This window comes from Sphingorhabdus sp. EL138, from assembly GCF_945882965.1.
GTDB lineage: Bacteria > Pseudomonadota > Alphaproteobacteria > Sphingomonadales > Sphingomonadaceae > Sphingorhabdus_B.
The window spans coordinates 57,672-115,342 of sequence record NZ_CAMCWY010000006.1; the positions used below are offsets into that span (position 1 = coordinate 57,672).

49 protein-coding genes (2 of these 49 cut by a window edge) are annotated in these 57,671 nt (G+C 54.8%); 35 read left to right on the forward strand and 14 right to left on the reverse strand.

The features are described 5' to 3' along the window. Positions 1–158, reverse strand: the 5' end (the start) of a protein-coding gene (locus tag Q0N43_RS04060; protein WP_295442892.1) for a uracil-DNA glycosylase family protein. It extends 595 nt beyond the left edge of the window; 158 of the gene's 753 nt are visible here — the first part of the coding sequence; its start codon is at positions 156–158; its stop codon lies off the left edge, out of view. A gap of 114 nt (positions 159–272) precedes the next feature. Between Q0N43_RS04060 and Q0N43_RS04065 the strand changes: the two genes are divergently transcribed. The 5 genes from Q0N43_RS04065 to Q0N43_RS04085 are packed head-to-tail and all read left to right on the forward strand — an operon-like array spanning position 273 to position 6,520. Next, positions 273–1,913 carry an electron transfer flavoprotein-ubiquinone oxidoreductase gene (locus Q0N43_RS04065; protein ID WP_295442895.1) on the forward strand — a complete coding sequence of 547 codons (1,641 nt, stop codon included), beginning with the start codon at positions 273–275 and terminating at the stop codon, positions 1,911–1,913. A gap of 47 nt (positions 1,914–1,960) precedes the next feature. Next, positions 1,961–2,788: a 4-(cytidine 5'-diphospho)-2-C-methyl-D-erythritol kinase gene (locus Q0N43_RS04070; RefSeq protein WP_295442897.1), complete on the forward strand. Its 828-nt coding sequence runs from the start codon at positions 1,961–1,963 to the stop codon at positions 2,786–2,788. Then, the gene (locus Q0N43_RS04075) at positions 2,785–3,522 is read left to right on the forward strand and encodes an N-formylglutamate amidohydrolase (protein WP_295442900.1); all 738 of its coding nucleotides are present in this window, start codon (positions 2,785–2,787) and stop codon (positions 3,520–3,522) included. Before Q0N43_RS04070 ends, Q0N43_RS04075 begins: the two co-directional genes overlap by 4 nt. Before the next feature lie 35 nt (positions 3,523–3,557). Beyond that, the gene (gene ilvD / locus Q0N43_RS04080; RefSeq protein WP_295442903.1) at positions 3,558–5,279 is read left to right on the forward strand and encodes a dihydroxy-acid dehydratase; all 1,722 of its coding nucleotides are present in this window, start codon (positions 3,558–3,560) and stop codon (positions 5,277–5,279) included. 41 nt (positions 5,280–5,320) lie between these two features. Beyond that, on the forward strand, positions 5,321–6,520 hold the full coding sequence (locus tag Q0N43_RS04085; RefSeq protein ID WP_295442907.1) for a class I SAM-dependent RNA methyltransferase: 1,200 nt from the start codon (positions 5,321–5,323) through the stop codon (positions 6,518–6,520). Here Q0N43_RS04085 and Q0N43_RS04090 read toward each other — a convergent pair. The 5 genes from Q0N43_RS04090 to Q0N43_RS04110 all read right to left on the reverse strand — a co-directional run bounded on the left by Q0N43_RS04090 (position 6,517) and on the right by Q0N43_RS04110 (position 11,343). Continuing rightward, complete coding sequence (locus Q0N43_RS04090) at positions 6,517–6,960, reverse strand: MAPEG family protein (protein ID WP_295442910.1); 444 nt, start codon at positions 6,958–6,960, stop codon at positions 6,517–6,519. The two genes, Q0N43_RS04085 and Q0N43_RS04090, sit on opposite strands and share 4 nt — an antisense overlap. 13 nt (positions 6,961–6,973) lie before the next feature. Beyond that, entirely contained in the window at positions 6,974–7,402 is a 429-nt protein-coding gene (locus Q0N43_RS04095; RefSeq protein ID WP_295442913.1) for an MAPEG family protein, read from the reverse strand. Between the two features lie 82 nt (positions 7,403–7,484). Further along, complete coding sequence (locus Q0N43_RS04100; protein WP_295442916.1) at positions 7,485–8,690, reverse strand: type III PLP-dependent enzyme; 1,206 nt, start codon at positions 8,688–8,690, stop codon at positions 7,485–7,487. A gap of 162 nt (positions 8,691–8,852) precedes the next feature. Continuing rightward, on the reverse strand, positions 8,853–10,007 hold the full coding sequence (locus Q0N43_RS04105; RefSeq protein WP_295442918.1) for a carboxynorspermidine decarboxylase: 1,155 nt from the start codon (positions 10,005–10,007) through the stop codon (positions 8,853–8,855). 127 nt (positions 10,008–10,134) lie between these two features. Continuing rightward, a complete protein-coding gene (locus tag Q0N43_RS04110; RefSeq protein ID WP_295442919.1) occupies positions 10,135–11,343 on the reverse strand; it encodes a saccharopine dehydrogenase family protein in 1,209 nt (402 codons plus the stop codon). A gap of 54 nt (positions 11,344–11,397) precedes the next feature. Between Q0N43_RS04110 and Q0N43_RS04115 the strand changes: the two genes are divergently transcribed. Further along, entirely contained in the window at positions 11,398–12,384 is a 987-nt protein-coding gene (locus Q0N43_RS04115; RefSeq protein ID WP_295442922.1) for a pyridoxal-phosphate dependent enzyme, read from the forward strand. On the opposite strand, the gene hemA is transcribed toward Q0N43_RS04115, so the two are convergent. Both hemA and murI read right to left on the reverse strand, forming a co-directional pair. Then, a complete protein-coding gene (hemA, locus tag Q0N43_RS04120; protein ID WP_295442924.1) occupies positions 12,372–13,592 on the reverse strand; it encodes a 5-aminolevulinate synthase in 1,221 nt (406 codons plus the stop codon). The two genes, Q0N43_RS04115 and hemA, sit on opposite strands and share 13 nt — an antisense overlap. A 129-nt stretch (positions 13,593–13,721) precedes the next feature. Continuing rightward, the gene (gene murI, locus Q0N43_RS04125; protein WP_295442928.1) at positions 13,722–14,525 is read right to left on the reverse strand and encodes a glutamate racemase; all 804 of its coding nucleotides are present in this window, start codon (positions 14,523–14,525) and stop codon (positions 13,722–13,724) included. A gap of 98 nt (positions 14,526–14,623) precedes the next feature. Here murI and plsY point away from each other — a divergent pair, with 98 nt between their 5' ends. The 3 genes from plsY to topA all read left to right on the forward strand — a co-directional run bounded on the left by plsY (position 14,624) and on the right by topA (position 18,976). Continuing rightward, a complete protein-coding gene (plsY, locus tag Q0N43_RS04130; protein ID WP_295442931.1) occupies positions 14,624–15,226 on the forward strand; it encodes a glycerol-3-phosphate 1-O-acyltransferase PlsY in 603 nt (200 codons plus the stop codon). 23 nt (positions 15,227–15,249) lie between these two features. Beyond that, positions 15,250–16,329 carry a DNA-processing protein DprA gene (dprA, locus tag Q0N43_RS04135; protein WP_295442934.1) on the forward strand — a complete coding sequence of 360 codons (1,080 nt, stop codon included), beginning with the start codon at positions 15,250–15,252 and terminating at the stop codon, positions 16,327–16,329. A gap of 91 nt (positions 16,330–16,420) precedes the next feature. Then, positions 16,421–18,976, forward strand: a complete 2,556-nt coding sequence (gene topA, locus Q0N43_RS04140) for a type I DNA topoisomerase (RefSeq protein WP_295442937.1) — start codon at positions 16,421–16,423, stop codon at positions 18,974–18,976. 73 nt (positions 18,977–19,049) lie between these two features. Here the strand turns inward: topA and era are convergent, their stop codons facing one another. Genes era through lepB form a run of 3 tightly spaced genes read right to left on the reverse strand, consistent with a single transcriptional unit; the run spans position 19,050 to position 21,486 of the window. Continuing rightward, a complete protein-coding gene (era, locus tag Q0N43_RS04145) occupies positions 19,050–19,943 on the reverse strand; it encodes a GTPase Era (protein ID WP_295442940.1) in 894 nt (297 codons plus the stop codon). Further along, the gene (rnc, locus tag Q0N43_RS04150; RefSeq protein ID WP_295442943.1) at positions 19,940–20,608 is read right to left on the reverse strand and encodes a ribonuclease III; all 669 of its coding nucleotides are present in this window, start codon (positions 20,606–20,608) and stop codon (positions 19,940–19,942) included. The genes era and rnc overlap by 4 nt, the downstream gene beginning before the upstream one ends. After that, entirely contained in the window at positions 20,605–21,486 is an 882-nt protein-coding gene (gene lepB / locus Q0N43_RS04155) for a signal peptidase I (RefSeq protein ID WP_295442945.1), read from the reverse strand. Before lepB ends, rnc begins: the two co-directional genes overlap by 4 nt. Positions 21,487–21,595: 109 nt before the next feature. Between lepB and pgi the strand changes: the two genes are divergently transcribed. Further along, positions 21,596–23,098, forward strand: coding sequence for a glucose-6-phosphate isomerase (gene pgi / locus Q0N43_RS04160; protein WP_295442948.1), 1,503 nt, complete (start codon positions 21,596–21,598; stop codon positions 23,096–23,098). 96 nt (positions 23,099–23,194) lie between these two features. Further along, positions 23,195–24,541, forward strand: coding sequence for a glutathione-disulfide reductase (gorA, locus tag Q0N43_RS04165; protein WP_295442951.1), 1,347 nt, complete (start codon positions 23,195–23,197; stop codon positions 24,539–24,541). A 2-nt stretch (positions 24,542–24,543) separates the two neighbouring features. Here the strand turns inward: gorA and Q0N43_RS04170 are convergent, their stop codons facing one another. Together Q0N43_RS04170 and Q0N43_RS04175 are read right to left on the reverse strand one after the other, a co-directional pair. Beyond that, a complete protein-coding gene (locus Q0N43_RS04170) occupies positions 24,544–25,173 on the reverse strand; it encodes a glutathione S-transferase (RefSeq protein ID WP_295442954.1) in 630 nt (209 codons plus the stop codon). 55 nt (positions 25,174–25,228) lie between these two features. Further along, the gene (locus Q0N43_RS04175) at positions 25,229–26,170 is read right to left on the reverse strand and encodes a rhodanese-related sulfurtransferase (RefSeq protein ID WP_295442957.1); all 942 of its coding nucleotides are present in this window, start codon (positions 26,168–26,170) and stop codon (positions 25,229–25,231) included. Positions 26,171–26,314: 144 nt separating this feature from the next. Between Q0N43_RS04175 and Q0N43_RS04180 the strand changes: the two genes are divergently transcribed. The 11 genes from Q0N43_RS04180 to rnr all read left to right on the forward strand — a co-directional run bounded on the left by Q0N43_RS04180 (position 26,315) and on the right by rnr (position 41,452). Continuing rightward, positions 26,315–27,841 carry an acyl-CoA carboxylase subunit beta gene (locus tag Q0N43_RS04180; RefSeq protein WP_295442959.1) on the forward strand — a complete coding sequence of 509 codons (1,527 nt, stop codon included), beginning with the start codon at positions 26,315–26,317 and terminating at the stop codon, positions 27,839–27,841. Between the two features lie 124 nt (positions 27,842–27,965). Beyond that, positions 27,966–28,409: a methylmalonyl-CoA epimerase gene (mce, locus tag Q0N43_RS04185; protein WP_295442962.1), complete on the forward strand. Its 444-nt coding sequence runs from the start codon at positions 27,966–27,968 to the stop codon at positions 28,407–28,409. Between the two features lie 130 nt (positions 28,410–28,539). Beyond that, entirely contained in the window at positions 28,540–30,795 is a 2,256-nt protein-coding gene (gene scpA / locus Q0N43_RS04190) for a methylmalonyl-CoA mutase (RefSeq protein ID WP_295442964.1), read from the forward strand. Beyond that, positions 30,792–31,799, forward strand: a complete 1,008-nt coding sequence (gene bioB, locus Q0N43_RS04195; RefSeq protein WP_295442967.1) for a biotin synthase BioB — start codon at positions 30,792–30,794, stop codon at positions 31,797–31,799. Before scpA ends, bioB begins: the two co-directional genes overlap by 4 nt. 16 nt (positions 31,800–31,815) lie before the next feature. Next, entirely contained in the window at positions 31,816–32,178 is a 363-nt protein-coding gene (locus Q0N43_RS04200; RefSeq protein ID WP_295442970.1) for a DUF1330 domain-containing protein, read from the forward strand. Beyond that, positions 32,178–34,199, forward strand: a complete 2,022-nt coding sequence (locus tag Q0N43_RS04205) for an acetyl/propionyl/methylcrotonyl-CoA carboxylase subunit alpha (protein ID WP_295442971.1) — start codon at positions 32,178–32,180, stop codon at positions 34,197–34,199. Before Q0N43_RS04200 ends, Q0N43_RS04205 begins: the two co-directional genes overlap by 1 nt. A 62-nt stretch (positions 34,200–34,261) precedes the next feature. After that, on the forward strand, positions 34,262–35,848 hold the full coding sequence (locus Q0N43_RS04210) for an MFS transporter (protein WP_295442974.1): 1,587 nt from the start codon (positions 34,262–34,264) through the stop codon (positions 35,846–35,848). 31 nt (positions 35,849–35,879) lie between these two features. Continuing rightward, entirely contained in the window at positions 35,880–36,923 is a 1,044-nt protein-coding gene (alr, locus tag Q0N43_RS04215) for an alanine racemase (protein WP_295442977.1), read from the forward strand. A 132-nt stretch (positions 36,924–37,055) separates the two neighbouring features. Beyond that, positions 37,056–37,622 (forward strand): polyhydroxyalkanoate synthesis repressor PhaR, encoded by a 567-nt coding sequence (gene phaR, locus Q0N43_RS04220; protein ID WP_295442980.1) that lies wholly within the window; start codon positions 37,056–37,058, stop codon positions 37,620–37,622. Between the two features lie 26 nt (positions 37,623–37,648). Further along, entirely contained in the window at positions 37,649–39,178 is a 1,530-nt protein-coding gene (gene proS / locus Q0N43_RS04225) for a proline--tRNA ligase (protein WP_295442983.1), read from the forward strand. 3 nt (positions 39,179–39,181) lie between these two features. Further along, positions 39,182–41,452, forward strand: coding sequence for a ribonuclease R (rnr, locus tag Q0N43_RS04230; protein WP_295442986.1), 2,271 nt, complete (start codon positions 39,182–39,184; stop codon positions 41,450–41,452). An 11-nt stretch (positions 41,453–41,463) separates the two neighbouring features. Here rnr and Q0N43_RS04235 read toward each other — a convergent pair whose 3' ends face one another. Continuing rightward, the gene (locus tag Q0N43_RS04235) at positions 41,464–41,919 is read right to left on the reverse strand and encodes a universal stress protein (RefSeq protein WP_295443031.1); all 456 of its coding nucleotides are present in this window, start codon (positions 41,917–41,919) and stop codon (positions 41,464–41,466) included. Positions 41,920–42,072: 153 nt separating this feature from the next. Between Q0N43_RS04235 and Q0N43_RS04240 the strand changes: the two genes are divergently transcribed. The 13 genes from Q0N43_RS04240 to Q0N43_RS04300 all read left to right on the forward strand — a co-directional run. Next, positions 42,073–43,374, forward strand: coding sequence for a pyruvate dehydrogenase complex dihydrolipoamide acetyltransferase (locus tag Q0N43_RS04240; protein WP_295442989.1), 1,302 nt, complete (start codon positions 42,073–42,075; stop codon positions 43,372–43,374). Positions 43,375–43,464: 90 nt separating this feature from the next. Further along, positions 43,465–44,856 (forward strand): dihydrolipoyl dehydrogenase, encoded by a 1,392-nt coding sequence (lpdA, locus tag Q0N43_RS04245; protein ID WP_295442992.1) that lies wholly within the window; start codon positions 43,465–43,467, stop codon positions 44,854–44,856. A gap of 215 nt (positions 44,857–45,071) precedes the next feature. After that, positions 45,072–46,376 carry an amidohydrolase family protein gene (locus Q0N43_RS04250; RefSeq protein WP_295442994.1) on the forward strand — a complete coding sequence of 435 codons (1,305 nt, stop codon included), beginning with the start codon at positions 45,072–45,074 and terminating at the stop codon, positions 46,374–46,376. Between the two features lie 112 nt (positions 46,377–46,488). Beyond that, on the forward strand, positions 46,489–46,833 hold the full coding sequence (locus tag Q0N43_RS04255; RefSeq protein WP_295442997.1) for a hypothetical protein: 345 nt from the start codon (positions 46,489–46,491) through the stop codon (positions 46,831–46,833). A gap of 323 nt (positions 46,834–47,156) precedes the next feature. Continuing rightward, a complete protein-coding gene (locus Q0N43_RS04260) occupies positions 47,157–48,311 on the forward strand; it encodes an acyl-CoA dehydrogenase family protein (RefSeq protein WP_295443000.1) in 1,155 nt (384 codons plus the stop codon). A 17-nt stretch (positions 48,312–48,328) separates the two neighbouring features. Then, a complete protein-coding gene (locus Q0N43_RS04265; protein WP_295443003.1) occupies positions 48,329–49,531 on the forward strand; it encodes a CoA transferase in 1,203 nt (400 codons plus the stop codon). After that, complete coding sequence (locus Q0N43_RS04270; protein ID WP_295443005.1) at positions 49,528–50,742, forward strand: acetyl-CoA C-acetyltransferase; 1,215 nt, start codon at positions 49,528–49,530, stop codon at positions 50,740–50,742. Before Q0N43_RS04265 ends, Q0N43_RS04270 begins: the two co-directional genes overlap by 4 nt. Beyond that, a complete protein-coding gene (locus Q0N43_RS04275; protein WP_295443007.1) occupies positions 50,739–52,331 on the forward strand; it encodes an acyl-CoA dehydrogenase family protein in 1,593 nt (530 codons plus the stop codon). The genes Q0N43_RS04270 and Q0N43_RS04275 overlap by 4 nt, the downstream gene beginning before the upstream one ends. Further along, positions 52,328–53,194, forward strand: coding sequence for a MaoC family dehydratase N-terminal domain-containing protein (locus Q0N43_RS04280; protein WP_295443010.1), 867 nt, complete (start codon positions 52,328–52,330; stop codon positions 53,192–53,194). Before Q0N43_RS04275 ends, Q0N43_RS04280 begins: the two co-directional genes overlap by 4 nt. Continuing rightward, the gene (locus Q0N43_RS04285; protein WP_295443013.1) at positions 53,187–54,344 is read left to right on the forward strand and encodes an acyl-CoA dehydrogenase family protein; all 1,158 of its coding nucleotides are present in this window, start codon (positions 53,187–53,189) and stop codon (positions 54,342–54,344) included. Before Q0N43_RS04280 ends, Q0N43_RS04285 begins: the two co-directional genes overlap by 8 nt. 14 nt (positions 54,345–54,358) lie before the next feature. Beyond that, a complete protein-coding gene (locus Q0N43_RS04290; RefSeq protein ID WP_295443016.1) occupies positions 54,359–55,525 on the forward strand; it encodes an acyl-CoA dehydrogenase family protein in 1,167 nt (388 codons plus the stop codon). Positions 55,526–55,568: 43 nt separating this feature from the next. Beyond that, positions 55,569–56,354, forward strand: a complete 786-nt coding sequence (locus Q0N43_RS04295; protein ID WP_295443034.1) for an enoyl-CoA hydratase-related protein — start codon at positions 55,569–55,571, stop codon at positions 56,352–56,354. 653 nt (positions 56,355–57,007) lie between these two features. Continuing rightward, the coding region annotated (locus tag Q0N43_RS04300) for an Ig-like domain-containing protein (RefSeq protein ID WP_295443019.1) crosses the window boundary (this coding region is incomplete at its 3' end): on the forward strand, positions 57,008–57,671 show 664 of its 2,257 nt. Its footprint extends 1,593 nt past the window's final position.

The following is a 57,671-nucleotide window of genomic DNA, read 5'->3' on the forward strand; positions in this document are numbered from 1 at the left end:
GTGGCAGCGACGGGTATGTTCGGGGACGTATCGACAGCTTCCTGCGTTAGCAAATCCAATGTGCCTTCGCTCACAGCTGAATCAACGCCAGCCAGTTCCCACCAGCCAGATAATGATTCAACCATAGCAAATGCGGTAATTTTTCCCAGATCCTCCATAAATCCCTTAAGTCACCAGTTGACGGCAGGGTCAATTGCTTGGCATGGCAATTCCCACAGGCTGTTCGGTTATCGGGATGGCCTGAATTATCTGCCGGGTAAAGGATAAAGGCAATGAGTGAACGTGAGTCGATGCCCTATGATGTTGTTATTGTTGGCGCCGGGCCAGCAGGACTTTCGGCCGCAATCCGCATAAAACAATTATCCCCCGATACCAGCGTCTGCATCCTTGAAAAAGGATCTGAGGTCGGCGCACACATATTGTCCGGTGCGGTCATTGACCCCAAGGCGCTTGACGAGCTGCTGCCTGACTGGCGCAAGTTGGGCTGCCCGCTGGCCGATACGCCGGTAAATGACAATCAGCATTGGGTAATGACCAAGACTGGCAAGTTCAATATCCCGCATTTCCTGACCCCCGGTTTCATGCATAACAAGGGTACATATACCGGCTCGCTTGGTAATGTGTGCCGCTGGTTGGCGGGGCAGGCTGAAAATCTGGGTGTAGAAATTTTCCCCGGTTTTTCGGCCGCAGAAATTCTCTACAACGCCGATGGCTCTGTCAGGGGTGTCGCGACAGGTGACATGGGCATTGCCCGCGATGGTAGCCATAAAGACGATTATATGCGCGGCATGGAATTGCATGCAAAATACACATTCTTTGCCGAGGGCGTGCGCGGCCATCTCACCAAATTGCTCAAACCGCAATTTGCGCTGGATAAGGATTGCGAGCCGCAGGTTTACGGCATTGGCCTAAAGGAATTATGGGACATTTCGCCCGAGCAGCATTCTGCCGGGCGCGTAATCCATAGCCAGGGCTGGCCATTGACCGATGCCAATGGCGGCGCGTTTTTATACCATCATGCGAATAATCAAGTTGCCTTGGGTTTTGTTGTTTGGCTCAATTATTCAAATCCTTATTTGTCACCTTTCGAAGAGTTTCAGCGTTGGAAAACGCACCCTGAGATTAAGAAGATACTCGCGGGTGGCCGCCGTGTTTCCTATGGCGCACGCGCGATTAGCGACGGCGGTTGGCAGGCGGTACCTGAACTTGCATTCCCTGGCGGCGCATTGATTGGGTGTTCGGCAGGTTTCGTAAACGTGCCGCGTATCAAGGGCACGCATACTGCGATGAAATCCGGTATGCTGGCGGCTGAAGCTGCCGTTGAGGCGTTGGCTGCGGGCCGTGAACATGACGCGCTCACTTCGTACCAGGCGGCCTATGAAAACAGCTGGATTTATAAGGAATTGCGCATGGTGCGCAACGTCCTCCCGCTGGTCGAAAAATATGGTAACTTGCTTGGTAGCGCGCTTGCTGGCGTGAACATGTGGCTAGAGAATTTTGGCATAAGGATGCCATTCACGATGAAGCACCATCCAGACCACAAGGCGCTTAAAAAGAAAAATGCAGGCGAACGTATTGAATATCCAAAGCCGGACGGGGTATTCAGCTTTGACCGTCTGTCGTCGGTTTTCCTGTCGAACACCAACCATGCCGAAGACCAGCCAATTCATTTGCAGGTCAAAGATATGGACCTTCAGAAGAATAGCGAGTTTATGGAGTTTGCTGGCCCATCAACGCGCTATTGCCCGGCGGGCGTGTATGAGTGGATTGAGGAAGAGGGTAAGGACGCCCGCTACCAAATCAATTCGCAAAACTGCGTCCATTGTAAGACTTGTGACATCAAGGACCCGAACCAGAATATCAATTGGGTGACGCCAGAGGGCGGCGGTGGGCCTAACTACCCCAATATGTGATGCGGGTGGCGCTTTATTAGTCGCCACCCGGGGGTAAAGGTTGTGTCGTGGAACATTCTGAAGTCGCTTTTGCAAAGATAAACCTCGCCTTGCACGTCAGGAAACGGCGGGCCGATGGATATCATGACATTGAAACGCTGTTCGCCTTTGTGCAGGATGGTGATGTTCTAAGTGCAAGCCTTACGGATACGCTGAGTCTGGAGATCGATGGCCCCTTTGGAGCTGGCCTACAGGCAGATGAAAGCAATTTGGTCCTGAAAACGGCCTTGTGCTTAAAGACGCACTTTTGCGTTACGCAAGGTGCAGCAATCCGGCTCGACAAAAGATTGCCGATTGCTTCTGGTATTGGTGGGGGATCAGCAGATGCAGCCGCCACCGCAAGGCTACTTAACCAGCTTTGGGGTTTGGATGTGTCCGAACAGTTACTGTCCGATATCCTCGCGCCATTAGGGGCCGATATCCCTGCATGTATATATAGCCGCCCGAGTTTTGGCAGCGGCACCGGAACGGCTTTGGTATTTTTAGACGATGGCAACATCACCGCGCGGCATGTGTTGCTTGTAAACCCGCTTCAATCCGTTTCCACAGCGGCGATATTTAAGGCATGGGGCGGCGTTGATGGCGGCGCAGTTGGCTGTGGAGACATTTGGGACGCCGCGATTACAGGCCACAACGACCTTGAACCGATTGCTGCGGCGATTTGTCCAGTCATTACGGATATTCTCGATCTTCTTTCGCTGGCAAACCCCGCGTTCGTGCGCATGTCTGGTTCTGGGGCGACGTGTTTTGCTTTGTTTAATGACAAGATGGATCTTGAGACCGCACGAGCAACGCTTGACCCGCATTGGTGGTCTATGGCCACTATGCTGCGATGACCGATGTTCCATTCGAAATACTGGGAACGCCGCAGCAAGGCGGATTCCTTATCATCAGCGATCATGCTTCGAACCGCGTCCCCGGCGACATTAATCTCGGCATCGACCCCGCGTCCCTTAATACACATATTGCGTGGGACATTGGCGTTGCTGAGGTTGCGCGCTTGATCACACAGGACGCGCACTTCGCGGCCTATCTGGGTGGATACTCCCGCCTTGTTGTCGACTTAAACCGCGACGCGCATGATATCGCAGCGATCCCCACGCAAAGCGATGGTGTGGTCATTCCCGGCAACGACCTTGCGTCCACGGATAAAGAGGCACGGCTTGAACGCTTTTTTTGGCCGTATCATTCATATCTGGAGCAGTTGCTATCGCAACACCGCCCCGCACTGATTTTATCGCTCCATAGCTTCACGCCAGCCCTTGAGAGCACTCCACAAGAGGCACGGCCTTGGCAAGTTGGGGTTTTGTATAATGAACAGGAAACCGCATCCAAATTGGCTATCCCATTGCTTGAAAACGCAGGATATATTGTTGGCGACCAACTTCCTTATTCCGGCAAGCTGCTGAACGCGACGATGAACCGCCACGCCGAAGCCAGCAACATCCCCTATATCGGCATCGAGATGCGGCAGGATATATCAAGCAACCCCGATGGCCAAGCAAGATACGCACGCACATTGGCAGAAATGTGCCATTTTGTTTCGGAACAGCTTGGCTTATCCATATAAAAAGGCTTAAAGCACTCGGCTTAACGGAGGTTAGTATGCCAAACCAGTTCGACAAGTCCAAATTGCCAAGCCGCCATGTTTCTGTAGGTCCCGAACGCGCCCCGCATCGCAGCTATTATTACGCAATGGGCCTGACTGCAGAAGAAATCGCGCGGCCTTTTGTTGGCGTGGTCTCCGCTGGAAATGACAGCGCACCGTGCAACACGACATTGGACGCGCAGGCCGATATCGCACGCGTTGGCGTGGAGCAGGGCGGCGGAATGCCGCGCCGTTTCAATACGATCACCGTGACGGACGGCATCGCTATGGGGCATCAGGGGATGAAGTCCTCACTCGTCAGCCGCGAAGTGATTGCGGATTCGGTTGAGCTTTCGGTGCGTGGCCATTGCTATGACGCGCTTGTGGGCTTTGCAGGATGCGACAAGTCGCTGCCTGGCATCATGATGGCGATGTTGCGTTTAAACGTGCCATCGATCTTTGTGTATGGCGGCTCCATTCTGCCCGGCCGTTATAAGAACAAAGACGTGACGGTTAAGGACGTGTTTGAAATTGTCGGCAAATACGCAGCGGGAGCTTGCCCTTTATCGGAATTGGAAGAACTTGAGCGGGTGGCGTGTCCCGGCCACGGGGCATGTGGCGGACAATATACCGCAAACACCATGGCCTGCGTTGCAGAAGCGATTGGTCTTTCGTTGCCCAACAGCAACATGGCACCAGCGCCATATTCCACCCGCGACCAAATCGCGCATGCGGCGGGCGTTCAAGTCATGGAATTGCTCGCCCGCAATATCAGACCGCGTGATATATGTACGCGCGAAGCCTTTGTGAATGCAGCACGCATTGTTGCCGCGACGGGTGGATCAACCAACGGCGCTTTGCATTTGCCCGCCATGGCGCATGAGGCTGGTATTGATTTCGATTTGTTTGATGTGGCTGATGCATTTAAGACCACGCCTTATATGGCCGACCTCCAACCCGGCGGCCAGTTTGTCGCGCGCGACATGTATGATGCTGGCGGTGTCTACATGCTGATGAAGTCCTTGCTGGCGGAGGGCCTGTTGTTTGGCGACTGCATGACGGTTACGGGCAAAACACTTGGCGAAAATATCGACCAAATCACGTGGAACCCCGATCAAAAGGTCATCTATCCCGCAACCGCACCCATAACCCCCACTGGTGGCGTTGTCGGCCTTCGCGGTACGCTGGCCCCAGAGGGCGCAATCGTGAAAGTTGCTGGCATGGACAGGTTGACCTTCACTGGCCCGGCACAGGTTTTCGATTGTGAAGAGGATTGCTTTGCAGCAGTTGAAGCAAGGGAAATTCGCGAAGGTTCGGTTATTGTCATCCGCTATGAAGGCCCACAAGGCGGCCCCGGCATGCGCGAAATGCTGTCGACAACTGCCGCGCTTTACGGGCAGGGGATGGGCGAAAAAGTTGCGCTCATCACAGATGGTCGCTTCTCTGGCGCAACGCGCGGCTTCTGCATTGGCCATGTTGGACCGGAGGCAGCTTTGGGCGGACCGATTGCCTTGATCGAGGATGGTGACGAGATAATGATTGATGCCGAAACGGGCGTAATCGATCTGAATGTTGCACCTGGAGTCATTGAAGAACGTCGTAAAAACTGGAAACCGCGTCAGACGGATTATCAGTCTGGTGCAATTTGGCGTTATGCCCAAAATGTAGGTCCAGCCTATAAAGGTGCAGTGACGCATCCTGGTGGTGCCAAAGAAACGCACGTTTTCGCTGATGTTTAATCGCCAGTTGATTGCTTGCCCCTTCACGGGCATGGGGCGGTATGGAAACCACACAAGAGATTATCCGGGTCGCCGCGCGCGGTGATGGCGTTACTGCAAATGGCCGTTATGTGGCTTTGGCAGCACCAGGCGACAGTGTTGAGCCGTCGGGTGGGTTAATACATGGCCCGCACCACGTTACGCCGCCATGTCAGCATTTTCCGCTGTGCGGCGGTTGTCAGTTGCAACATCTAGACGAAGACAGTCTGCGCCTGTTTATTGCAGAGCGCGTGACGCATGCCCTTGCCACGCAACAGGTCGACATCGGCGAAGTGATGCCCGTGCATCTATCGCCGCCAAAGACGCGCCGCCGTATTGCTGTGCGTTCGGCCTGGGCTGGCAAGCAGTTTCAGCTTGGTTTCAGCACCGAGAAAAGCCATCGGATTATCGACTTACGTCAGTGTGACGTCATGGCGCCAGAATTGTTTGCCTTGCTTGCCCCGATGCGGGCCTTGCTTGAGCCAAGGCTAAACCGTGCGCGTCAAGTGCAGATTAAATTGGCAATGGTAGACCAAGGCGTCGATGTATTGATTGAGAACTGGATAGCCAATGATCTCGACACGCATGAGCTATTGTCCGAATTTGCCAAGGCTCAAAACATTGCGCGCCTGTCGCTGGATGAAGGCTATGGTCCCGTACCTTTTTACGAGCCAGAGCCAGTTACTGTCACGCTTGGCGGGGTTGCGGTGGGCTATCAACCCTATGGTTTCCTGCAAGCCACAGTCGATGGTGAGGCGGCGTTGGTAAATGCGGTCAATGCAATCACTGGCAACGACAACATCGTGGCGGACTTGTTTGCAGGTTCGGGCACTTTCGCTTTATCCATGGGGGAAGGCCGCAAAATTTATGCAGGCGAAGCCGACTTGCAGGCGAGCCTTGCGCTTAAAGCGGCGGCGGGGCATGCTGGCCGAACGATATTTGCAGAGCATCGCGACCTGTTCCGGCGGCCGCTGATGGTGGAAGAACTCAATAAATTCCAAACGGTGGTGCTTGATCCACCACGCGCAGGCGCAAAGGAACAAGTCGCTCAGCTTGCCGCGTCGAATGTGCCAAACATCGCTTATGTAAGCTGTAACCCCGCCAGTTTTGCAAGGGATGCCAAAACCTTGGTTGCGGCTGGATACAGGTTGCAGCGGATCTGGCCGGTGGGGCAGTTCCGCTGGTCAACCCATATCGAGCTAGTAGGCCATTTTAGCCGTTAGTGGAGCAGCACTGACATCACAGCATGCACCACGAGTATCGAGAGTGCAACGGATGACAACGTAAACAACGCAAAGCGTATGATCACGCGGTTAGAAAAAATCTGAACTAAGCTGTGTGCGACGCGCAGGCCGACATATGCCCAAGCAATAGTCGCGTTCAAATTGTCGCCTTGTCCAACCATCGCCAGCACCAAGCATACCGCATAAAATACTGTAGGTGCTTCGTGTAAGTGGTTGTAATTATCTGCAACCCATGATGCTTTTTCTTCGCCTTTGGCGACTAGTGCATCGCGCAACGCGCCGCTGGAAGAACCCACAATCTTGGTTCCGTCAATGCCAGCACGCCCCATCGCGGGTAAGCGCTTGGCGTACATCCAAATCCAGATAATCATCGTCCACGCCGCAAGCGCGACGATTGGTCCTAAAATTGCACTCTGCATGTAACTTCCCCCCTTAAATAGTTGCTAGAAACGCTTGTACCGCCAATATGGTAAGGCAGAAAGTCGATAGTAAAAAGAACATAAAGCGGATACTTACGGTATTAACCGTTGCTTGCCATAGACTGTGAATCACGCGTAAACCAGTGTAGCCCCAGGCGAGCATGAGGGACAGGTCCGTTGCGCCGCCGGAGATTGCCAAGATCATGATCGTGGCATAGAAAATCGTCGGTTGCTCCATGAGATGTATGTAATTGTGGGATTTCCAAGCGACCGATGGTGGCACATTAGGGTCAATATCTTGCCCGCGACCACCCGGGGCAGCCTTGCCGAGATCCATGCCGATCTTTGACATGGCCGGAAGCCGCGTCCCCGCCATCCAGAATAGCATTATAAGTGACCAGACCACCAACGCAGCCGCTGGCGCCAAAATAGGCGTATTCATGTAAAAAATCCTCCCCGACTAAACAGTTGGGAAGGGGTGATGCACCTCAGACAAATTGTCAAACGTAACTTAGGTCCTGACCCTAGACTTTTGAGCTTTGCGAACGCGTTGCCCGAACGCCTGCATCATTGGCTGGAGCCCAGCCATAAAGCGTTGCCATCGGCTGATCTCCTACAACCAGCGTTTCAGTCTCACCAAAGCCGTTAAACTCTGTCCGCATGGCACAGCCATAAGCGCCGAGCATACCGATTTCGATATAATCACCAGCCTTGACGTCGTCCGGCAGAATGAATGGGCCGGCCATATGGTCCATATCGTCGCAGGTAGGCCCGTAGAAGCTGAATTCAGCCATCTGGGTACCAATTGACGTTTCCGATCGCTGCAGGGCCACAGGGAAGCGCCAGCCGATATGCGCGGCGTCGAACAACGAACCATAAGCGCCGTCGTTGATGAATAACTCCCTACCGCGACGTTTCTCGACCTTCACCAGTAGAGAAGCATATTCGGCGCATAATGCCCGGCCAGGTTCGCACCAAAGTTCAGCGGAATAGCTAATCGGCAGATCTTCAAAGCAGTTGTGAATGACATCGAAATAGCCATCCAGCGCCGGTGGCTCCATGCCGGGATAAACCGATGGAAAGCCGCCACCGACGTCTACAATATCAACCGTGACGGATGCCTCGACAATCGCGGCGCGCACATGCTCCATGGCTTCGGCATAAGCCGCGGGCGTCATGGCTTGGCTGCCAACATGGAAGCATATGCCAAGGCTGTCGGCGACCTGACGCGTTGCAACCAACAGGTCGGCAACTTCGGACGGATCAGCGCCAAATTTTGATGCAAGGCTTAGCTTTGCATGCTCAGACGATACACGAATGCGCACGCACAGTTCAAGGTCGGTCGCGCCATGTGTTGCACGCACGATCTTCTCCAGCTCTTCATGGCTGTCGAGGCTGAATGTGCGGACATTATGGTTGTGATAGGCCTGCGCGATGGCGCGCTCGCTCTTTACCGGATGCATGAAACACAGTTTCGCGTCTGGCAGGAATTTGTGGACCAGCCGGACTTCACCCAAGGATGCAACATCAAAATGCGTGATGCCAGCGTCCCAAAGGGTTTCGAGCAAGGCGGGTGACGGGTTCGCTTTGACGGCATAGAGCGATTTACCCTGAAACTTTTCAACGAAGAAACGGGCAGCGCGCGCAGCAGCATGTGGGCGAAGGAGCGTGATTGGTTCATCCGGGCGGAGGGCGCGGACTACAGCAAGTGCGTCAGTGTTCTCGTACAATTCAAGGGACCCCCAAAAGATAATATAAAACAACAAGGCTGCCTTGCGGTTATTGGAAGTCCCCCTGGGGCAGCGGACGAGCGACTTATGAAAAGCAGGCGAATTTGTAAAGCGATTCGTTTAGTTTTTAGGCCGTGAGCCCATACATATAACCATCGTGGCCTAGCTCAGGCGGTCTCGGAACGCGGTCCAATCGAAAGACCGCACGCATTCAAGCGTATCGCTATCGCTGTTCCACAACCAGAGCGAGGGCAAAGGCACGCCGTTAAACGTATTTGTCTTCACCATGGAATAATGCGCCTGATCGAGGAACGCAAAACGCGCTCCGGGCTCTGCTGGAACAGGCAAAACATAATCGCCTATAATGTCCCCGGCGAGGCAAGATGGCCCTCCCAGACGCACAGGAGAGCCTTCTGAACGCTCTCCTAGCATGGCGGAGCGATAGGGTGCCTCAATCACGTCAGGCATATGGCAGGTGGCGCTAATATCGGTGATGCCAACCTGAATATCGTTTTCAAACACGTCGAGCAATTCGCCAATCAATATCCCTGCATCAAGCGCGATTGCTTCGCCGGGTTCGAGGTAGACGTCCAAGCCCGTTTCGGCGCGGACTTCGCGAATGAATGCGACAAGTTCATCCCGTTGATAATCTGCCCGCGTGATATGGTGACCGCCGCCAAAGTTTAACCAGCTTAGCTGTCCCAAATAAGGCGCAAACTGGGGCTTCAGTATTTCCCATGTGCGCTTAAGCGGTTCAAAATCCTGTTCGCAAAGCGTATGGAAGTGCAGGCCAGAAACGCCTTCGAGATGCTCTGCCTTCAACTGGCTTATCGGAAACCCAAGCCGCGATCCCGGCGAGCAGGGATCATATTTCGCCACTTCACCCTCGGCATGTTCGGGATTGATACGAAGGCCAACATCGACCCCGTCATTCAGGAACGACGCAAAACGTTTGTGCTGCGATGGGCTATTGAAAATAACATGGTCGGAAATGTCGACGATTTCGGCCATGTCAGCCTCTTTATAGCCAGCGCAATAGGTCGCGATTTCGCCCTTATAATAATCCCGCGCGAGCCGGGATTCCCAAAGGCCCGAACTGCATACGCCATCCAGATATTCGCCGATAATCGGTGCGACCTTCCACATGGAAAAAGCCTTCATCGCGCATAATATCTTGGCACCCGAACGCAGTTTAACATCCGCCAAAATGGCAAGATTTCGCCGCAGCGCCACCTCGTCCACAACAAAGGCGGGCGAGGGGACGCGGTGAAGGTCAAAATGGGCAAATGCCCCGGGATCGCCTGCCTTGGTTTCCATATAAAAATTTACCTACCATAAGGTTCGTCGCACCATCGGAGGCTGGTGCCTATCTCGCTTATCCATCTTGCGCAGTGCTCTGCTTAGAGGCGTGATGGGTCCCAGCCTGCGCCGGGGCGACGGGGAATTAAAAGCCCAAAGGCCCGTCCAATTCCTTCATCTGCCACGGCAGGCCATGCGAATTGAGCATGTCCATGAACGGATCAGGATCAAACTGTTCAATATTCCACACGCCAGCACCAGACCATTTGCCTGTGAGCAGCATCGCTGCGCCAATCATCGCTGGAACGCCGGTGGTGTAACTGACGGCTTGGTTGCCGGTTTCCGCATAAGCATCCTCATGGTCGCAGATATTGTAGATGTAGAGCGTCTTTTCCTTGCCGTCTTTGCCAAGGCCAGTCGCGATGCAGCCAATGTTGGTCTTACCTTTGGTCGTCGGACCAAGCGACGCGGGTTCCGGCAATACAGCCTTGAGGAACTGAAGCGGAATGATTTCCTTGCCTTCATAGATGACTGGGTCAATCCGCGTCATGCCGACCGCCTGAAGCACGTTCAGATGCATGATATAAGCATCGCCAAAGGTCATCCAGAAACGGATGCGCTTGATTTCGGGCAAATGTGTTTTGAGGCTTTCGATTTCCTCATGATACATCAGATACATATTCTTTGGGCCAACGGCTTCAAAGTCGAAGCTTTGTTTCACGGACATCGCCGGGGTTTCGACCCAGTTGCCATTTTCCCAATGCCGCGCCACGGCGGTCACTTCGCGAATGTTAATTTCGGGGTTGAAGTTGGTGGCAAAGGCCTGACCATGGTCGCCGCCATTGCAATCCAATATGTCGAGCGTATCGATGCGGTCGAAATAATGCTTTTTCAAATAGGTCGTAAACACGCTGGTGACGCCGGGGTCAAAACCCGAACCCAACAAAGCGACGAGGCCCGCATCCTTGTAACGATCCTGATATGCCCACTGCCAATGATATTCGAACTTCGCGACATCCAACGGCTCGTAATTTGCCGTGTCCATATAATGCACACCAGCGGCCAGACATGCATCCATGATGTTGAGGTCTTGATAAGGCAAAGCAAGGTTTACAACGAGGCTTGGCTTGATCTGGTTCAACAACGTTGTGGTCGCAGGCACATCATCGGCATCCAGACCATATGTGTCGATGTCGACGCCAGTCCGTTCCTTCACTGAAGCGGCAATCGCATCGCATTTCGACTTGGTGCGACTTGCGAGGCTGATATGGCTAAAGATATCCGGGTTCATGGCCATCTTGTGGACTGCAACCGACCCAACGCCGCCTGCGCCAATTACCATTATCTTGCTCATCTGCAATTTCCTCTTATCAGAGATTCGTTAAAAACACGCATATAGGGGCCTTTTATGTCAGGACAAGAATTGGCTGCGGCCCACAAGATACCTACGCACGAAGGCGTTCGGCGGGCTATGGCCAAAATTGCCGATATCTTGCCTAAAACACCGTTGCTACCGCTTGAGGTGGACAGCGTAACCATCTGGTGCAAGGCCGAAATGCTTCAGCCGATTGGTGCTTTCAAGATACGGGGCGCGTGGCATCGCCTGTCCGACCTGAACGAAGAAGAACGCGCAAGGGGTGTTGTGGGCGTATCCAGCGGCAACCATGCCCAAGGCGTGGCTTGGGCAGCGAAGAAGCTTGGAATAGCTGCAACTATCGTCATGCCATCGAATGCGCCGCGCATGAAGCTGGAGGCGACGAAGGCTCTTGGTGCTGATGTGGTTCTCTACGACCGCGCCACCCAATCGCGTGACGAAATCGCCGCTGTGTTAATTGCCAAAAGCGGCGCAACATTGGTGCACGCGTTTGGCGATCCGTGGGTAATTGAAGGGCAGGGGACGGCTGGCATCGAAATCACGGAACAACTTAAGGGTTTCGGCTTGTCCGGGCCAGATATGATTATTTCCTGCTGCGGCGGAGGAGGCTTGGCCTCTGGCCTTGCGCTGGCATGTCCGGATGCAGACATCGCTATTGTTGAACCTGAAGGATGGGATGATATCATTCGTTCGCTTGATGCAGGTAAAATTTTGCCTGTTAAAGACCTCAATCACCCAACTTATTGTGACGCACTTCAAACGCCGCAAACTTATCCCGTGAATTTTGATATATTGCAAAGCCGCGTATCTCAGGGTGTTTCGGTCACGACTGACGAAGTGGCGACCGCGATGCGCGTGGTGTTTGAAAAGCTACACCTCGTTGTGGAACCCGGCGGCGCGGTTGCGCTGGCTGCTGTGCTTGCAGGTAAAATTCAACCAAAAAATGTTACCGCCATAACCTTGTCAGGCGGAAACGTGGATCGGGACGTGTTCGTGAAGTTGCTTGCTCAGGCCGCCTGAGCGACCGGCATTTCCATCCGGCCCCAGATTTCCAGCAACGCCGCCGTTAAATCGCGCATCATGCCCTCATGATGTTGCGGCCCCGGCGTGAAGCGCAACCGTTCCGTGCCACGTGGCACTGTCGGGTAATTGATCGGCTGCACATATACGCCATATTCGGCGAGCAATATATCGCTGACTTTTTTCGCTTTCACAGGGTCGCCGACCATCAACGGCACGATATGCGTGTTGCTTAGCATCACAGGCAGACCCGCGTCGGCAAAAAGCTTTTTCAGCATAGCAGCATTGGCTTGCTGCGCATCACGCTCCACGCTTGAAGCCTTCAAATGGCGTACAGCGGCCAATACGCCTGCGACCAACACTGGCGACAAGGATGTCGTAAAGATGAAGCCCGGTGCATAAGAACGGATCACATCAATGATATTCTGGTCCGCTGCGATATAGCCGCCCATAACGCCGAACGCCTTGCCTAACGTGCCTTCGATAATGGTTACACGGTCCGCCACAGCATCACGTTCTGAAATACCGCCACCACGTGCGCCATACATGCCGACGGCGTGAACTTCGTCACAATAGGTGAGGGCGTTATATTTGTCAGCAAGATCGCAGACCGCAGCAATGGGCGCAACGTCGCCGTCCATCGAATAGACGCTTTCAAAGGCAATCAGCTTCGGCACTTCGGGATCATCGGCTGCGAGCAATTCTTCAAGATGCGCCATGTCATTGTGCCGCCAAACGCGCTTTTCACACCCTGCGTTGCGGATGCCAGCAATCATTGACGCATGGTTCAATTCATCCGAATAAATAATGCAGCCCGGCAGCACCTTAGCAAGCGTAGATAAAGTCGCGTCGTTCGAAACATAGCCTGAAGTAAACAGCAACGCGCCATCCTTGCCATGCAAGTCAGCGAGTTCATGTTCAAGTTCGACGTGATAATGGGTGTTTCCGCCGATGTTGCGCGTTCCGCCAGAACCGGCGCCCACATCATGCAAAGCGTTTTCCATGGCGCTGATCACGTCGGGGTGCTGGCCCATGCAAAGATAATCATTCGAGCACCACACGGTGATGTCCTTTGGACCATTATGTCCGGCAAAGCAGCGCGCGTTGGGATAATTTCCCTTGTTCCGAAGGATATCGATGAACACGCGATAGCGACCCTCGGCATGAAGCCGATCAATCGCTTTTTCGAAAACAGCGTTATAATTCATGGACGTTAACCCCGGTTTGAAACCACTATCGCGGCATGCCAACAGCCAATAATCATTGGAAATGCAAAAATCCAGCGCGAACGACTTGCAATAAGCGTCATTCTTGTTCCGCTATTGCGATATTTCCGCTTACAGTGATGTAATCTGCGTTACACCTAAAGAAAACAACGCCGGAAGCAGCGATGCTAGCGCGCTGACCTCCCCGGTCGTTACGAATATACCGTCTGTTGGATTATCGGGCCAACTTTGATCTTTCGTCAAATGAAAGACGCGGCGTGCGATGCCGACAGCGCCATCGACAAACCGCATATGCGGAGCTGCGGCCAATAATTCCTCTTCCACCAATGGAAAATGCGTGCAGCCAAGGACAGTCACGTCAAGGCGTTCACCAACGGGTTGCTCCATCAAGCCAGCCATCGCTCGGGCGTAAATTGCTGGGTCAACCACTTCGCCGCGCATTTTTGCTTCAGCCGCGCGCACGAGTTCAGGCGCGGCATGGCGTAACATACGCATGTGCGGGGCATGTTCGGCCTGAAGCTCGTCCACATAGGCCTGACGGACGGTTGCAGCCGTCCCCAATAGACCAATGACGCCAGTCTGACTTGCCTCGGCAGCAGGCTTGATTGCAGGAACGGTGCCAACCACGGGCACATTCAAAGCGGCGCGCACATGGCTCAGGGCAATAGTGCAGGCGGTGTTACAGGCAATAATGACAAGGCGTGGCTGATATCGCTCAACCAAGCGGCCAAGTAAGGCGGGCACCCGTGCCGAAATCTCCGCCTCAGTCTTGGTTCCGTAAGGTAAGCCTGTATAATCGGCTGCAAACACGATTGGAGCGCGTGGTAAGGCTGCCTGCACCGCCTTTAAAACCGAGAGGCCACCAATGCCCGAATCGAAAAATAATAAAGGTGCGACATCTGGAACAATCGTCATGGCAGGGCGATAAACGCCAGCGGGCTAACTAGCAAGGCGATGACCTTGAGCGTGCGGAACAAAACAGCTACACCATATTGAAATCTAGGGGGATTCGCGTGGTGAGTGATCTTTGGTTAAACATATTTGCGGGTCTGTTGCTGGGTTATGTGCTTGGCTCCATCCCCTTCGGCTTGTTGCTCACGCGTTTCTCGGGCGGCGGCGACATAAGGTCCATTGGGTCAGGCAATATTGGCGCGACGAATGTGTTGCGCACTGGACGCAAAGGGCTTGCTGCGCTGACATTGCTGCTTGATCTGCTGAAAGGGTTTTTCGCGGTCTGGCTGGCCAGTAAATATCTTCCCGGTGGCGAAATTCTAGCGGCAGCCGGTGCATTTTTCGGCCATCTTTTCCCGGTTTGGCTCCAATTCAAAGGCGGCAAGGGCGTCGCAACTTATGCTGGCATCTTGTTTGGTCTGTTCTGGCAGGGCGGCTTGGTTTACGCGATCGCTTGGATTGGCGTCCTGTTGATATCACGGACATCATCGCTGGCCGGTTTGGTAGCCGCCGTTTGTGCGCCTATCGCTGCGGCCATTTTCGGTCATTATGAACTGGTTGCGTTGCTCACCGCGTGTACATTGATCGTCTTTTGGAAACATCGTGCCAATATCGAAAATCTCATGGACGGCACTGAACCCCGAATTGGCAAAAGCAAAGGTTGATCTTGGGTATGGGGGACAGCCAAATGCAATTTGATCAGCTTCGCCTGATCCGTTCTTCCAACATCGGTCCTGTGAGTTATCGGCAGCTGATGGCGCGTTTTGGCAGCGCGCGGGCCGCGCTTGACTCTTTGCCTGATCTCGTGCGTCGTGGCGGCGGAAAGTATGCATTACTCGCTAATGAGGCAGCCATTGCGCGGGAGATTCAGTTTGTTCAAGCCTATGGCGCACGCCATGTTTTCATGGATGATGCAGACTATCCCGATTTGCTGTTGCACTTGGACAATGCGCCGCCTGTCATCTGCGTAAAGGGCAATCTTGCTTTGTTGTCGCGTCCTGCCGTGGCCCTTGTCGGTGCGCGCAATGTATCTGCCGGTGCCTGCCAGTTTGCGCGGCAATTGGCGTTTGAACTTGGCCAAATGGGGTTGTCTGTTGTGTCGGGTCTCGCACGCGGCATTGATACTGCCGCGCATGCAGGCTCTATCGAAGTCGGCACAGTCGCGGTTATCGCTGGCGGTATCGACGTGGTCTATCCGCCCGAAAACCGGGCGCTTCAGGACGCGATTGCCGAGCGCGGGCTTTTGATTGCTGAACAACCGCCGGGCACCGAACCGCGCGCACGGCATTTCCCGTATCGAAACCGGATCATCGCTGGCGCATCGGCTGGAACGGTTGTGATTGAAGCTGCGCCAAAGTCAGGTTCGCTGATTACCGCGCGTCTGGCGGCGGAGGCCGAGCGTGAGGTTATGGCGATTCCCGGGTCGCCGCTGGATCCTCGGTCACGTGGCTGCAACCAGCTGATCCGTGAGGGCGCAACTTTGGTGCAGAACGCATCGGAGATTGCTGAGCTTATTTCCCCCTTGGACAACCGCATGCTTGCGCCGTCGGTTAAATACGAACCGGCCATGACCGTAATAGCCGATGACGGCAGCCACACCGAACGCAGCGCAGTCATCGACCTAATGGGCATGACCTATGTGTCGGTCGACGAATTGGTCCGGCAATCCGGCAGCAGTCCATCGACCGTCCAGATGGTGTTGCTCGAATTCGAGTTGGCGGGAAAGCTCGAATGCGGGGCAGGTGGGAAGGTCCGCTTGGCGACCTAAAAAACAGGCGCATTTTTCGTCTTGACGAGGCCTGCCTTACCCCATCAGCCTATGCGCGTACGCGAGAGTTTTTAGAAAAGCACAAAATATCATGCAATTAGTTATCGTAGAATCACCTGCAAAAGCCAAGACAATTGAGAAATATCTGGGGCCTGGATTCAAGGTGCTGGCCTCATATGGTCACATTCGAGATTTACCGCCCAAGGACGGTTCGGTTGACCCGGATAATGGCTTTGAAATGCTGTGGGACAATTATGCCGATAAGGCAAAGCAGTTGAAGGCGATCACTGACGAAGCGAAAAAAGCGGATGGCCTCATCCTTGCGACCGACCCTGATCGCGAAGGGGAAGCGATTAGCTGGCATGTGCAAGAAGTGCTCGCGAAGAAAAAGGCGCTGCCTGCTAAGGTTGGGCGCGTGACATTCAACGCCATAACAAAGCAGGCTGTAACGGACGCGATGAAACAACCGCGTGCGTTAGATTTAGACTTGATTGACGCTTACCGTGCCCGCCGTGCGCTGGATTATCTGGTAGGATTTACGCTATCGCCAGTCTTGTGGCGCAAGCTACCTGGCGCAAAGTCCGCTGGCCGGGTGCAGTCCGTTGCACTGCGCCTCATTGTGGAACGCGAACGTGAAATCGAAGCGTTCCGCGCGCAGGAATATTGGTCTGTGAAGGCCAGAATGGAACATAAGGGCCAAAAATTTGATGCCCGTTTGATCCAATATCTGGGCAAAAAACTCGACAAGATGGACCTAAAGACCGATGCGGACGCAGAGCAAGCGCGCCTTGCGGTTGAATTAGGCAAATTTACCGTCGAAACCGTCGAAACAAAGCCGGTAACCCGCAACCCCCAGCCACCATTTACAACATCGACCTTGCAGCAGGAAGCTGCGCGTAAGTTGGGCTTTTCCGCCAGCCACACAATGCGCATTGCTCAGGGTTTGTATGAGGATGGCGCGATCACCTATATGCGAACCGATGGCGTTCAAATGGACCACAGCGCCATTTCCGCCGCGCGCAAAACCATCTCAGATCGGTTTGACAGCGGCTATTTACCCGATAAACCGCGCGTCTATCAGAGCAAAGCGAAGAACGCGCAGGAAGCGCATGAGGCGATACGTCCAACCGATTTTGGCAAGGACAAGGCAGGCTCAGGCGATCATGGCCGCTTGTATGACCTGATCTTCAAACGTGCGATGGCCAGCCAGATGGCGTCTGCCCGCATGGAACGTACAACTGTCGATCTGCTCGACGGCACCGGGCAGACCGGCTTACGCGCGACCGGGCAGGTTATGAAGTTCCCAGGATTTCTTGCAGTATATGAAGAAGGCTTGGACGATAGCGACGGTGAAGACGGCGCGATCTTGCCAGCCATGTCCGTTGGCGATGCGCCAGCCAAGCACGCTGCGGAAAAAACGCAGCACTTTACGCAACCGCCACCGCGTTTTTCGGAAGCGACCTTGGTCAAGCGTCTGGAAGAATTGGGTATTGGCCGCCCATCGACATATGCATCGACCATTCAGGTTTTGAAAGATCGCGCTTATGTCCGCATTGAAAAAAATCGTTTCTTTGCAGAAGAATCCGGGCGACTTCTCACAGCATTTCTTGAGCGCTTTTTCGAACGTTATGTCGCTTATGACTACACCGCAGGCCTTGAAGACCAGTTAGATGAAATCAGCGGCGGCCGTGCCGATTGGCAGTCATTTCTTGCGGCGTTTTGGCGCGATTTCAAACCGAAAACGGTTGAAGTCATGGAGCAGAAGCCCTCGGAAGTGACGGCCGAGCTTGATATCTTCCTGTCGCCCTATCTCTTTCCAGAGCGCGAAGACGGCATCGATCCGCGTCTATGCCCGAAATGCGGTGAAGGCAGGCTTGCCTTGCGCGGCGGAAAGTTCGGCGCTTTTGTGGCCTGCTCCAACTATCCGGACTGTAAATATACGCGAAAGTTTGCGCAACCCGGCGGCGAGAGTGGGGAGGATACCGGTCCAGAAATACTTGGTCAGCATCCCGACACGCAATTAGAAGTCAGCAAAAAGTCAGGCCGTTTTGGCCCTTATTTCGAAATGGGCGAGGGCGCTGAAGTCAAACGTGCCTCTATCCCCAAGGATATTCCTGCAGAGGACATCGGACTAGAATGGGCGGTGAAGTTGCTGTCGCTGCCACGCACGATCGGGATACATCCCGAGAGCGGCGAGCCAGTCACGGCAAGCATCGGTCGTTATGGGCCCTATCTGGCGCATAATGGGAAATATGCGCGTTTGCAGTCGACGACTGAAGTATTTGAAACTGGTATGAACAGCGCGGTTGTGAAGCTGGCGGAAGCGTTAGCCAACCCAGGTCGGAGCCGGGGTGCCGCGCGTGCGCCGCTAAAGGAGTTCGGCAAGCATCCGCGTACCGATGCGGAGATTAAACTGATGGAGGGGCGCTTTGGCCCTTATGTGACCGACGGGACCACTAACGCGACATTGCCCAAGTCCATCTCGCCTGACGAGCTGACACTTGAGGAAGCGGCACAGTTAATTGACGCCCGCGCCGCGATGCCGCCCAAGGGCAAGGTCAAGAAAAAGGCCGCGCCTAAGAAAAAGGCTGCTGCGCCGAAGAAGGCGGCGGCAAAGGCCAAACCAACCGCGAAAGCAAAGACGTAAGCAACGAAATACATCCATACGTCGCACCAGCGTAGGCTGGTGCGACGTGGATCGGCAAGAAACTGAGCCGAGTCTATTTCACCCATTCAAGACCAATATCGCGGTACAGGCTGCGGTCCTCGTCCCATTTGGCATAGACTTTGACGTGCAAATAGAGATGGACCTTAACGCCCATGAGCTTGCCCAGTTCAAGACGTGCGGCCTCTCCTATGGCTTTAATCCGCGTGCCGCCTTTGCCCAAAACGATGGCGCGCTGGGTTGGGCGCGCCACTAAAATCTGCTGGTGGATTTCTAGCGACCCGTCGTCGCGTTCGCTATATTTTTCAGTCTCGACGGCGCTGGCGTAAGGCAGCTCTTCGTGCAGTTGCAGATATAATTGTTCGCGCGTGATTTCTGACGCAATCAGGCGGTCGGTTGCATCGGACACCTGGTCCTCGGGAAAATGCCACTCGCCCTCTGGCATATTGTCGGCAAGCGCAGTTTTGAATTCTTCAAGCCCGTCGCCCGTCGCGGCGCTGATATAGTAAATCTGCTCAAACGCCCATTTTTCGGTCAGTTTCGTGGTGAGGGCGAGTAATTTCTCCTTGGCCGCAATATCAACCTTGTTGAGCACAAGCCATTTGCGTTCAGGGCGATTTTTTAATCCTTCGAGGATTTTTTCAACCTTTGGTCCTGCGCCTGCACGGCCATCAACGATCAATGCGATCATGTCAGCATCACCCGCACCGTCCCAAGCCGCGGCCACCATTGCGCGGTCAAACCTGCGTTGCGCCGCGAAAATGCCCGGTGTGTCTACCAAGATGATCTGCGTTTCGCCGGCCAAGGCGACGCCCAACATGCGCGTGCGTGTGGTTTGCGCCTTGGGGCTAACGATCGCGACCTTCTGCCCGACCAGAGCATTGACCAAGGTTGACTTACCCGCATTTGGCGCGCCGATAATAGCGACATGTCCGCATCTTTTTGTCATGCGTTGGCTTCCAAAAATGCTTGCGCAGCGCCTGTTTCGGCGGCCTGTTTGCTGTTGGCGGTGGCCGTGACGGGCGCAAAGCCTTTCACGGTGACGGTGATTTCAAATCTCATGGCGTGGGGAGGGCCTTCTTTTTTGGTGATGACATATTCAGGAACCTTGCGCCCATGGGTGGCGCACCATTCTTGCAATTCGGATTTCGGATGTTTTGGGGCGCCATTTGCGGATTCAAGAAGTGGCCTCCAGAGCCGTTCTACAAGATCGCGGGTGACGAGTAGGCCATGGTCGAGATATACAGCGCCAATGATTGCTTCCATGACGTCACCCAACACATTATCGCTTTGTTGGGCACCATCATCACGGGCTTGCTTACCAAGCCGGATATACAGCGGAAGCCCAATTTGCCGCGCAATGTCAGCGCAGGTTATGCCGGACACAAGCGCATTTAACCGGTGCGACAGGCGCCCCTCCGCTTCATCCTTAAATCGGTGATAGAGCATGTCAGCGATGATGAGCCCCAAGATACGGTCACCGAGAAACTCAAGCCGCTGATAGTCCGGTTGTCCAGTACTGCCATGCGTCAGTGCGCGTTGGTAGAGTGCCATATCCTTTGGCTGTTTCGGCAGTAATTCCGCCAGCCAAGCCGCTTGTTCGTCGCTGGTCAAAATCCTTGTCCAATGCGTTCCGCCCGCGTGGCTGTAAACCAAGTCCATGGCAGCAACCAACTCGACGATCCATCCGTGGAAAATACTGACACCAAAGCACGCCCGACAAGATTCTCTTGCGGCACAATGCCAATAGAACCGGGCTTATCGATGGGCGACCATCTGCTATCCGCGCTCCGGTCGCGATTATCGCCCATTAGGAACAGGTCGCCTTCACCAACAACGAAGGCTTCGGTGTTGTCGCCCTCTAGACCATTCGCAAGATCGAGAATTTCATAGCCTCTACCCTCCGGAAGTGTCTCGCGAAAACGGGGGTAGCGGCATTGCGTGCCCCCCTTGGCCGCAGGTTCTTCCATATCAGGACGCCAGCAAGGGAAGGGGTTCCGGTCAAGCTCAGCGGTATCACGCATATTTTGTGTGACTGGAATAACGAGGTCGGCAATCCGTTCCTTCTTAACCGCAACACCGTTGATTTCGAGAATGCCCTCGCGCATTTGAATGACGTCGCCGGGTAGGCCAATGACGCGTTTGATATAATCGGTTCCGTTTGACATCGGAGCCTTGAACACCACGACATCGCCGCGTTCTGGTTGGCTTGCAAATATCCGTCCAGGGATAATCGGTAAGGAGAACGGTAAGCTGTTGTTCGAATAGCCATATGGCCATTTCGCCACCAGCAGATAGTCGCCAATGAGCAAGCGCGGCTGCATCGATTCCGACGGGATGTTGAAGGGCGACACGATGAAACTGCGCAAGATGAACACGAACAATGCAAGCTTTAGCAAGAAGCCGCCATATTCGCGCCATTCAGACGGCGAAGGCGCAGTTGCAGATGAATCGCCTAGCTTTTCAATATCTGAAGTCACAGTATCTCGCATAATATTGTCGTCGAATGACGGATAGGCTGGCCTTTTACCGCGAAGGCGCGTTATTTGCCAGCGCCGAGATTCACGCTGCGTTGCAACGCTTATGATGAAGAGATAGAAAATGACCTATAATCTATGGACTGCGCTGGAACAGCATCAGCCCCAATCGCTTAAACACCTGTTTGCGTCTGACACAAATCGCGTGGGCAAAATGACGATAGAGGAAAGCGGTCTAAGGTTCGACCTGTCCAAAACCCATCTTGATGATGCAGCGTTAGGCCATTTTGTTAAGCTTGCCCAGGGCATGCAGCTTGATGCCGCTAAGGCAGCTTTGTTTTCGGGGGCTGCGATTAATGTCACGGAAAAGCGAGCCGCAGAGCACACCGCCGAACGTGGCACTGGCGATGCCGATGCAGTTTCCCATGCCCGCGCGCTTCAGCAGCGTATGCGCGGGTTGGTTGAGGCCATTGACGCAGGCCTGATGGGCGACATCCGCCATATATTGCACATCGGCATTGGCGGGTCGGCGCTTGGCCCCAAATTGCTCATCGATGCACTTGGCCGCGACGGCGCACGTTATGACGTCAAAGTGGTCTCCAATATTGACGGTGCGGCGCTGACTGAGGCGGTGAAGGACATGGATCCGCACAAGACGATTGTCGCCGTCGCGTCCAAAACCTTTACTACGACCGAAACATTCCTCAACGCCACCAGCGCAATGGAATGGATGCGCGATGGCGGCGTGGCCGACCCTTATGCACAGTTTGTGGCGCTGACCGCTTACCCAGACAAAGCCATGGAATGGGGCGTCGACGAAAGCCGCGTATTGCCGTTTAACGAGGCTGTGGGCGGACGCTATTCCTTATGGTGCTCCATCGGCTTTCCGGTTGCGCTTGGCCTTGGTTGGGCGGTTTATCAGGCACTGCTGGATGGTGCCGCCGCCATGGACCAGCATTTCCGCAACGCACTTATTATGGAGAATGCCCCGACAATGGCGGCATTTGCGGATTTATATTATGCCCAGACGAAGGGGTGTCAGACACGGGCGGTATTTGCCTATGACGAACGTCTGCGCCTGCTGCCCGATTATCTTCAGCAGTTGGAGATGGAGTCGAACGGCAAGTCGGTGACGGCCGAGGGCGCGCCGCTTGGACGCCACAGCGCGCCTGTCACATGGGGCGGGGTCGGCACCGACGCCCAACATGCGGTGTTTCAATTACTGCATCAGGGCACCCATCTGATCCCGGTTGAATTCATCGCCAGCAAGACGCCGGGGCATGATTTCGATACCGCGCATCATGAAACCTTGCTCGTGAATTGCTTTGCCCAAGGCGCGGCATTGATGGCGGGGCAGCAATCCGATGATTTGGCCCGCAACTATGTTGGCAACCGTCCATCGACAACGATATTGCTGGATGATGTTACCCCATCAACGGTCGGTGCGTTAATTGCGTTTTACGAACACCGGACGTTCGTAAACGCGGTTTTGTTGGGCATTAACCCATTCGACCAATTTGGCGTTGAGCTTGGCAAGCAAATTGCAAAACGCATAAGTGACAATGGCGCAAACGGCTTTGACCCGTCCACCACTGCACTGATTGCGGCGGCGCTTGGCGATAGCTGAGATAGCATTATCTGTTCGATAACAATGCGCGAGAATTCCCGTTGGTAAATGCATGCACGTGTCCCCATATCGCGGGGACACAGGAAAGAATAAAATATGGCTGATTTTGACTATGATCTCTTTGTTATTGGGGCTGGCTCCGGTGGTGTCCGTGCGTCACGCATCGCAGCTTCGCACGGTGCCCGCGTTGCTGTGGCGGAGGAGCATCGCGTTGGCGGGACATGCGTTATCCGCGGCTGTGTGCCAAAGAAGCTGCTGGTCTATGGATCTCATTTTGCCGAAGATTTGCGCGACGCTAAACGTTTTGGCTGGAACACCGAAGGCGCGACATTTGATTGGAGCGTCCTGCGGGACAATGTTGCCGCCGAGGTTAACCGCTTGGAAGGGCTCTATGGCCAGACGCTGGGCAATAACAAGGTCGAGGTCTTTCGTGATCGCGCGATAGTGACTGGACCAAACAGCGTTCAATTATCCAGCGGGCGGGACATTAAAGCGGCGCATATTTTGATTGCCACTGGCGCTTGGCCATCTGTCCCTGATGTTCCGGGCGCGGGCCATGGCATCACGTCAAACGAAGTTTTCAGCCTTCCTGAACTGCCGAAGCGCGCCGTGATTGCGGGTGGTGGTTATATCGCAAATGAATTTGCAGGTATATTCAATGAATTGGGTGTCGAAGTTAAGCTTGTGACGCATGGCGACCGTGTATTGCGGAGTTATGATGATGAGATTGTTGATCGCTTGGTCGACCTAAGCCGTCAAAAAGGCATCGATATCCATTTCCACTTCGGCATTAAATCGGTGACCAAGCAAGACAATGGCACGCTTTTGATTGAAGGCGACCATGGAGAGGTGATCGAGACCGATTTGCTGTTGTGGGCCATCGGGCGCACGCCGCACACCGTTGGGGTTGGCCTAGAGGGGGTGGGCGTTGACCTTGGCAAAGACGGGTCAGTAAAGGTCAGCGACGACAGCTGCACCAATATTCCTAGCATCTATGCCGTTGGCGACGTCACCAACCGCGCGCAGCTAACCCCGATTGCCATTCGTGAAGGCCATGCCTTTGCCGACACCGTTTTCGGCAATAATCCGCGCACGGTGGATTATGCATGCATTCCGACAGCGGTGTTCAGCAATCCGCCCATCGCCAGTGTCGGGGTGACGGAGGCCGAAGCACGGGCGCAATATGATGACGTCAAGGTGTACAAAAGCGATTTTCGCGCGATGAAAAACGTGCTGGCCGACCGCAATGAGCGGGCCTTGTATAAAATGATTGTGGCAGGCCCCACTGAACGGGTTGTCGGCCTTCACCTGATTGGCCCGGACAGTGGCGAAATCCTTCAGGCGGCGGCGATTGCGGTTAAGGCGGGACTTACCAAGCAGGCTTTTGACGATACCGTTGCACTGCACCCAAGCATGTCCGAAGAATTGGTTTTGATGAAATAGGGTCAGGGAAAGCGGACGGGTGCGTCGCCGACTTTCCACTGCGGATAACGGGCCATGATACTTGCGAACAGGTCGCTGCTTACCAGCGCAGAAAGCCAGCTTTGCAGCGCGGGCAGGGGCAAAGCAGCGAACCATATGGCATCGGTTGCGGCGAATTGCCGAACAAAGGGGAATATGGCGATATCGGTGAAAGCGGGCTGTGCGCCGCCGAGATAGAGCGCGGCGGACAATAAGTCGTTCAGGTCGCCAAGATGCGCCAAGGCGGCGTCACGATGTGCGGTGCCATCGTTCAGGTCATAGCGATGCGGATATTTATACCGGTCCAAGGCTATCTTAAACGGCCCGTCAGTGGCCAAAACAAGATTTGGGTCATCATGGGCCAGCCAGCCCAAGGAATCGCTTTGTACGAGCGCCCAGCGCATGATATCGAGGCTTTCGTCTAACACCCTGCCATCGGGCAGCACCAGGACAGGCACGGTGCCCTTTGGTGACGCCTCCAGCATTTCAGATGGCTTGTCGCGCAACACAATTTCGCGCAATTCGACTTGCACTGCGCTGACGGCGACGGCCATCCGGGCACGCATCGCATAAGGGCAGCGGCGGAAGCTGTAGAGGATGGGCAGGGCGGTCATTTATTTCCTGCTGAGCCTTCTGTCTTGACTGTGCTCAAAGCCTATAGAGCCAATTCTAAACATCATCACGCGAATTGACGCCAATATGCTGCTTGCCACGCTTTTTGGCTATGGCAATCTGCCTTTGCCGTTCGGCGAAGCGCGCGCGGTCTTCGTCGGTGCGTTCGTCATAGCAAGCGGGGCATGACACGCCTTCGATGAAATGCGCGGACGCTTTGTCCTCTTGCGAAATCGGGCGGCGGCACGCGTGGCAAAGCTCCATTTCGCCAAGCTGTAAGCCATGCTTCACCGACACGCGTTCGTCGAACACAAAGCATTCACCCTGCCATTTGCTCTCTGTTTCTGGAATATTCTCCAGATACCGTAATATGCCGCCCTCGAGATGATAGACCTCGTCTATGCCTTCGGCTTTCAAAAATGCCGTTGATTTTTCGCAGCGGATGCCGCCGGTGCAGAACATCGCAAACTTTGTCTTTCCCACTGCCAGTTCCGCACGATTGGCGCGAAACCAATCGGGAAATTCGCTGAAGGATTTGGTTTGTGGGTCAACCGCCCCTGCAAATGTACCAATCGCCACTTCATAATCATTACGTGTGTCAATTAACACAGTGTCTGGATCGGAAATCAGCGCGTTCCAATCCTCGGGCTGCACATAGGTGCCGACCTCGCGTTTTGGGTCGATGCCTTCGACGCCGAGGGTAACAATCTCTTTTTTCAGGCGCACTTTCATCCGATAAAAGGGCATTTCTTTGGCAAATGAATATTTCACATCCAGGTCGGCGCAACCCGGAATATCGCGCAAAAATGATATTAAGGCGTCGATGGCGTAAGGCGTTCCAGCCACCGTTCCGTTGATGCCCTCATGCGCCAGCAATATCGTGCCCTTGATGCCGCCCGCCACGCATTGTGCCTGAATGCGTATTTGCAGCTGCTCTGGAACGTCAAATGTGACAAAGCGGTAGAGCGCGGCAACTTTAATGGGATGATCAACGTCCATGATGCGCCGCTATAACGCGCTTTTTGGATTATTGCAGCTTTCAATCGCTGCGTGGCCAGACAGAATTTGATCGCACGATTAATTTGCAATTACTAAGACAGGATGCCAAGGCTTTGGCCAACAAAATTGCTTATGGGGAATGCCATGTCGGCCAATATTGCTGAACTGGAGGCACGCCGCGCGGCGTCGAAAATGGGGGGTGGGCAAAAGCGTATCGATGCGCAGCATGCCAAGGGCCGCCTGACCGCGCGCGAACGCCTTGATATCTTACTCGATGAAGGCAGCTTCGAAGAACTCGACGCCTATGTCACACATAATTGCACCGATTTCGGTATGGCGGAGCAAAAGATACCCGGAGACGGCGTTGTTACCGGTAGCGGCACGATCAATGGTCGTCTGGTCTATGTCTATAGTCAGGACTTTACGGTTTTCGGCGGTTCATTATCCGAAGCGCACGCCATGAAGATTTGCAAGGTCATGGACAATGCGATGAAAGTCGGCGCGCCAGTCATCGGCCTGAACGACAGCGGTGGCGCACGGATTCAAGAGGGCGTGGCCAGCCTTGGCGGCTATGCCGAGGTGTTTCAACGCAATGTCTTGGCCAGCGGTGTAGTCCCGCAAATTTCGCTGATCATGGGCCCATGTGCTGGCGGCGCAGTATATTCGCCGGCGATCACTGACTTCATCTTCATGGTGAAGGATTCGTCCTACATGTTCGTAACGGGTCCCGATGTTGTAAAGACGGTGACCAATGAAGTCGTCACGCAAGAAGAATTGGGCGGCGCAATTTCGCATACGACCAAGTCAGGCGTTGCCGACAATGCCTTTGAAAATGACATTGATGCATTGCTGTCGACGCGCGATTTCTTTGACTATCTGCCCGAGAATAACCGTACCGGCGTGCCAGAGCGTCCGACTCAAGACCCATGGGACCGGATGGAACTTAGTCTCGACACGTTGATCCCGCCGAGTGCGAACCAGCCTTATGATATGCATGAGCTGATCCGTAAAACGGTCGATGAGGCAGACTTTTTTGAGGTTCAACCCAGCCATGCGGCGAACATCATCATCGGCTTTGGCCGGATTGAGGGCCGCACTGTGGGCATCGTCGCCAATCAGCCAATGGTGCTGGCCGGCGTGCTCGACATCAACAGCTCCAAAAAAGCCGCGCGTTTTGTGCGCTTTTGCGATGCGTTTGACATTCCGATCATCACCTTTGTCGATGTTCCCGGTTTCTTGCCCGGCACCGCGCAGGAATTTGGCGGCATCATTAAGCATGGTGCAAAGCTGCTCTTCGCTTATGCCGAAGCGACGGTGCCCAAAATCACCATCATCACCCGCAAGGCCTATGGTGGCGCGTATGACGTGATGGCGTCAAAGCATTTACGCGGCGATTTGAACTACGCATGGCCAACCGCCGAGATTGCGGTGATGGGCGCGAAGGGCGCAGTGGAGATAATCTTCCGCGGGCTATCGGCGGAGGAGCAAGCGGTGAAAACCGCAGAATATGAAGACCGCTTCGCCAACCCGTTTGTGGCGGCCAGCAAGGGCTTTATCGACGAGGTGATCTATCCGCACTCCACGCGGAGGCGGATTGCCTTGGGTTTGCGCAAATTGCGGAACAAAAGTCTCGAAAACCCCTGGAAGAAGCATGATAATATTCCGTTGTGAGTGGCGATCAGATCAATCGCGTCGCCCCAGCGCAGGCTGGGGCCCATCGCGTCTCTTTGGGGATACTGACAGGCGGGATAGGCACCAGCCTTCGCTGGTGCGACGGTTATTTGAAGGTTGACTCATGAAACTTGGAAGATTGAACCATATCGGCGTTGCAACGCCTTCCATAGCGGACAGCATCGTCTTTTATCGCGACGTGATGGGCGCGACGAAAATCCATGATCCTTTCGACTTGCCCGATCAGGGGGTGAAGGTCTGCTTTGTCGATACCCCGGGCGCCGACGGCGCGATGAACGGCACGCAGATTGAGTTGATTGAACCGCTACCGGGAAATGCCTCCATCGCGGCGTTTCTTGAAAAGAACCCGGCGGGTGGGCAGCATCATGTCTGTTACGAAGTGCCCGATATTCACGCTGCCAAAGCCGAATTCGAGGCAATGGGTAAACGGGTGCTTGGCGAAACACGGATTGGCGCGCATGGGACGCTGATATTCTTTGTGCATCCCAAGGATATGCAAGGTGTTTTGACCGAGATTATGGAGGTGGGTGTAGGAGCAGGGCATTAGTGCGACTAGACACCCCGTCGTCATCCTGAACTTGGTTCAGGGTCCATCTATCTGCCGAGAAAGTCGGTTTGAGAGGCGGAATGGACCCTGAAACGAGTTCAGGGTGACGTGTTAATAAATGGAAGTTTTTATGACGAATATAGACCAGTGGAAAAAAGCGGCGGAAAAAGAGGTTAAGGGCAGGGACTTGACCTGGCACACGCCAGAGGGCATCGCCGTAAAGCCGCTGTATACCGCAGAGGATTCAGCCGACCCCGGCCTTCCCGGTTTTGCGCCATTTACGCGCGGTGTGCGTGCGTCGATGTATGCGGGCCGCCCTTGGACGATACGCCAATATGCTGGCTTTTCGACCGCCGAGGAATCGAACGCATTTTACCGTCGTAACCTTGCCGCTGGTCAAAAGGGCCTGTCGGTCGCCTTCGATCTTGCCACCCACCGTGGCTATGACAGCGACCATCCGCGCGTTGTCGGCGATGTTGGTAAGGCTGGCGTTGCGATTGATAGTGTTGAGGACATGAAGATCTTGTTCGACGGTATTCCGCTCGATCAAATGTCCGTATCGATGACGATGAACGGCGCAGTCATCCCTATCCTTGCGTTTTTCATTGTGGCGGGTGAGGAACAAGGTGTTACTCAAGCACAACTCGACGGCACCATTCAGAACGATATTCTGAAAGAATTCATGGTGCGTAACACCTATATTTATCCGCCCGAACCATCGATGCGGATCGTGTCGGACATCATTGCCTATACCAGCGCGCACATGCCCAAGTTTAACAGCATCTCGATCTCCGGCTATCACATGCATGAGGCGGGCGCGACGGCAGTGCAGGAACTTGCCTTCACCATTGCTGATGGCAAGGAATATGTGCAGCGCGCGATGGCGTCAGGCTTGGACATTGACGCGTTTGCCGGGCGCTTGTCGTTCTTCTTTGGCATTGGCATGAACTTCTTCATGGAAGTGTCAAAGCTGCGCGCCGCGCGGACCTTGTGGCACCGCGTGATGGATGAACTTGGCGCAAAGGACGAACGCTCCAAAATGCTGCGTACCCATTGCCAGACGTCGGGCGTATCGTTGCAAGAGCAAGACCCCTATAACAACGTCATCCGCACGACGATTGAGGCGATGGCCGCGACCTTGGGTGGGACGCAGTCTTTGCACACCAATGCGTTGGATGAGGCGATTGCGCTACCCACCGACTTTTCGGCGCGCATTGCCCGCAATACACAGATTGTGTTGGCCGAAGAGAGCGGCATTACGAAGGTCGTCGATCCGTTGGGCGGATCATATTATGTCGAAGCGTTGACCGCTGAATTGGTTGACCAAGCGTGGAAAATTATCGGCGAAGTCGATGAACTTGGCGGCATGACGAAGGCAGTCGCATCCGGCATGCCAAAGCGCCTCATCGAAGAAGCCGCCGCCGCACGGCAAGCGCGTGTCGACAAAGGCGAAGATGTCATCGTTGGCGTCAACACATACAAGCTCGAAACAGAAGATCAACTCGACACGCTGGAGGTCGACAATGACTTCGTGCGCCAAGGCCAGATAGCCCGCCTTGCCGCCACCCGCGCTGCACGTGATGAGGGCGCGTGTCAGGCGGCGCTGAAGGCTTTGACCGAGGGTGCGCGAAATCCTCCCCGGCACGGGGAGGGGGACCATGCGCAGAATATTGGAGGGGCAGGTGCAGCGTCTCCCGCATTCAATATCTCAGTCAACCCCGCCGGTGCCCCTCCACCACCTTCGGTGGTCCCCCTCCCCGTGCCGGGGAGGAATTTATTGGCTCTCGCTGTCGTGGCGGCCCGCGCCCGCGCAACATTGGGCGAGATATCTGACGCGATGGAGGCTGTGTTTGGCCGCTACGCAACAACGCCGGTTCCCGTTCAAGGCATTTACGGCAGTGCGTATGAGTTTGATAAACGCTGGGCGCAAGTTCTCGATGGCGTGGAATCGGTTGGTCGCCGTTTGGGCCGCAAGCCCAAGCTTTTGGTCGCGAAAATGGGACAGGATGGGCATGATCGCGGTGCGAATGTCATCGCGTCGGCTTTCTCCGATATGGGCTTTGACGTTATCAGCGGACCATTATTCCAGACGCCCGAAGAAACTGTTATACTAGCATTGCAGCATGACGTTGATGCCGTGGGAGCATCCAGCCTAGCCGCAGGACATAAAACTCTGATCCCCGACCTAGTTAAAGGTTTGCGCGAGGCAGGACGCGGCGACATCAAGGTCATCGCAGGTGGTGTTATTCCACCACAAGATTATGATTATCTTCGGGAAGCAGGGGTTCAGGGCATTTACGGCCCCGGCAGCAATGTCGTTGAATGTGCCGCCGATGTATTGACGTTATTGGGGCATAATATGCCGCCATTGGGGGATGCCTCGTGACAGTCCGCACCGACTGGACGCGCCCAGAAATCGACACTTTGTTCGATCTGCCGTTCGACGAACTGGTGTATCAAGCGCAGACCGTACATCGCGCGCATCATGCGGCGGGGCAGATACAGCTTTGCACATTGCTCTCCATCAAAACCGGCGGTTGCCCCGAAGATTGCGGCTATTGTTCGCAAAGCGTGAAGGCCGACAGCGGCGTTGAGGCGACCAAGTTGATGGACGTGCAAGCGGTGTTGCAAAAGGCCGCTGAGGCGGCAGATGCTGGCTCGCACCGGTTCTGCATGGGGGCGGCATGGCGCAACCCCAAGGACCGCGATATGCCCGCGATTGTGCAAATTGTTCAGGGTGTCCGCGCGATGGGCATGGAAACATGCATGACGTTGGGGATGCTGACTCCCGCCCAAGCGGACATGCTCGCCGACGCGGGGCTCGATTATTACAACCATAACATCGATACCTCGCCCGAACGGTATAATGAGATCATCACGACGCGGACGATGGCGGACAGGCTCGACACGCTTGCGGAGGTCCGCCGTGCGGGCATCAACGTGTGTAGCGGCGGTATCATCGGCATGGGCGAGACGCGTGCCGACCGGGTTGGCTTCATCCACACGCTGGCGACCTTGCCTGCGCACCCCGAAAGCGTGCCGGTCAACGCATTGGTGCCGGTGAAGGGAACTGTGCTTGGCGACATGCTCGCGGACACGCCGTTTGCCAAAATCGACGATATCGAATTCGTCCGCACGATTGCGGTGGCGCGGATCACCATGCCGATGAGCATGGTGCGTTTAAGCGCGGGGCGTGAAAGCATGTCGGAAGCGACGCAAGCGCTGTGTTTCATGGCCGGTGCGAACAGCATCTTCACTGGCGACAAGCTGCTGACTGCCTCCAATGCAGGCGACGATAAGGACGCCGCGTTGATGGCGAAGCTGGGCCTGCGGGCGATGGAGGCCGAGGAGCCGCTTCGGGCATGCAAGGCGCTGGAGGCGGCGGAGTGAGCGGGGCGGGATCGTGTTGAAAACAACTTCCACGGACATTGCGGCACCACAAGCGCATTCTGAATGCGCCGACCCGTTGCAGCCACCCAAAGCATATGTTGTGGCTGAAGTTGAAGTAGCCGATACCGCTGCTTATGAAAGCTATAAGTCAGCGGTAGTGCCAATTGTTGCTCAGTATGGCGGGGAATATATCGTTCGTGGCGCACAAACCGAGTCTTTTGAAGGCGATGCCCCCAAAGGCCGATTGGTTATCATTAAATTTGCGAATATGTCAGCGGCTCAAGCATTTTTGAGGTCGGATGAATATCGCCCTATCGCTGATATCAGGCATAATCATGCCGTATCCCGCATTATGATTTTTGAAGGGGTTGTTCCTTAATGTTCAAAAAAATCCTAATCGCTAACCGTGGCGAAATTGCTTGCCGGATCATTAAGACCGCTCGCCGGATGGGGATCGCGACCGTCGCGGTCTATTCGGACGCAGATGCCCGCGCGCCATTCGTGCAGATGTCAGATGAGGCGGTGCATATTGGGCCTTCACCTGCTGCGCAGTCTTATTTGCTCGCGGACAAGATTATCGCGGCGTGCAAGCAAACGGGTGCGGAGGCGGTGCATCCCGGCTATGGTTTCTTGTCCGAACGCACCAGCTTTGCGCAAGCCTTGGCCAAGGAAAACATTGCCTTTATAGGACCACCTGTAAACGCGATTGCCGCCATGGGCGACAAGATCGAGTCCAAGAAGCTGGCGTTGGCGGCGGGCGTCAATGTCGTCCCGGGCTTTGTCGGTGAGATTGACGACACGGAACATGCGGTGAAAATTTCCGAAGAAATCGGTTATCCAGTGATGATGAAGGCCAGCGCGGGCGGCGGCGGTAAAGGAATGCGGCTTGCCTATAATGAGCAGGACGTACGTGAAGGCTTTGAAGCGACCAAGCGTGAGGGGCTTAACAGTTTCGGCGATGACCGCGTGTTTATCGAGAAATTCATCCTCAATCCGCGCCATATCGAAATCCAGATATTGGGCGACCAGCACAGCAATATTTTATATTTGAATGAGCGCGAATGTTCGATCCAGCGGCGGCATCAAAAGGTTGTCGAGGAAGCACCATCGCCCTTCGTTACGCCCAAGATGCGCAAGGCGATGGGCGAGCAATGCGTGGCGCTGTCACGCGCTGTGGGCTATTATTCCGCTGGAACGGTTGAGTTGATCGTCTCAGGCGCAGACCCCAGCGGTGAAAGCTTCTACTTCCTTGAGATGAATACGCGGTTGCAGGTGGAGCATCCAGTCACCGAATGCATCACCGGCATTGATCTGGTCGAACAGATGATCCGCGTTGCAGCAGGTGAAAAGCTTGCCTTTACCCAAGATGATATCAAAATCGACGGTTGGGCCATTGAAAACCGCGTTTATGCCGAAGACCCCTATCGCGGATTTTTGCCCAGCACGGGCCGTTTGACGCGATATCGTCCGCCAGTGGCGGGTTGGACCGAGGACGAAGATGCCAACGGTCGTCGCGGTGTTGCGGGTATCCGCGTAGATGACGGCGTCTATGACGGGGGTGAAGTTTCGATATTCTATGACCCCATGATCGCTAAGCTCATCACTTGGGGTAAAACCCGGGATGAAGCCGCCGACCTACAAATCGCGGCGCTTGACCGCTTCGAAATTGAGGGCCTTGGTCACAATATCGATTTCGTCAGCGCCATCATGCAACATCCGAGATTTCGTTCTGGCGAACTAACGACAGGCTTTATCGCTGAAGAATATCCAGATGGCTTTCAAGGCGCAGCTGCCGATGCAGAGCTGATCAAATCACTCGCCGCAATCGCTGGCTTTGTGGCAACGGCGGAGGCTGACCGCGCGCGGCATGTCGATGGTCAATTGGGCGATACACTTGACCCGCCAGCGCGTTGGCAGGTGAATATCGGTGATGTGGTCCATCATATCGAAATGATTGATGGCGACATCCACGTCGATGGCGTGCCTTTCGACCTGTCGATGGAATATGATCCCGGTGATAGGTTGATTGAAGCAGAAGTTGGTGGAGAGGAACTCGCGGTCAAGATCACTAAAACGCGAACCGGGTTTCATCTGACGACACGCGGTGCAATGCATGTCGCACGCGTGCTGCCGGGTCACATCGCGCATTTGGCCACGCACATGATCGAGAAAATCCCGCCAGACTTGTCCAAGTTTCTTATTTGCCCAATGCCCGGCTTGCTTACGACGCTGCATGTGAGCGTCGGTGACGCGGTTGAGGCTGGCCAACCACTTGCGGTTGTAGAGGCGATGAAAATGGAAAACATTCTGCGCGCGGAAAAATCCGGAACGGTGAAGTTGATCAATGCGCAGGCTGGAGACAGTCTGGCCGTAGACGCGGTGATATTAGAGATGGAGTGAACCCGCTTGTAAGTGCCGACATTGGCTTTAAAACATGCGAAAAGGGTTATTAGGGGAATATCATGGGCAGCACTGCCGAAACTGAAGTCGTACTTGATCCAAAGCGCGACCGCTTGGTCATTACAGCATCGTCGCTCGGCACGGTTTTCGAATGGTATGACTTTTTCGTATATGGCATACTGGCTGCGTTAATCGGAAAGCTGTTTTTCCCCGCTGATAATCCGACCGCCGCGACTTTGGCTTCACTTGCGATCTTTGGTGCAGGATTTGGTGTGCGGCCATTCGGCGCGATATTGTTTGGCTATTTCGGCGATAAGATTGGTCGAAAACATACATTTCTTGTCACCATCACGCTCATGGGTGTTGCCACCGCCGCGATTGGATTACTGCCGACGTTTGAAACGGCAGGGATATGGGCCGCAGGCTTGCTTTTGCTTATGCGCTGTCTTCAGGGATTGGCGCTTGGCGGCGAATATGGCGGGGCTGCTATTTATGTTGCCGAACATGCACCAGACGGCAAACGTGGCCAATATACCAGCTGGATTCAGGCATCGGTCGCTGGCGGCTTTCTACTCGCGGTCATTGTCGTGCTGATCACGCGCCAGTCCATGAGCACTGAGGCGTTTGAGGCATGGGGCTGGCGTGTGCCGTTCTTGACCTCAATTTTGTTGCTCGCAATTTCCCTCTATATGCGCCTAAAATTGTCGGAAAGCCCAGTTTTCAAGGCTATGAAGGCCGCTGGTACGACGTCCAAAAACCCGTTTCTGGAAAGCTTTCAATATCCGGGCAATGTGGGGCGTATTTTCGTGGCATTATTCGGCGTCGCTGCCGGATTGACCGTTATTTATTACACGTCGCAATTTGGCACTTTATACTTCCTAACAGGGACTGCGCGCGTTCCAGAGACGGATGCGCTTTTGTATATGGCGGTGGGCGCAGCGTTGGCGGCACCGACCTATGTTGCCTGCGGTTGGCTGTCGGACAAATGGGGCCGCAAAAGGTTGCTCTTGCTTGGCTACGGCCTTTCCATCGTCGGCGTGTTTCCTATTTTTTGGATGATGGCGGATGCCGCTAACCCAGCCTTGGCCCAGGCGACAGAGCGCAACCCCGTCACCCTTTCGATACCACAATGTGATTTCAACGCGCTCAACCGGGTACACGAAAGCGAATGTGCGCAAGCGCTCAATTTCCTGACGAAGCGTGGCATCGCTTATAGCAAGCAAGCAAGTGATACTGTTTCCTTGAACGTGGGTGACTCAAATCTGCAGGGCTTTGATGAAAAAGCTTATATCACCGCGCTGGAAAAGGCAGGCTACCCCGACAAGTCAGACCCAGCCCAGCGCGAGCCGTGGAAAATCATCTTGGCGGTGTTCCTGATGGTGGCGTTGTCAGGCATGACCTATGGGCAAGTCGCCGCAATCCTTGTGGAGATGTTTCCGGCTAAAATTAGATACACCTCAATGTCCATACCTTACCATATTGGCGCAGGGTATTTTGGTGGATTTCTGCCCTATATTTCGCAATATATCGTGGCGCAGACCGGGCAGCCGTTTTCGGGACTTTGGTACACAGTGGGCGTGACCGCTTTGGCCTTTGTCGTAGCGCTGATCTGGTTGCCGGAAACATCGGGGAAAACCAAGTTAGATTGACAGGCATCAGGCGAGCAGCAAATAGCGGTCTATGACTGATTTTGTCCCTCCCTTGCGCCTTCATCTTGACGGCGACGCGCTGGTTTCCAACTGGCGTGCGCTGGATGCGCGCAGCGGCGCGGCGCGGGCAGGGGCAGCGGTAAAAGCAAACGCTTATGGCCTCGGTGCGCGCGCGGTCGTTACCCGTTTGCGTGACGCAGGATGCCGTGACTTTTTTGTTGCCCATTGGGCTGAGGCAGAGGCCATTGCCGATTTGGTGCCACCCAGTTGGATATCAGTGCTGAATGGTATCGCTTTATCCGATGTCACCGCCGCGCGGGCGTTGGGGGCCACGCCAGTGCTGAATACGCCAGAGCAACTTGCGCTCTGGCGCGACGCCGGCGGCGGGCGATGCCATGTCATGTGCGATAGCGGCATTAACCGCTTGGGCCTTGCGCCGCAGCACATAATAGACGGCGCGCTTGTTGGCATGGAAATCGACATGTTGATGTCGCATCTGGCATCGGCGGATACCGATGTCGCGCAGAACAGCGAACAGATCCGCCTGTTTCAACAGACTGTTTCCGCAACGACCGCACAGCGGTTTAGCCTAGCCAATAGCGCAGGCATAATGTTGGGCGCAGACTATCATTTTGACCTCACCCGCCCTGGGCTCAGCCTATATGGCGGAATTGCGCGCGCCGGAATGGAGGAATGGATCAAACCGGTTGCGCGCCCTTCGGCACGGATCCTTCAGATACGAAACTTACCGGCAGGTGCAATGGTTGGTTACAATGCAACCCATATCTGTGCGCAAGAAACACGCGTGGGCACAATATCCATTGGCTATGCCGACGGATATCTGCGCGCTTTTTCGGGCAAGGGGATGGCCTTGGCAGACGGACTTGATTTGCCGGTCATTGGCCGCGTGTCGATGGACCTTGTGACGCTGAACCTCAATGCGGCACCAGCATTGCGCGAAGGTGATTGGGTAGAATTGGAATATGACCTTGTCACCGCGGCGGCACTGACGGGGCTCTCGCAATATGAACTGCTTACGAATTTAGGGTCAAGGTTCGCGCGCGCGTGGAGCTGACCCTCTGGGCGACGCCTATTTTATCGCGCGTCGGACGGATGAATGGGCCAACAAAAAAGGCCATCCTTTCACCAATGTTGCAGTGCACTATGGCTTGATGCTACCAGGGTATAAATTTCGAGAAGGACCAATATGGCACGCACGGCCAATAAGAACGGTGATGGCCCAATCATCATAAAGAAATATGCCAACCGCAGGCTGTATAACACGCAGTCTTCGAAATATATCACTCTCGATTTCCTTGCAGAACTCACGCGCAAGGACATTGATTTCAAGGTTGTCGACGCCAAATCGAATGAAGATATTACCCATGGCGTCCTCACGCAGATCATCATGGATGAGGAAAATAGCGGGCAGCAAATGTTGCCCGTGGGCTTCCTCAAACAACTGATCGCCATGTATGGCGATTCCATGCAAGGGATGGTGCCGCAGTTTTTGGAAACGTCGATGGACAATTTTCGCAAGAACCAGCGGCAAGTACAAGACGTGATTGAAACCGCGATCACCTCTGGTCCTTTTGGCCATTTGGCAAAGCAGAACATTGAATTCATGCGTTCTGCGCGCGAGGCTCTGATGCCGAATTTGGGCAACCTCACCGGTAGAAAGCCGGAACGCGATGAAAGCGTTGCTGAACTCAAGCAACAAATTGCCGCGCTACAGGCCCAAATTGACAAGATGGCCGCCGACCGCACCTCATAATTCTCTCATATAAAACAGGTAAGATTTTGATAAAACATGCTTTAAGTGTCACCCGTGCGCAGAATTTCGCTGGCTGGTATCAAGAAGTCATTTCGGAGGCCGATCTGGCCGAGGAATCCGGTGTGCGGGGATGCATGGTCATCCGGCCATGGGGCTATGGCATGTGGGAACGCATTCAGAAACTTATGGACGCAGAAATTAAGGCCGCTGGCGTTGAAAACTGTTATTTTCCATTGTTCATCCCCTTATCCTTCTTTGAAAAAGAGGCCAGCCATGTCGAAGGCTTTGCCAAAGAAATGGCGGTTGTTACGCATCATCGTCTTATCAGCGATGGCAATGGCAAGCTGATCCCAGATCCAGGCTCGAAATTAGAAGAGCCGCTTGTCGTTCGCCCAACGTCAGAAACCGTGATTGGCGCGGCCATGAGCCGCTGGGTGCAAAGCTGGCGCGATTTGCCCTTGATGGTAAACCAATGGGCCAATGTTGTGCGGTGGGAAATGCGCACGCGTATGTTCCTGCGCACAAGCGAATTTTTGTGGCAGGAAGGTCATACTGCCCATGCCGACCGTAGTGATGCGATGCAAGAAACGATGCGCGCACTGGAAATGTACCGCGCGTTTGCCGAAGGTCCGCTGGCTATGCCCGTTGTGGCCGGTGAGAAGCCTGAAAATGAGCGCTTTCCCGGCGCCGTTGCAACCTTCAGCATCGAAGCTATGATGCAGGACGGTAAAGCGTTACAGGCAGGCACGTCGCATTATCTGGGCACTGGCTTTGCCGAAGCATCTGGCATCAAATATCAGGATAAAGAAGGCAATCAGCAGTTCGCGCATACGACAAGCTGGGGCGTGTCCACGCGCATGATTGGCGGCGTTATCATGACGCATGGCGATGATGATGGCCTGCGCTGCCCGCCGCAAATTGCACCGCATCAGATTGTCATCATTCCGATGTTGCGTGATAATGAAGAGGACGAAGCTGTCTTGGCATATTGCCGCAGCCTGCGTTTGGAATTGTTGGCGCTCAACGCCTTTGGTGAACCATTGCGCGTGCTGCTGGACACCAAAGCCGCAAAGGCGTCAAACAAGCGTTGGGCTTGGGTTAAAAAGGGCGCGCCTATCATTATTGAGGTGGGGCCGCGTGATATGGCGGAAGGCAAGGCAGCGGTCATACGCCGCGACCGTCTGTATAAAGACGATGGTAAGCTTGCGACCGCGTTCACGCCGCGTGACGAATTTGTGGCGTCAGCGACAAGCTTGTTGGAGGATATCCAGAACGGTTTATATGCCGAGGCAAAAGCGCGGCTAGAGGCCAATATCCGTCGTGATGTGACCGACCTTTCCCAACATTTCGCGGGCGATGAAGCCAATTTTGCTGGCTGGGTCGAAATACAATGGTCGCGTCCAAGCGGCGAAGCGCTCGACAAGATCGTCGCATTACTCAAGGCGTTGAAAATTACGATGCGTAACAGCCCCATCGACGCTGCTCCTGCCGACGGCCCATGCTTTTTTACAGGCGAGCCTGCGGTGGAACGAATTTTGATTGGGCGGACATATTAGAATATGACCAAATATGCGCAGTTTGAAGGGCTCCCCACCCGCGATCAGATCCTTGAATTTATCAAAACGTCGAAGGACCCTGCGGGCAAACGGGAAATTGCGCGCGAATTTGGCCTGCGCGGTAATGAGAAAATAACGCTCAAGGCGTTGTTGAAGGACATGACCGACGAAGGGCTGATCGACATGGCCCCGGGCCGTGCCTTTCACAAAATGGGCGGGGTGCCGAAGGTTACCGTGCTCAAGATCGTTGCGATTGATGGCGATAGTGCCGTGGCTGTCCCTGAACATTGGGAGGCCGAGGGCATTCCATTGCCCAAAATTCGGGTCCTAGAAACCAAAGGCAAGCGTGGCGCCTTGGGCATTGGTGACCGTATATTGGCGCGAACCGAAGAACGGGGCAGCGGCCACGTCGCGCACATCATGAAAAGGCTCGAAAAGGGCAGCGCGCAGATTTTGGGTGTGGTCGAAGGCGGCGAAAACGGCCGTTACTGGCTGAAGTCTGTCGACAAAAAAACGCGGTTTGATACGCAAATTGGTGACGTTGGCAATGCCAAGGCTGGGGAATTGGTGCTCGCCGAACTGACTGGCAACGCACATAAAAAATCGGCGCGTGTCACGCAAATCCTCGGTGACCCATTTGCGCCCAAAAGCTTCAGCCTGATTGCTATCCACAAGCTCGGCATTCCTTTTGAAATGCCCGAAGCCGCTGAGCGTGAGGCCGAACGTGTACGGGAACTGCCGGTTACCGACGGCCATCGGGAAGACTTACGCCATTTGCCCATTATCGCGATTGATCCGCGCGATGCACGCGACTTTGATGACGCCATCTGGGCGACCCCCAATGCCGACACGGGCGGTTTTGACGCTATCGTCGCGATTGCCGATGTGAGCTATTATGTCCGCCCCGGCAGCGCATTAGACCATGAAGCGTCGAAGCGCGGAAACAGTGTGTATTTTCCCGACCTAGTGGTGCCTATGCTGCCGCACGCACTGTCTTCGGACAAATGTTCGCTGCGGGCAGGGGAGGATCGCGCTGTGCTAGCCTGCCATCTCGCCATCGGCAAGACTGGCCAAGTGACATCATGGCGCTTTACGCGTGCTATCGCCCGAATTGCCGCTAACATTCCTTATCCAGATGCGCAGTCCGCTATCGACGGGCAGATGGAAAACCCGTTGCTGGAAACGGCGCTCAAGCCGCTTTGGGCGTGCTGGCGATTGCTTTCATTGGCGCGGAACAAGCGCGGGCCACTTGAGCTAAACTTGCCGGAAAAGCGGATTACGCTCGACGATGAAGGCCGGGTCACTGGCGTTGCCGTGCGTGAACAGCTTGAAGCACATCGTTTGGTCGAAGATTTCATGATCGCCGCCAATGTTGCTGCGGCAAAGGCGCTGGAGGCCAAAAAGTCATCCTTAATTTACCGCGCACATGAACCACCAAGCCGCGAAAAGCTGGTGGCGCTGAAGGAATATCTGAAGACCTTTGAGATTGAATTTGCGCTTGGCCAAGTGGTTAAGCCTGAGACATTCAACGCGATACTTGAAAAAATCATCGACGAAGAAGTGCGGCCGCAAATCATGGAGGCGGTGTTGCGCAGCCAGACACAGGCATATTATGGCCCAACTAATGTCGGGCATTTTGGCTTGTCATTAGGCAGCTATGCGCATTTCACTTCGCCAATCCGGCGGTATGCCGACCTTATCGTGCACCGCGCATTGGTGAGCGCTTATGGTCTTGAGATGCCCAAGCCAAAACTCGACGACGTTGCGCCCATTACGGGTTTGACAGAGGCTGCGATTACGAAGCTTGCAGCCACAGCAGAGGCCATCAGCCGCACTGAGCGCCGCGCGATGGAAGCAGAGCGCGAGACAACGGACCGCTACATTGCGGCATTTCTTTCTGCGCAAGTCGGGCAAATCGTTCAGGCGCGGATTACAGGCGTACAGAATTTCGGATTTTTCGCGACTGTACAAGGGGTTGGCGGTGACGGCTTGGTCCCTGTCTCAACCTTGGGTAAGGATTATTTCCATTATGACGAGGCAAGCCAGACGTTGATCGGCGAAAAAACGCGGCAGGAATATAGGCCGGGCATGTGTCTTGAATTGCGCTTGGCCGAAGCGAACCCGATTTCAGGGTCGCTGCGCTTTGAATTGCCGGAAGGCGGAAGCTACGCGCCGGACCGTTTCAAGCACAAGGGCAAGCCCAAGGCCGGAAAATATGATGTTGCAAAGCGCGGTAGGCCGGGGAATATCCGGCATCAGGGAAAACGGCGTTAGACCCATATAGCCTAACTCAATTCGTCCAATTGCGCATCGCTGAGCGATCCGGGAATAACCATGACGGGGCAGGGCAGGGTCCCGGCATTCACACCTGTAAAGTGGCTAATCAACGGGCCAGGAGCGCCTTGGGCGGCGGCACCCAGCACGAGCGCGGCGATACCGGGATGTTCCTCCAGCATCACTTTTACAACATCAATAGCCTCGCCAGGCTTAACCGTAATATCAGGGCGAACACCCATTTCGTCGAAGATTGAACCGGCGGCTGCGGTCACAAGCTGTTCCGCCCGGTCGCGCGCTTCTGCCTCCATCGTCGCCTGAACCCCGCCCCACGCGACAAAGTCAGCCTGTTCAACAAGCGCAAGTATGTGGACAGTCCCGCCGGTTTTTGCCGCGCGGCGCGATGCAAACCGGAGCGCAAGCCGTGCTTCCTCGGTCTCGTCAATAACCACTAAATATGTCCGCATAGTATCCCCCGGGGTTATCTTCACCCGCAGCATGTCGTGAATTGTCATAGCCTGCGCGAAATTTGAAGGATTGGCAACCTCATCACGCTTGACGCTTGGGAAAGCTTGGCTATTCGGAGTCAAGTAACGACGTCTATAAAAGGCCAGCACCCGATGCCCACAGAACTCAAAATGCCCGCGCTTTCCCCCACGATGGAAGAAGGCACATTGGCGCGCTGGCTGGTCAAGGAAGGCGACAAAGTCTCTTCCGGCGATTTGCTGGCCGAAATTGAGACCGATAAGGCGACGATGGAGTTCGAAGCGGTGGATGAAGGTATCGTGACCAAGATATTGGTTGCCGAGGGAACCGATGGTGTGAAGGTCGGCGCGGTCATCGCGATGATTCAGGGTGAAGATGATGATGCTGTTGCCGCTGTTGCCCTCCCCCAACCCCTCGCGCCTGCGGGAGGGGAGCAGGTTGATCCAACTCCCCAGCCTGTGAAACCAACCATCAAAACTCCCCTCCCGCAGGCGGGAGGGGTCGGGGGAGGGCCAGCGACATCGCAAACCAATGACCGCATTAAAGCCAGTCCACTCGCCAAACGTATTGCGGTGAACAAGGGTCTTGATCTGACCAGTATTTCAGGCACTGGCCCCAATGGGCGTATTGTGAAAGCCGACGTTGATGCGATCTCCGGCGAAGGCCGGAGCGCCGTTGTCGCACCAGCTCTGGATCCCGGCTTTCTCCGGGAAACACCAGCGCCAACGCAGACAATCGACACTGACATCCCGCATGAGGTCATCAAGCTTAGCAATATGCGCAAGATCATTGCGCGCCGTTTGACGGAGAGCAAGCAGACAGTTCCGCACATTTACCTAACGGTAGATGTCCGCCTTGACGCCTTATTGAAACTGCGCGGCGAATTGAACGCGTCGTTGGAGGCGCGCGGTATTAAGCTGTCCGTCAATGACATGCTGATTAAGGCATTGGCGCTGGCGTTGGTGCAGGTGCCGAAATGCAATGTCAGCTTCGCTGGCGACAATATGCTGCAATACGCCCGCGCCGACATTAGCGTGGCCGTTTCGGTGCCCACTGGCCTGATTACGCCAATTATCATCGACGCCGCGAACAAGTCGCTGTCCAAAATCTCGACTGAAGTGGCCAAACTTGCGGCCCGCGCCAAAGAAGGCAAGTTGCAACCGCACGAATATCAAGGCGGCACCGCGTCGATTTCCAATATGGGCATGATGGGCATCAAGCAATTCGACGCCGTCATCAACCCGCCACAGGCGATGATCCTCGCGGTCGGGGCAGGGGAAAAGCGGCCCTATATCGTCGACGACGCCCTCGCCATCGCGACAGTCATGAGCGCCACCGGCAGCTTCGACCACCGCGCCATCGACGGCGCAGATGGCGCGATGTTTATGAAGATATTCAAGGAGCTGGTGGAGAAGCCCTTGGGGTTGGTGGCTTGAAATGGTGAAGAATGTCACCACCTAACCCCTCTCCCTTCCGCCGCTCCCTCCCTCTCCCGCAAGGGGAGAGGGCTTTAGAGAGAAGCCAAAATGTCTGATTATGACCTCATCGTGCTCGGTTCCGGTCCAGGTGGCTATGTTGCCGCCATTCGCGCTGCGCAGCTTGGGTTGAAAGTTGCGATTGTTGAGCGCGAAAATCTCGGCGGCATCTGCCTTAACTGGGGTTGCATCCCGACCAAGGCTTTGCTGCGGTCGGCGGAGATTTATCATTATATGCAACATGCGGGCGAGTACGGCCTGACGGCGGCGAATATCAGCGCGGATATCGACGCGGTGGTCAAGCGGTCGCGTGGTATCGCCAAGCAATTGAATCAGGGCGTCACGCATCTGATGAAGAAGAACAAGGTTACCGTCCATATGGGTGATGGTAAGCTGATCGCCGCGAACACATTGACTGTCACCAAGGATGGCAAGACCGAAGAGCTTACCGCGAAGAACATCATCGTTGCCACCGGCGCACGGGCGCGGGATTTGCCACTCGCGCCCGCCGATGGAAAGCGCATCTGGACCTATCGCCACGCAATGGTCCCGCCCGAAATGCCGAAGAAGCTGCTCGTGATTGGGTCCGGTGCGATTGGCATCGAGTTTGCGAGTTTCTACAATGATATGGGCGCAGAGGTGACGGTCGTTGAGATGCTGGATCGCATCGTGCCGGTCGAGGACGCCGATGTCTCGGCCTTTTTGGAAAAGGCGCTGACCAAGCAAGGCATGACGATCATGACCGGGGCAGGGGTCGAAAGCCTGAAAGCGACCGCGACGGGGGTGTCGGCATCGATCAAGGGCAAGGATGGCACAATCGTGGCGTCCGAGTTCTCGCATTGCATCGTTGCCATCGGTATAGTCCCGAATACCGAAAATATCGGGTTGGAAGCGCTTGGCGTCGAAATGGATCGTGGGTTCCTGAAAACCGATTCCAGCTGCCGCACCAACGTGCCCGGCCTGTGGGGGATTGGCGACATCACCGTCCCGCCTTGGTTGGCGCATAAGGCAAGCCATGAAGGCGTGATCGCCGCAGAAACCATCGCAGGCGGCCATCCGCACGCGATGAACCCGCTGAACATCCCCGGCTGCACCTATTGCCATCCGCAAGTCGCAAGTGTCGGCCTGACTGAGGCCAAGGCGAAAGAGGCGGGCTATGACGTCAAGGTTGGCAATTTCCCGTTCTTGGGCAATGGCAAGGCCATTGCGTTGGGGGCGGCAGAAGGCTTCGTCAAAACCGTGTTTGACGCCAAAACCGGCGAATTGCTTGGCGCGCATATGGTTGGCGCGGAGGTCACCGAACTGATCCAAGGCTACACCATCGGCAAAACCGCCGAATTGGTCGAGGCCGATTTCATGCAGACCGTATTCCCGCATCCGACCTTAAGCGAGATGATGCACGAAAGCGTGCTCGGCGCATATGGCAAGATGATCCATATGTGAATGAGGCGGTTGGGACCAATACACCAATACAACCGTCACTCTGAACTTGGTTCAGGGTCTATTGTGCCTTTCTAACGTCGGCTTGAGTCGCAATATGGATCCTGAAACATGCTCAGTATGACGTTCATTATATAAGGAAGACGTCGTTTTCGCTGTCCTACACAGCCATTCTTTGCCATCCTTTCCGGCAACTAGAATATGTAGGAAAAACGGATATGGTTTATAGTGTGAACTTGCTGAAGAATCTGGGGGTCTTGGCGTTTTCTGGCGTCTTTATTTTGTCCTCGACTGCACAGGCGCAGACCACGGTCATTACCGCAGACAAGATGGTTGACGTTCTGACTGGCAAGACCGTTGATTTCCCCGCCGTTTTCGTTGGCGCGGATGGTCGCATCACCAGCATCGCCGATGCCCGCACCGTAAAATGGGGTAGCGACGTTACGCATATCAATATGTCTGGCAAAACCATCCTGCCCGGTCTGATTGACATGCATGTGCATTTGGATGGTCCTGCGGACATTGGCGGCTATCGCGGCCTCGAATTCACCGACAGCTTCTGGGGCATGACGGCGGTGGGCGCAGCGCAGGCTATGCTCAACGCTGGCTTTACAACCGTGCGCAATGTCGGTTCAGACAACCGAAATGACATTGGGCTGAAACAAGCCATAGAAAACGGATATGCAACTGGACCACGCATTGTCCCTGCTGGCTATGCTTTGGGGGCAACTGGCGGTCATTGTGACTCGACCTTCCTGCCGCCAAGCCTTGAAGGGGCTTCGAAGGAAGAGGGCATTGCCGATAGCGAAGATGAATTGCGTTATCAGGTGCGTCGCCAGCGGAAATATGGCGCGGAAGTCATAAAGGTGTGCGCCACAGGCGGGGTGTTTTCGCGCAATACCGAACCTGGCCAGCAGCAGCTTTCCGAAGGTGAATTGCGCGTAATAGCAGAAGAAGCGCATCAATGGGGCCTGCGCGTTGCCGCACATGCCCATGGCGGCGACGGCATTAAGGCCGCTATCAAGGCTGGCATCGACACGATTGAACATGCAAGTCTTATCGATGATGAAGGCATAAAGCTTGCCGCCGCGCGCGTGCGTCCTGTGTGGTTCTCGATGGATATCTTCAACACCGACTATACCCAGGCCGAAGGCGCGAAAAATGGCGTATTGGAGGACAATTTGCGCAAAGACCGGGAGGTTGCGCAGATTCAGCGCGACAATTTCCGCAAAGCGCACAAAGCTGGCGTTAAGATGGTCTTTGCCTCCGACGCGGGTGTGATGCCACACGGGCTTGTCGGCGGACAGTTCAAGGTCATGGTGGAATATGGCATGACACCGATTGAGGCCATTCAGGCGGCAACCCACAACGGTGCCCAAGCGCTTGGCCGTGAAAAGGATGTTGGCGCTATCGCCGTTGGTCGCTTTGCCGATATCATCGCCGTCGATGGCGATCCTTTGGCCAATGTGCGGGAGCTGGAGTCCGTCGACGCCGTTGTGAAGGGCGGTAAAATCGTGCGGTAAAAACGCATAGATCAAACTGTCATAGCGCATTGATTGCGCAGTAATGGTTGTGTAACCTATCAAATCAGCGGTCGCTGGACCGTATGGGAATGAACATCAGGGATTTTGGAACATGATCACTATCATCGCAACCGCACTGCTCAGCATGGCCGCCATGAAGGGCGACGCCATGGACAACGCGCGTAAGGCATTCAACAACTGCATGATTGAAGTCCACAATGTTGCAGTCACAGAGAAATCCGCCCCAAGCGCGTTCATCAGAACAACCGATACGGCATGCCCGACAGAACGCGCAGCCTATAAGGACATATTGGTGAAGTCCGAGCGGTCTTATGGTTCAAGCCTAGCCGAAGCAGAGAAGTTTGCTGCCGAAGAGATCCAGATGCTGGTCGACTCGGTGGTGACGAGCTTTAATGAAAATGTCGAGGGTGGCGCGAAATTAACGCCGGAGAAGTAAGGGCTTCAACATGCAATGTCGGTGACTTACGAGTCGCTGGACATGGACCTAACTCGAACAAAATTCAGATGATGAAGTTATCAAACTGAATCTATTGTATTTTTGTAGATTTCACCGTCTATCTGGCGACCTCAGATCGATACACGCTGCCCCGGATGTGGATCAAGCAGGCGGGTTTGAACGCCCAATGTTCTATCGCCATGCCGCTGTTGAACCTAATGTCACGGCCTTCAACAACAGTTTTTCGGATTTACGGCGCAGACATGGTCGGTAAAGAGCGTTTACAGATTTGACATTTTTGTACCTCAGGGGAAGCGGGCATCATGGATAACGATATTTTCGAACAGTTTATCGCGCAGCTTCAGCGCTATGTTCGTGAACGGTTAATTCCCGCGGAAAAGGAAATCCTCGAAACAGACATTATTCCGAACTCGATCCTGACCGAGATGCGCGACATGGGCCTGTTTGGTCTGACGATGCCCGAAGAATATGGCGGCGCAGGAATGTGTATTCAGCAGTATATCCGAACGATGCGTGAATTAAGCTATGCCATGCCATGCTATCGGTCGATCGCGTCCATCAATGTCGGGATGGTGTGTTCAGCATTCAAAAATGGCGGGACGGACGCACAGAAATCAGAATGGTTGCCGCGATTGGCCGCGGGTGAAATCGCCTCTTTTGGTCTGACTGAGCCTGGATCCGGTTCGGATTCTGCCGCTATGCAGACCTTCGCCGTGCAATCGGGTAATGGCTGGGTATTAAACGGGACCAAGCGGTATATCACCAATGCGCCATTTGCTAAAGTCGCGCTGATTATGGCGCGAACGAGTAAGGAAGCCTTACCCAAAAATGCACATGTTTCGGCCTTTATCTTACCGATGAACACGCCTGGCATAACCGTGGGTAGGTCCGATAAGAAAATGGGGCAGGCCGGAAGCCATATTGCCGATATTGTCATGGAAGATGTAAAATTGCCTGCCGATGCCATTTTGGGCGGCGAAGAGGGCAAGGGCTTTGCCTTTGCTATGCAAAGTTTAGACAATGGTCGGCTTTCGGTGGGATCCGCAGCTACGGGCTACGCCCGCCGCGCACTGGACAGCGCATTGCGTTATGCCAATGAACGTAAAGCGTTTGGCGAGCCAATCGCCAATTTTCAACTGATCCAGCAAATGTTGGCGGACAGCGACATCGAAATCTATGCTGCGGAATGTATGCTCGACGACGCTGCCCGCCGCGCTGATGCAGGTGAGAATGTGCTGCGTAAGGCTGCTGCGGCAAAGGTGTTTGCTACCGAAATGTGTGGGCGCGTTGTTGACCGCGTGGTTCAAATTTACGGTGGCGCTGGCTATCTCGCGGAATATGATGCGGAACGTTTCTACCGTGACGCCCGCATTTACCGGATTTATGAAGGCACAACGCAAATTTTGCAGCTTCAAATTGCCAAACATATGCTGCGTGAATGGGCTGCCCAATCCTGATGTCGGAAGCCTGATGCATGTATGATTTGTTGGACGGTTTGAAGATTATCGAGGCGTCGTCCTTTGTGGCGTCGCCGACGGCGGGGCTATATTGTGCGCAGTTCGGCGCAGAGGTTATCCGTGTCGATCAGGTTGGTGGCGGCCCGGATTATCATCGCTGGCCAGTGACTGAGGCGAATGACTCATTGTATTGGGAAAATCTAAACCGCGCCAAAAAGTCGGTAGCACTTGATTTATCTAGCCCACAAGGGCGAGAAATACTGCAAGAATTGGTGCGCGCTACGGGCCAATTTATTACTAATTTCCCCGCAGAGGGCTTTCTGTCGCACGCAAAACTGGCGGAAGGTCGCGCTGATCTTGTAACCGTGCGGGTCATGGGCTGGGCCGACGGTGCACCAGCCCTTGATTATACCGTTAATAATGCCGTTGGTTATCCCATGATGACTGGGCCTGGTCCCGAACCCGTCAACCATGTTCTGCCGGCTTGGGATGTCATCAGCGGCGCCTATGCTGCATTTGCCATGCTGGCTGCCATTCGCAGGCGCGAACAAACCGGGGAGGGCAGTGAGGTCCGCGTTCCCCTGTCGGACGTCGCCATCGGCACAGTAGCCAATCTGGGCGGTATAGCCGAAGTGCTGCATAACAAGGCCAATCGTCCTCGGCTTGGCAACGCGGTCTATGGTTTGTTTGGGCGTGATTTTGTCACGAAAGACAATATACGCACGATGATTGTCGTTGTCACACACCGCCAATGGGCAAATCTAATCGGTGCGCTTGGTTTGGCAACTCAAGTGGAAGCGATAGAGGCAGAGCGCGGCGTTAGCTTCGCCAAAGACGATGGACTTCGCTTTGAACATCGAGATACGCTTTATCCGTTGTTTGAAAGGGCGATTGGTTCGCTCGATCACGCGGTAATGGCTTCAACGCTTGATGCGGCAGGAATTGTCCATTCGGCCTATCGTACCATGTTGGATGCTGCGCATGATCCACGCTTGGTCGGGAACAATCCCATGTTTTCCGACTTTGACGCGAACCCATCGGGTTTCAATTATCCTGCCGCTGGTGCCTTTGGCAGTATTCCCCAATTGCAGCGTGGTGACGCAAAGGCAGCGCCGCGCAATGGGCAGCATAGCGAGGAAATATTGAGCTCGTCGCTCGGCCTATCCTCAGGCGAAATCGCCCGTCTCATCGACTCTGGAATATTAGGAATTGCCAAATGAATACGCTTCGCCGTGCCGCTATCGTCGCCCCCATCCGCACGCCCGTCGGTAAATTTGGCGGCGCGCTCTCGTCCTTAAATGCAGGCGATTTGGGCGGTATCATCCTCAAGGCACTGATTGAACTGACAAAAATTGATCCGTTGCGCGTCGACGACGTTGTTTTTGCCCAAGGCTATGGCAATGGCGAAGCACCCTGCATTGGGCATTGGGCGTGGCTTGCGGCGGGTCTGCCCATTGAGGTGCCTGGTTATCAAGTAGACCGTCGTTGTGGTTCCGGTCTGCAAGCCATCGTGAATGCCGCAATGATGGTTCAAACGGGGGTAAGCGACATTGTCGTAGCCGGTGGATGTGAAAGCATGTCCAATGTTGAACATTATACCACGGACGTTCGCAAAGGCGTTCGTGTGGGCAATCTGACGCTGCATGATCGCCTGACGCGTGGGCGGGTAATGAGCCAGCCAGTAGAGCGCTTTGGCGTAATAAGTGGTATGATAGAGACCGCTGAAAATTTGGCGAAAGACCATGATATCAGCCGCGAAGCTTGTGATGCGTATGCCGCACGGTCACACCAGCGCGCGGCGGCGGCATGGGCAAATGGCCTGTTTGACGATGAGTTGGTGCCAGTGCGCATCGCGCAAAGGAAAGGCGATCCAGTCATCTTTGATCATGATGAAGGCTATCGCGCCGATGCTACGCTCGAAACAATGGCTGCTTTACGGCCGCTGGAAGGTGGCGTGGTAACTGCGGGCAATGCGAGCCAGCAAAATGACGCTGCTGCTGCATGCCTTGTTGTGGCCGAGGACAAGTTGGAAGAACTCGGGCTTGAACCCATTGCCTATTTCCACAGCTGGGCTGCGGCTGGCTGTGAGCCGTCGCGTATGGGCTATGGTCCGGTTCCTGCGACGCAGCGTCTGTTTGCGCGCAACGGCCTGAGCTGGAGCGACATCGGCCTCATTGAATTGAATGAGGCGTTTGCGCCTCAAGTACTGGCCTGTCTAAAGGGATGGGGCTGGTCCGATGATGACAGCCGCCATGACATGCTCAATGTCAACGGTTCGGGTATCTCGCTTGGCCATCCGATTGGTGCAACCGGTGGTCGTATATTGGCGAACCTCACCCGCGAAATGCATCGCAGGGACGTCCGTTTCGGGCTTGAAACGATGTGCATTGGCGGCGGTCAGGGGATTGCGGCGGTATTTGAACGCGCATGAATTTTGCAGCCGCTCTAAAAGCTGCGGAGCGTTACCGCGATGCGGCAAAATCGGCACTCGTGGCGCGTCTGGCGCAGCGTCCTATTGATAGCGACCAACGCGTCGCACATGGTTTTGCTTGGGTTGCCACCAGCGTTGCCGGGTTGGAAGCCGTTAGCCGATGGCTCGATAGCAATGACGGCGGGACACTGCTTGACCAACATATAGCGTCGCTGATTTTTGCCGAAACATTGGGGCAACTGACTGGCGGTTTGCCGATGGGGCAGAATGAGATTTTCCGCCCTGTCGATCTTGGGATTAGCACTGCGGCGCAGTCACTTGCCCAAGACTGCACTTTCTGGCTCGACAGCGACCAAGCCAAAACGCGCGCTGCTGTGGCGCAGGCTTTGGCAGATGGCCAAATGCCAAGCGAGACGCTGCACGACGCCGAATTGGATGCGATCCGCGACCAATATCGGCGATTTACGACAAGCAGGATAATGCCAAACGCCCACAAATGGCACCTTGCGAACGACCTAATCCCCGATGCAACCATCGCAGAAATGGCCGAGCTTGGTACTTTTGGGGTGTGTATTCCGACCGAATATGGTGGGTTGGGATTATCGAAGCTGGTGATGTGCGTGGTGACAGAGGAACTGTCGCGTGGTTGGATTGGTGCAGGCTCGCTTAGTACAAGGTCTGAAATTGCTGGCGAACTTATCGCGATGGGCGGCACACGCCCGCAAAAGGCCTATTGGCTCCCGAAGATCGCTAGCGGTGAAATATTGCCGACGGCGGTGTTTACAGAGCCTGATACCGGTTCCGACCTTGGCGCATTACAGACACGGGCGCGGCGTGATAATGGAAATTGGATCATCGACGGGTCAAAGACTTGGATCACCCATGCAAGTCGCTCCGACCTTATGACCATGCTCGTGCGCACGGCGCCCGATGTGAAGGGCTATGCAGGATTGTCCATGCTGCTGGTGCCAAAACCGCGCGGAACGCAGACGGCTGCATTCCCGGCTGAGGGCATGTCGGGTAGCGAAATTGAAGTGCTCGGTTACCGCGGCATGCGCGAATATGCGCTGCAATTTGACGGTATGATTGCCCCTGATGACGCCTTGTTGGGCGGCGAAGAAGGGCAGGGCTTTAAACAGTTGATGCGCACATTCGAAGGCGCGCGTATCCAGACAGCGGCGCGGGCCGTTGGTGTTGCGAAACGCGCTCTGGAGCTGGGTTTGGACTATGCCGCCAACCGCAAACAATTTGGTAAAGCTATCATCGGCTTCCCGCGCGTTGCCGACAAAATAGCGATGAGCGTGGCTGACTTTGTGATGACGCGTGAACTGACTTATGCGGCCGCACGCGCAAAAGATTCCGGCAAAAGATGCGATATTGAGGCCGGCATGGCGAAACTGCTGGCGGCGCGCGCGGCGTGGAGCAATGCAGATGCGTGCTTACAAATTCATGGCGGCAACGGCTATGCGCTCGAATATGAAATCAGCCGCGTTTTGTGCGATGCACGGATATTGAATATATTTGAAGGCGCCGCCGAAATTCAGGCGCAAGTGATCGCCAAGGGTCTGATGGAGGGGCGCAATTCATGAGTATTTGGGATGCGTGGATTGGGCGCGAGGAAATGCGGACAGATCGCATCGAATATGGTCTAGTGGTGCGCTGGCTTGCCACCTTTGATCGTTCGGCTACCGGCATTGGCACGGTGCCGCAGGGGCTACATTGGTGTCTGTGCGTGCCAGAGACGGCGACGGCGCAACTGGGTCCAGACGGCCATCCTGCGCGTGATGACAGCCCAAAAAGCTTTCTTCCACCCGTGCCCTTGCCGCGCCGGATGTGGGCATCCAGCAAAGTGGATTTCTTGGCACCCTTGAATGTGGGTGAGGCTGTTACCCGCAGGTCGCGCATCCAATCCATCACCGAAAAATCAGGGGGTTCGGGCCAACTGCTATTTGTTGATGTGGCGCATGAAACTCTCGGCGAAAGCGGCATTGCGGTTCGCGAGGTGCAGAGCATCGTATATCGTGAAGCTGCTGCGCCAAACGCTGCTTTATCACCGCCTGAAAATGGCTTGGGAAGCTTCGATACAGAGGGTTGGGGCATCCACCGCATGCTCGTACCAAGCGAGCCGATGTTATTCCGTTTCTCAGCGCTGACCTTTAACAGTCACCGGATTCATTATGATCTGCCTTATGCCCAAGGGGAAGAGCGCTATCGCGGCCTTGTCGTTCATGGCCCGTTGACCGCGACATTATTACTAGATTTGGCGCGGCGGGAATATGGCGATAATGCGCTCGCACATTTTTCCTACCGGGGCCTTTCGCCAGCAATCTCGGGTGAGGCTTTGCATCTTGTGATGCGTGGATCGGGCAATGACATCGAAATGGCCGCTTTTGCTGCCGACGGACGGCAAGTGACCGCTGCAACCGCTCAAAGGAAACAACAGAATGTCTGAAAGCCCGGATATCACGGAAATCCGCCGTGCAGTGCAGGCATTATGTGCGGAGTTTCCCGGCGAATACTGGCGGGAAAAAGACCAAACCCGTGCCTATCCGGGTGAATTTGTCGATGCGCTGACGAAAGCGGGGTTTCTCGCCGCCCTGATCCCGGAAGCTTATGGTGGTTCGGGGCTAAAGCTTGATGCCGCAGCTGTGATCATGGAAGAGATTCAGGCAGCCGGCTGCAATGGTGCATCGGCCCACGCACAGATGTATATCATGAACACGTTGTTGAGATATGGCAGCGAAGAACAGAAGCAGGAGTATCTGCCACGTATTGCAACAGGAGAGCTACGTCTGCAGGCCTTTGGTGTTTCTGAACCAACCAGCGGCACGGACACGCTTTCGTTGCGGACTGTCGCTGTGCGGGACGGTGACGAATATGTCATCAATGGCCAGAAGATCTGGACCAGTCGTGCGGAATATTCTGACCTAATGATGTTGCTGGCACGCACGACCCCGCGTGAAGAAGTGGCCAGCAAGACCGAAGGGCTCTCCATCTTCTTGGTTGATATGCGCAAAGTGGTCGGGAACGGCATGACCATCAAGCCGATCCGTACGATGATGAATCATTCAACAACCGAAGTGTTCTTTGACGATATGCGGATTCCAGCGTCTGCACTGATCGGTGAGGAAAGCAAGGGGTTCCGCTATATTCTCTCGGGCATGAATGCAGAGCGCATATTGATTGCTGCGGAATGCATTGGTGACGCCAAATGGTTTATCAAAAAAGCGAGCGACTACGCCAGCGAGCGCAATGTTTTTGGCCGCGCGATCGGTCAGAATCAGGGCGTCCAATTTCCTATCGCCCGTTGCTATGCGCAAATGTGCGCGGCGGAGTTAATGGTGCATCATTCGGCACAAGTGTTTGATGCAGGTGGTAATCCTGGCGCAGAAGCCAATATGGCTAAGCTGCTGGCATCCGAAGCAAGTTGGGCTGCTGCGGATATGTGCGTCCAAACCCATGGTGGCTTTGGTTTTGCCGAAGAATATGACGTCGAACGCAAATTCCGTGAAGCACGTCTTTACACCGTTGCCCCGATCAGCACGAACCTGATCCTAAGTTATCTTGCCGAGCATGTTCTCGGTCTTCCCCGCAGCTATTAACGCAAGGATACGCCATGAATTTCGAACTCGCTGAAGAGCATAAAATGCTCAAAGACCTAACCCGAAAATTTGTGGAATCCCAGCTTATGCCGTTAGAAAGCATTGTGCTAGCCCGCGAGACAGAGGGCAAAGGCAGTTATCTGACCATAGACGAACAGGCGCGTGTTGATCTCGTGTCAAAGGATTTAGGACTGTGGGGTCTGGATGCGCCGGAGGAAGTGGGCGGGATGAACCTGCCGATGGTTGCCATGGTTGGTGTTGGCGAAGAACTTGGACGGACCGTCACCCCATACACAATCCCGCCAGATTCGCCCAATTTGCGCATGATGATGGCTGCTGCGGATGAAAAGCAGCGCGAACATTATCTGGCGCCTTATGTGCGCGGCGAGACCATCTCTGCTATTGGTATATCGGAACCGGGCGCTGGAGCCGACCCGCAATTGATGAAAACCACCGCCGTTCAGGATGGAGACGACTGGATTATCAACGGCCGCAAAATCTGGATCACAAAGGCGGACGAGGCCGATTTCACCATATTGATGGCCGTGACGGACAAAAATACCGAAGGCCGAAACGGCATGTCGGCATTTCTGGTGGACCGTGAAACACCGGGCTTTAATGTCTTGCGCAAAATTCCGATGATCGACGGCACCGCGACCTATGAAATTGCGCTCGATGATTGCCGCGTTCCGGGATGGAAATTGCTTGGCAAACGCGGACAGGGGTTTTTGCCTATGCAAGTCCGGTTGGGCACAAGGCGGATAGAAATGGCGTCTTGGTCGATTGGCATGGCGCAGCGGGCGCTTGATATGATGATCGCATACGCGCCGCAACGCGTGACATTTGGCAAACCATTATCGTCACGCCAAACGGTGCAGAATTGGGTCTCAGATGCCGCCACGCGGATTCACGCCATGCGGTTGATGACATATGACTGCGCGTGGAAAATGGATGAGGGGCATGATACCCGTCAAGAAATTTCGATGATCAAATCCTATTGTACCGAAACTGCCTATGACATTGTCGACCATGCGATGCAGATGTTTGGCGGGATGGGCATGACGCGCGAAATGCCGCTATATCTGCTTTCCAACAAGTTGCGGACGATGCGCATTTATGATGGGCCAAGCGAAATTCACAATTGGGTGGTCGCACGGGACTTGCTCGGAACGCGCGACTGAATTAGGCAACCAGACAATGATCGCCGGAGGAGGGCGCGTAATGATGACGTATGAAACGATTACTTTGGATGTAACCGACAGGATCGCAACTATCACCCTCAACCGTCCCGAACGTATGAACGCGTGTTCGCTCGAAATGGCAGCGGAAATAAACGATGCCCTTTCCAATGATCTTGGCGATGCACGGTGTCTTGTCATTACGGGCACAGGGCGTGGCTTTTGTTCAGGCGCGGATCTCTCCGCACGCGGCGACCGATCGGTTACCCGGGGGGAGGGCAGCTACATCGCACTCACTCGGCATTATAACCCGTTGATGATGAACCTCGCGCGGCTGAATATACCCATCGTCACCGCGATCAACGGCGCGGCTGCGGGGGTTGGTTGCTCCATTGGTCTATGCGGCGATTTTGTTATCGTGGGTAAGTCAGGCTATTTCCTTCAGGCGTTTGTCAATATCGGCCTCGTCCCCGACGGTGGTGCATCATGGATGCTACCCCGCTTGGTGGGCAAAGCGCGCGCGACGGAAATGATGTTGCTCGGTGAGAAAATCAGCGGTGAAAAAGCGGCTGATTGGGGTATGATCTACAAATGCGTGGAAGATGAAGCATTGCACACAGAAGCCCGCGCACTTGCGACGCGGCTCGCCAACGGCCCGACGGTGGCCTATGCGGTGATGCGCAAAAATATTTTAACCGCGCTGGAAAACTCTTACGCTGAACAATTGCTCGCTGAAGCCGAAGGGCAACGGATTGCTGGTAATACCGGCGATGCAAAAGAAGGTTCGCTGGCCTTCATAGAAAAGCGCAAAGCAGGTTTTACCGGGCAATGAGACGTGGTGGCAAGCTGATCTGAACGGGCTGGTGGTTGCAAGCTGTGCCCTCTTGTCCGTCAACGCCCAATATTGCGATGTGCCTAGTAGGCGTGCAGGTATGCGGTGCCGTCGGTTAGGGCAAATAGACTTCCTGCAACCCATCATGGTCGTAATCGGCGGCGGCAAGTACTTTGCTGATGTTTTCGATGTTGAGGTCGATGCACCTTTTACCCTTGACGATCCTCAAAGCGATGATTAAAAAACTGAGATACTAGTTCAAAAGCCTTCTTACAATGTTTGTACAGATGATGCAAAAAACTGATTTCATTGTAAATTCCACCCCAATCGGCGCCTTTTATAGTCCGTGGGCTCCCTCGGTTGCGACGCTTCCCGATGGAACCTCACTTATAGCTTGGGTCAGCTACAATAGCACGACAAGCACGGACTGTGAGATTCGTGCTCGTTGGATCGGTGCAGACGGCCAACCACTTGGCGATGACTTCTCGGTCAACACGACCACACAAGAATTTCAGTGGCAGCCAACTGTTACTGCGACCGCCAGTGGGAAAGTGTTTCTCGCCTGGGACAGCGGCGATGGTAGTGACGGGGACGGTGTCGGAGTACGCGGCGTTCTCCTTGATCCGCTTGACCGCGTTCCCCCGGCCGATTTTTTGATCAATCAGCCGGCGGTTGGCGAAGGTATATATAATGGACAGAATAACCAGCAGGACGTTTCCCTCACTCCGCTTGCGGATGGCCGTGTATTCGCTAGTTGGACCAGCTACGACGGCAGCGATGGTGATGGCTATGCAATCCGCGGGCGTTTTTTCACGTCTGTCGGGACACCTACTGGCAATGACTTCCTGATCAACCAGGCGGGCAAAGGTGCACAATATAGCCCGAGTTCGACCGTGCTCACGGATGGACGCATTCTTGTCACTTATTTAAGTACCAGCTACACAGACGGCACTAGTAGCCTTCTAGGCCGTATTGTTGGCCCCGACGGGGCTACGCAGGCGAGCGAACTCGCTATAAGCAGCACATCTGCTGTCTGGACATATTCTGCCGAAGTCACCGCACTCACGGACGGTGGCGCGCTTGTAGTGTGGTTCCAGTCCGGTCCGCGCATCGACGATCCCGAAGGTGGGAATCCGAGTTACGGCCCTGGCACCGTGCGGGCTCGCGTAATCGGCAGTGATGGCCAGGCAAAAGGCGCCAACTTCGCGGTTAATTCAACGGCGCTCGACTTTTCCTACGCCAAGCCCGCCTTAACGAGCCTCGTTGATGGTCGAGTACTCGTAGTCTGGCATTCGGGCGACAGTGGCGACGGTGATC

Excerpts from the sequence above, each read along its gene's own strand:
- Q0N43_RS04065 (WP_295442895.1), top strand. The coding sequence starts at position 273 with ATGAGTGAACGTGAGTCGATGCCCTATGATGTTGTTATTGTTGGCGCC.
- Q0N43_RS04075 (WP_295442900.1), top strand. The coding sequence starts at position 2,785 with ATGACCGATGTTCCATTCGAAATACTGGGAACGCCGCAGCAAGGCGGA.
- ilvD (WP_295442903.1), top strand. The coding sequence starts at position 3,558 with ATGCCAAACCAGTTCGACAAGTCCAAATTGCCAAGCCGCCATGTTTCT.
- Q0N43_RS04085 (WP_295442907.1), top strand. The coding sequence starts at position 5,321 with ATGGAAACCACACAAGAGATTATCCGGGTCGCCGCGCGCGGTGATGGC.
- Q0N43_RS04090 (WP_295442910.1), bottom strand. The coding sequence starts at position 6,960 with ATGCAGAGTGCAATTTTAGGACCAATCGTCGCGCTTGCGGCGTGGACG.
- Q0N43_RS04095 (WP_295442913.1), bottom strand. The coding sequence starts at position 7,402 with ATGAATACGCCTATTTTGGCGCCAGCGGCTGCGTTGGTGGTCTGGTCA.
- Q0N43_RS04105 (WP_295442918.1), bottom strand. The coding sequence starts at position 10,007 with ATGGAAACCAAGGCAGGCGATCCCGGGGCATTTGCCCATTTTGACCTT.
- Q0N43_RS04110 (WP_295442919.1), bottom strand. The coding sequence starts at position 11,343 with ATGAGCAAGATAATGGTAATTGGCGCAGGCGGCGTTGGGTCGGTTGCA.
- Q0N43_RS04115 (WP_295442922.1), top strand. The coding sequence starts at position 11,398 with ATGTCAGGACAAGAATTGGCTGCGGCCCACAAGATACCTACGCACGAA.
- hemA (WP_295442924.1), bottom strand. The coding sequence starts at position 13,592 with ATGAATTATAACGCTGTTTTCGAAAAAGCGATTGATCGGCTTCATGCC.
- murI (WP_295442928.1), bottom strand. The coding sequence starts at position 14,525 with ATGACGATTGTTCCAGATGTCGCACCTTTATTATTTTTCGATTCGGGC.
- dprA (WP_295442934.1), top strand. The coding sequence starts at position 15,250 with ATGCAATTTGATCAGCTTCGCCTGATCCGTTCTTCCAACATCGGTCCT.
- topA (WP_295442937.1), top strand. The coding sequence starts at position 16,421 with ATGCAATTAGTTATCGTAGAATCACCTGCAAAAGCCAAGACAATTGAG.
- era (WP_295442940.1), bottom strand. The coding sequence starts at position 19,943 with ATGACAAAAAGATGCGGACATGTCGCTATTATCGGCGCGCCAAATGCG.
- lepB (WP_295442945.1), bottom strand. The coding sequence starts at position 21,486 with ATGCGAGATACTGTGACTTCAGATATTGAAAAGCTAGGCGATTCATCT.
- pgi (WP_295442948.1), top strand. The coding sequence starts at position 21,596 with ATGACCTATAATCTATGGACTGCGCTGGAACAGCATCAGCCCCAATCG.
- gorA (WP_295442951.1), top strand. The coding sequence starts at position 23,195 with ATGGCTGATTTTGACTATGATCTCTTTGTTATTGGGGCTGGCTCCGGT.
- Q0N43_RS04170 (WP_295442954.1), bottom strand. The coding sequence starts at position 25,173 with ATGACCGCCCTGCCCATCCTCTACAGCTTCCGCCGCTGCCCTTATGCG.
- Q0N43_RS04175 (WP_295442957.1), bottom strand. The coding sequence starts at position 26,170 with ATGGACGTTGATCATCCCATTAAAGTTGCCGCGCTCTACCGCTTTGTC.
- Q0N43_RS04180 (WP_295442959.1), top strand. The coding sequence starts at position 26,315 with ATGTCGGCCAATATTGCTGAACTGGAGGCACGCCGCGCGGCGTCGAAA.
- mce (WP_295442962.1), top strand. The coding sequence starts at position 27,966 with ATGAAACTTGGAAGATTGAACCATATCGGCGTTGCAACGCCTTCCATA.
- scpA (WP_295442964.1), top strand. The coding sequence starts at position 28,540 with ATGACGAATATAGACCAGTGGAAAAAAGCGGCGGAAAAAGAGGTTAAG.
- Q0N43_RS04205 (WP_295442971.1), top strand. The coding sequence starts at position 32,178 with ATGTTCAAAAAAATCCTAATCGCTAACCGTGGCGAAATTGCTTGCCGG.
- Q0N43_RS04210 (WP_295442974.1), top strand. The coding sequence starts at position 34,262 with ATGGGCAGCACTGCCGAAACTGAAGTCGTACTTGATCCAAAGCGCGAC.
- alr (WP_295442977.1), top strand. The coding sequence starts at position 35,880 with ATGACTGATTTTGTCCCTCCCTTGCGCCTTCATCTTGACGGCGACGCG.
- phaR (WP_295442980.1), top strand. The coding sequence starts at position 37,056 with ATGGCACGCACGGCCAATAAGAACGGTGATGGCCCAATCATCATAAAG.
- rnr (WP_295442986.1), top strand. The coding sequence starts at position 39,182 with ATGACCAAATATGCGCAGTTTGAAGGGCTCCCCACCCGCGATCAGATC.
- Q0N43_RS04235 (WP_295443031.1), bottom strand. The coding sequence starts at position 41,919 with ATGCGGACATATTTAGTGGTTATTGACGAGACCGAGGAAGCACGGCTT.
- Q0N43_RS04240 (WP_295442989.1), top strand. The coding sequence starts at position 42,073 with ATGCCCACAGAACTCAAAATGCCCGCGCTTTCCCCCACGATGGAAGAA.
- lpdA (WP_295442992.1), top strand. The coding sequence starts at position 43,465 with ATGTCTGATTATGACCTCATCGTGCTCGGTTCCGGTCCAGGTGGCTAT.
- Q0N43_RS04250 (WP_295442994.1), top strand. The coding sequence starts at position 45,072 with ATGGTTTATAGTGTGAACTTGCTGAAGAATCTGGGGGTCTTGGCGTTT.
- Q0N43_RS04255 (WP_295442997.1), top strand. The coding sequence starts at position 46,489 with ATGATCACTATCATCGCAACCGCACTGCTCAGCATGGCCGCCATGAAG.
- Q0N43_RS04260 (WP_295443000.1), top strand. The coding sequence starts at position 47,157 with ATGGATAACGATATTTTCGAACAGTTTATCGCGCAGCTTCAGCGCTAT.
- Q0N43_RS04265 (WP_295443003.1), top strand. The coding sequence starts at position 48,329 with ATGTATGATTTGTTGGACGGTTTGAAGATTATCGAGGCGTCGTCCTTT.
- Q0N43_RS04270 (WP_295443005.1), top strand. The coding sequence starts at position 49,528 with ATGAATACGCTTCGCCGTGCCGCTATCGTCGCCCCCATCCGCACGCCC.
- Q0N43_RS04275 (WP_295443007.1), top strand. The coding sequence starts at position 50,739 with ATGAATTTTGCAGCCGCTCTAAAAGCTGCGGAGCGTTACCGCGATGCG.
- Q0N43_RS04280 (WP_295443010.1), top strand. The coding sequence starts at position 52,328 with ATGAGTATTTGGGATGCGTGGATTGGGCGCGAGGAAATGCGGACAGAT.
- Q0N43_RS04285 (WP_295443013.1), top strand. The coding sequence starts at position 53,187 with ATGTCTGAAAGCCCGGATATCACGGAAATCCGCCGTGCAGTGCAGGCA.
- Q0N43_RS04290 (WP_295443016.1), top strand. The coding sequence starts at position 54,359 with ATGAATTTCGAACTCGCTGAAGAGCATAAAATGCTCAAAGACCTAACC.
- Q0N43_RS04295 (WP_295443034.1), top strand. The coding sequence starts at position 55,569 with ATGACGTATGAAACGATTACTTTGGATGTAACCGACAGGATCGCAACT.